Source organism: Serratia sp. PF-27, assembly GCF_030053255.1.
Classification (GTDB): domain Bacteria; phylum Pseudomonadota; class Gammaproteobacteria; order Enterobacterales; family Enterobacteriaceae; genus Serratia; species Serratia bockelmannii.
Genome location: NZ_JASGBT010000021.1, coordinates 547,514 through 602,039, shown reverse-complemented (window position 1 = coordinate 602,039; position 54,526 = coordinate 547,514). Strand labels below are relative to the sequence as shown.

The 54,526-nt window shown below is 62.7% G+C and carries 55 protein-coding genes, 1 tRNA gene, 2 pseudogenes and 1 riboswitch (2 of these 59 cut by a window edge); of the genes and pseudogenes, 43 read left to right on the top strand and 15 right to left on the bottom strand.

What is annotated here, in order from left to right:
* Positions 1-301: the start of a two-component response regulator DpiA gene (gene dpiA, locus QMZ29_RS17915; RefSeq protein ID WP_021505854.1), read on the bottom strand. Its footprint begins 386 nt before the window's first position; 301 of the gene's 687 nt are visible here — the first part of the coding sequence; its start codon is at positions 299-301; its stop codon lies beyond the left edge, outside the window.
* 313 nt (positions 302-614) lie between these two features.
* Here dpiA and citC point away from each other — a divergent pair, with 313 nt between their 5' ends.
* From citC to dhbA, 13 genes are all read left to right on the top strand, one after another.
* Positions 615-1,685, top strand: a complete 1,071-nt coding sequence (citC, locus tag QMZ29_RS17910) for a [citrate (pro-3S)-lyase] ligase (protein ID WP_004940809.1) — start codon at positions 615-617, stop codon at positions 1,683-1,685.
* On the top strand, positions 1,685-1,993 hold the full coding sequence (citD, locus tag QMZ29_RS17905) for a citrate lyase acyl carrier protein (RefSeq protein WP_060433540.1): 309 nt from the start codon (positions 1,685-1,687) through the stop codon (positions 1,991-1,993). The genes citC and citD overlap by 1 nt, the downstream gene beginning before the upstream one ends.
* Positions 1,977-2,897, top strand: a complete 921-nt coding sequence (gene citE, locus QMZ29_RS17900; RefSeq protein WP_089181086.1) for a citrate (pro-3S)-lyase subunit beta — start codon at positions 1,977-1,979, stop codon at positions 2,895-2,897. Before citD ends, citE begins: the two co-directional genes overlap by 17 nt.
* On the top strand, positions 2,897-4,402 hold the full coding sequence (gene citF / locus QMZ29_RS17895; protein WP_004940815.1) for a citrate lyase subunit alpha: 1,506 nt from the start codon (positions 2,897-2,899) through the stop codon (positions 4,400-4,402). The genes citE and citF overlap by 1 nt, the downstream gene beginning before the upstream one ends.
* Before the next feature lie 3 nt (positions 4,403-4,405).
* On the top strand, positions 4,406-4,954 hold the full coding sequence (citX, locus tag QMZ29_RS17890; RefSeq protein WP_261427105.1) for a citrate lyase holo-[acyl-carrier protein] synthase: 549 nt from the start codon (positions 4,406-4,408) through the stop codon (positions 4,952-4,954).
* Positions 4,935-5,819: a triphosphoribosyl-dephospho-CoA synthase CitG gene (gene citG / locus QMZ29_RS17885; RefSeq protein WP_197833438.1), complete on the top strand. Its 885-nt coding sequence runs from the start codon at positions 4,935-4,937 to the stop codon at positions 5,817-5,819. The genes citX and citG overlap by 20 nt, the downstream gene beginning before the upstream one ends.
* A gap of 25 nt (positions 5,820-5,844) precedes the next feature.
* The gene (locus QMZ29_RS17880) at positions 5,845-7,308 is read left to right on the top strand and encodes an anion permease (protein ID WP_004940821.1); all 1,464 of its coding nucleotides are present in this window, start codon (positions 5,845-5,847) and stop codon (positions 7,306-7,308) included.
* A 146-nt stretch (positions 7,309-7,454) separates the two neighbouring features.
* Positions 7,455-8,684 carry a bifunctional glucose-1-phosphatase/inositol phosphatase gene (gene agp, locus QMZ29_RS17875; protein WP_043143150.1) on the top strand — a complete coding sequence of 410 codons (1,230 nt, stop codon included), beginning with the start codon at positions 7,455-7,457 and terminating at the stop codon, positions 8,682-8,684.
* A gap of 119 nt (positions 8,685-8,803) precedes the next feature.
* Positions 8,804-9,094: a nucleotidyltransferase family protein gene (locus QMZ29_RS17870; protein WP_049204986.1), complete on the top strand. Its 291-nt coding sequence runs from the start codon at positions 8,804-8,806 to the stop codon at positions 9,092-9,094.
* Positions 9,091-9,462 carry a HepT-like ribonuclease domain-containing protein gene (locus tag QMZ29_RS17865; protein ID WP_043143151.1) on the top strand — a complete coding sequence of 124 codons (372 nt, stop codon included), beginning with the start codon at positions 9,091-9,093 and terminating at the stop codon, positions 9,460-9,462. Before QMZ29_RS17870 ends, QMZ29_RS17865 begins: the two co-directional genes overlap by 4 nt.
* 7 nt (positions 9,463-9,469) lie before the next feature.
* Complete coding sequence (locus QMZ29_RS17860) at positions 9,470-10,189, top strand: 4'-phosphopantetheinyl transferase family protein (RefSeq protein WP_261427110.1); 720 nt, start codon at positions 9,470-9,472, stop codon at positions 10,187-10,189.
* A 189-nt stretch (positions 10,190-10,378) separates the two neighbouring features.
* Positions 10,379-11,569 carry an isochorismate synthase gene (locus QMZ29_RS17855; protein WP_049208719.1) on the top strand — a complete coding sequence of 397 codons (1,191 nt, stop codon included), beginning with the start codon at positions 10,379-10,381 and terminating at the stop codon, positions 11,567-11,569.
* Positions 11,570-11,671: 102 nt separating this feature from the next.
* Positions 11,672-12,430 (top strand): 2,3-dihydro-2,3-dihydroxybenzoate dehydrogenase, encoded by a 759-nt coding sequence (gene dhbA, locus QMZ29_RS17850; RefSeq protein WP_025303452.1) that lies wholly within the window; start codon positions 11,672-11,674, stop codon positions 12,428-12,430.
* A gap of 1 nt (position 12,431) precedes the next feature.
* Here dhbA and rarD read toward each other — a convergent pair whose 3' ends face one another.
* The gene (rarD, locus tag QMZ29_RS17845) at positions 12,432-13,310 is read right to left on the bottom strand and encodes an EamA family transporter RarD (protein ID WP_049295949.1); all 879 of its coding nucleotides are present in this window, start codon (positions 13,308-13,310) and stop codon (positions 12,432-12,434) included.
* Between the two features lie 139 nt (positions 13,311-13,449).
* Here rarD and alkB point away from each other — a divergent pair, with 139 nt between their 5' ends.
* Complete coding sequence (gene alkB, locus QMZ29_RS17840; protein ID WP_147823987.1) at positions 13,450-14,097, top strand: DNA oxidative demethylase AlkB; 648 nt, start codon at positions 13,450-13,452, stop codon at positions 14,095-14,097.
* On the opposite strand, the gene QMZ29_RS17835 is transcribed toward alkB, so the two are convergent.
* Positions 14,080-15,015, bottom strand: coding sequence for a LysR family transcriptional regulator (locus QMZ29_RS17835; protein WP_147823986.1), 936 nt, complete (start codon positions 15,013-15,015; stop codon positions 14,080-14,082). The genes alkB and QMZ29_RS17835 overlap by 18 nt on opposite strands.
* Positions 15,016-15,100: 85 nt before the next feature.
* Between QMZ29_RS17835 and QMZ29_RS17830 the strand changes: the two genes are divergently transcribed.
* The gene (locus QMZ29_RS17830; RefSeq protein ID WP_261427196.1) at positions 15,101-15,730 is read left to right on the top strand and encodes an alanyl-tRNA editing protein; all 630 of its coding nucleotides are present in this window, start codon (positions 15,101-15,103) and stop codon (positions 15,728-15,730) included.
* Positions 15,731-15,745: 15 nt separating this feature from the next.
* Here QMZ29_RS17830 and QMZ29_RS17825 read toward each other — a convergent pair whose 3' ends face one another.
* On the bottom strand, positions 15,746-15,988 hold the full coding sequence (locus QMZ29_RS17825; protein WP_197769075.1) for a hypothetical protein: 243 nt from the start codon (positions 15,986-15,988) through the stop codon (positions 15,746-15,748).
* Positions 15,989-16,229: 241 nt separating this feature from the next.
* On the opposite strand from QMZ29_RS17825, the gene QMZ29_RS17820 reads away from it, so the two are divergent.
* The 6 genes from QMZ29_RS17820 to QMZ29_RS17795 are packed head-to-tail and all read left to right on the top strand — an operon-like array spanning position 16,230 to position 23,434.
* Positions 16,230-17,789: a TIGR04028 family ABC transporter substrate-binding protein gene (locus tag QMZ29_RS17820; RefSeq protein WP_261427198.1), complete on the top strand. Its 1,560-nt coding sequence runs from the start codon at positions 16,230-16,232 to the stop codon at positions 17,787-17,789.
* Between the two features lie 9 nt (positions 17,790-17,798).
* The gene (locus QMZ29_RS17815) at positions 17,799-18,743 is read left to right on the top strand and encodes an ABC transporter permease (protein ID WP_060433522.1); all 945 of its coding nucleotides are present in this window, start codon (positions 17,799-17,801) and stop codon (positions 18,741-18,743) included.
* Complete coding sequence (locus tag QMZ29_RS17810) at positions 18,740-19,630, top strand: ABC transporter permease (protein WP_261427114.1); 891 nt, start codon at positions 18,740-18,742, stop codon at positions 19,628-19,630. Before QMZ29_RS17815 ends, QMZ29_RS17810 begins: the two co-directional genes overlap by 4 nt.
* Complete coding sequence (locus QMZ29_RS17805; protein ID WP_060447886.1) at positions 19,627-21,285, top strand: dipeptide ABC transporter ATP-binding protein; 1,659 nt, start codon at positions 19,627-19,629, stop codon at positions 21,283-21,285. Before QMZ29_RS17810 ends, QMZ29_RS17805 begins: the two co-directional genes overlap by 4 nt.
* A complete protein-coding gene (locus tag QMZ29_RS17800; RefSeq protein WP_043143170.1) occupies positions 21,282-22,325 on the top strand; it encodes a putative FMN-dependent luciferase-like monooxygenase in 1,044 nt (347 codons plus the stop codon). Before QMZ29_RS17805 ends, QMZ29_RS17800 begins: the two co-directional genes overlap by 4 nt.
* Complete coding sequence (locus tag QMZ29_RS17795) at positions 22,322-23,434, top strand: alkylhydroperoxidase domain protein (protein WP_049203570.1); 1,113 nt, start codon at positions 22,322-22,324, stop codon at positions 23,432-23,434. The genes QMZ29_RS17800 and QMZ29_RS17795 overlap by 4 nt, the downstream gene beginning before the upstream one ends.
* Positions 23,435-23,518: 84 nt before the next feature.
* On the opposite strand, the gene QMZ29_RS17790 is transcribed toward QMZ29_RS17795, so the two are convergent.
* Positions 23,519-25,432 carry a sigma-54-dependent Fis family transcriptional regulator gene (locus tag QMZ29_RS17790; RefSeq protein WP_197769080.1) on the bottom strand — a complete coding sequence of 638 codons (1,914 nt, stop codon included), beginning with the start codon at positions 25,430-25,432 and terminating at the stop codon, positions 23,519-23,521.
* 277 nt (positions 25,433-25,709) lie between these two features.
* On the opposite strand from QMZ29_RS17790, the gene ssuD reads away from it, so the two are divergent.
* The 8 genes from ssuD to QMZ29_RS17750 all read left to right on the top strand — a co-directional run bounded on the left by ssuD (position 25,710) and on the right by QMZ29_RS17750 (position 35,210).
* On the top strand, positions 25,710-26,882 hold the full coding sequence (gene ssuD, locus QMZ29_RS17785; protein WP_043143175.1) for an FMNH2-dependent alkanesulfonate monooxygenase: 1,173 nt from the start codon (positions 25,710-25,712) through the stop codon (positions 26,880-26,882).
* Entirely contained in the window at positions 26,882-28,261 is a 1,380-nt protein-coding gene (locus QMZ29_RS17780; RefSeq protein WP_261427118.1) for an FAD/NAD(P)-binding protein, read from the top strand. The genes ssuD and QMZ29_RS17780 overlap by 1 nt, the downstream gene beginning before the upstream one ends.
* An 84-nt stretch (positions 28,262-28,345) precedes the next feature.
* The gene (locus tag QMZ29_RS17775; protein ID WP_261427119.1) at positions 28,346-29,752 is read left to right on the top strand and encodes an LLM class flavin-dependent oxidoreductase; all 1,407 of its coding nucleotides are present in this window, start codon (positions 28,346-28,348) and stop codon (positions 29,750-29,752) included.
* 7 nt (positions 29,753-29,759) lie between these two features.
* Positions 29,760-30,779, top strand: coding sequence for a methionine ABC transporter ATP-binding protein (locus QMZ29_RS17770; protein ID WP_147823981.1), 1,020 nt, complete (start codon positions 29,760-29,762; stop codon positions 30,777-30,779).
* On the top strand, positions 30,776-31,480 hold the full coding sequence (locus tag QMZ29_RS17765; protein WP_373275265.1) for a methionine ABC transporter permease: 705 nt from the start codon (positions 30,776-30,778) through the stop codon (positions 31,478-31,480). The genes QMZ29_RS17770 and QMZ29_RS17765 overlap by 4 nt, the downstream gene beginning before the upstream one ends.
* A 2-nt stretch (positions 31,481-31,482) precedes the next feature.
* A complete protein-coding gene (locus QMZ29_RS17760) occupies positions 31,483-32,358 on the top strand; it encodes a MetQ/NlpA family ABC transporter substrate-binding protein (RefSeq protein WP_049295938.1) in 876 nt (291 codons plus the stop codon).
* Positions 32,359-32,541: 183 nt separating this feature from the next.
* Positions 32,542-33,975 carry an MFS transporter gene (locus tag QMZ29_RS17755; RefSeq protein ID WP_043143179.1) on the top strand — a complete coding sequence of 478 codons (1,434 nt, stop codon included), beginning with the start codon at positions 32,542-32,544 and terminating at the stop codon, positions 33,973-33,975.
* 17 nt (positions 33,976-33,992) lie between these two features.
* Positions 33,993-35,210: an acyl-CoA dehydrogenase family protein gene (locus QMZ29_RS17750; protein ID WP_049203556.1), complete on the top strand. Its 1,218-nt coding sequence runs from the start codon at positions 33,993-33,995 to the stop codon at positions 35,208-35,210.
* Between the two features lie 8 nt (positions 35,211-35,218).
* Here the strand turns inward: QMZ29_RS17750 and QMZ29_RS17745 are convergent, their stop codons facing one another.
* Entirely contained in the window at positions 35,219-35,854 is a 636-nt protein-coding gene (locus tag QMZ29_RS17745; protein WP_049203554.1) for a flavodoxin family protein, read from the bottom strand.
* A gap of 115 nt (positions 35,855-35,969) precedes the next feature.
* Between QMZ29_RS17745 and QMZ29_RS17740 the strand changes: the two genes are divergently transcribed.
* The 3 genes from QMZ29_RS17740 (at position 35,970) to QMZ29_RS17730 (ending at position 37,949) form a co-directional block, all read left to right on the top strand.
* Positions 35,970-36,866, top strand: coding sequence for a LysR substrate-binding domain-containing protein (locus QMZ29_RS17740; RefSeq protein WP_043143182.1), 897 nt, complete (start codon positions 35,970-35,972; stop codon positions 36,864-36,866).
* Positions 36,867-36,935: 69 nt separating this feature from the next.
* Positions 36,936-37,523, top strand: coding sequence for a nitroreductase family protein (locus QMZ29_RS17735; protein WP_043143183.1), 588 nt, complete (start codon positions 36,936-36,938; stop codon positions 37,521-37,523).
* A gap of 132 nt (positions 37,524-37,655) precedes the next feature.
* Complete coding sequence (locus QMZ29_RS17730) at positions 37,656-37,949, top strand: DUF2623 family protein (RefSeq protein ID WP_049207145.1); 294 nt, start codon at positions 37,656-37,658, stop codon at positions 37,947-37,949.
* A 13-nt stretch (positions 37,950-37,962) separates the two neighbouring features.
* Here QMZ29_RS17730 and QMZ29_RS17725 read toward each other — a convergent pair whose 3' ends face one another.
* The gene (locus QMZ29_RS17725; protein WP_025303413.1) at positions 37,963-38,532 is read right to left on the bottom strand and encodes a helix-turn-helix domain-containing protein; all 570 of its coding nucleotides are present in this window, start codon (positions 38,530-38,532) and stop codon (positions 37,963-37,965) included.
* A 38-nt stretch (positions 38,533-38,570) separates the two neighbouring features.
* Between QMZ29_RS17725 and QMZ29_RS17720 the strand changes: the two genes are divergently transcribed.
* Both QMZ29_RS17720 and QMZ29_RS17715 read left to right on the top strand, forming a co-directional pair.
* Entirely contained in the window at positions 38,571-39,089 is a 519-nt protein-coding gene (locus QMZ29_RS17720; protein ID WP_148123570.1) for a GNAT family N-acetyltransferase, read from the top strand.
* Between the two features lie 17 nt (positions 39,090-39,106).
* The gene (locus QMZ29_RS17715; RefSeq protein WP_043143187.1) at positions 39,107-39,547 is read left to right on the top strand and encodes a DMT family transporter; all 441 of its coding nucleotides are present in this window, start codon (positions 39,107-39,109) and stop codon (positions 39,545-39,547) included.
* Between the two features lie 86 nt (positions 39,548-39,633).
* On the opposite strand, the gene QMZ29_RS17710 is transcribed toward QMZ29_RS17715, so the two are convergent.
* Positions 39,634-40,497: a hypothetical protein gene (locus tag QMZ29_RS17710; RefSeq protein WP_261427128.1), complete on the bottom strand. Its 864-nt coding sequence runs from the start codon at positions 40,495-40,497 to the stop codon at positions 39,634-39,636.
* A gap of 243 nt (positions 40,498-40,740) precedes the next feature.
* On the opposite strand from QMZ29_RS17710, the gene QMZ29_RS17705 reads away from it, so the two are divergent.
* The 3 genes and pseudogenes from QMZ29_RS17705 to QMZ29_RS17695 all read left to right on the top strand — a co-directional run.
* Positions 40,741-41,472, top strand: a complete 732-nt coding sequence (locus QMZ29_RS17705; protein ID WP_141998452.1) for a hypothetical protein — start codon at positions 40,741-40,743, stop codon at positions 41,470-41,472.
* A 220-nt stretch (positions 41,473-41,692) separates the two neighbouring features.
* Positions 41,693-42,302 (top strand): annotated as a pseudogene (locus QMZ29_RS17700) (transposase).
* Between the two features lie 51 nt (positions 42,303-42,353).
* A pseudogene (locus QMZ29_RS17695) lies at positions 42,354-42,575 on the top strand (MFS transporter TsgA); the annotation flags it as partial.
* 62 nt (positions 42,576-42,637) lie between these two features.
* Here QMZ29_RS17695 and QMZ29_RS17690 read toward each other — a convergent pair.
* A tRNA-Asn gene (locus tag QMZ29_RS17690) sits at positions 42,638-42,713 on the bottom strand.
* A gap of 62 nt (positions 42,714-42,775) precedes the next feature.
* On the opposite strand from QMZ29_RS17690, the gene QMZ29_RS17685 reads away from it, so the two are divergent.
* Both QMZ29_RS17685 and nac read left to right on the top strand, forming a co-directional pair.
* Complete coding sequence (locus tag QMZ29_RS17685; protein ID WP_145957800.1) at positions 42,776-43,000, top strand: hypothetical protein; 225 nt, start codon at positions 42,776-42,778, stop codon at positions 42,998-43,000.
* Positions 43,001-43,051: 51 nt separating this feature from the next.
* On the top strand, positions 43,052-43,975 hold the full coding sequence (nac, locus tag QMZ29_RS17680) for a nitrogen assimilation transcriptional regulator NAC (protein WP_043139985.1): 924 nt from the start codon (positions 43,052-43,054) through the stop codon (positions 43,973-43,975).
* A 36-nt stretch (positions 43,976-44,011) separates the two neighbouring features.
* Here the strand turns inward: nac and QMZ29_RS17675 are convergent, their stop codons facing one another.
* Together QMZ29_RS17675 and opgB are read right to left on the bottom strand one after the other, a co-directional pair.
* Complete coding sequence (locus tag QMZ29_RS17675) at positions 44,012-45,475, bottom strand: AMP nucleosidase (protein WP_060433496.1); 1,464 nt, start codon at positions 45,473-45,475, stop codon at positions 44,012-44,014.
* Between the two features lie 139 nt (positions 45,476-45,614).
* Positions 45,615-47,918, bottom strand: coding sequence for a phosphatidylglycerol--membrane-oligosaccharide glycerophosphotransferase (opgB, locus tag QMZ29_RS17670; RefSeq protein WP_049205537.1), 2,304 nt, complete (start codon positions 47,916-47,918; stop codon positions 45,615-45,617).
* Positions 47,919-48,203: 285 nt separating this feature from the next.
* Between opgB and QMZ29_RS17665 the strand changes: the two genes are divergently transcribed.
* Complete coding sequence (locus QMZ29_RS17665) at positions 48,204-48,944, top strand: transporter substrate-binding domain-containing protein (protein ID WP_261427132.1); 741 nt, start codon at positions 48,204-48,206, stop codon at positions 48,942-48,944.
* On the opposite strand, the gene QMZ29_RS17660 is transcribed toward QMZ29_RS17665, so the two are convergent.
* From QMZ29_RS17660 to QMZ29_RS17645, 4 genes are read right to left on the bottom strand one after another with little or no spacing between them, the layout of a single operon-like run.
* Entirely contained in the window at positions 48,945-49,880 is a 936-nt protein-coding gene (locus QMZ29_RS17660; protein WP_261427134.1) for an ABC transporter substrate-binding protein, read from the bottom strand.
* Positions 49,881-49,915: 35 nt separating this feature from the next.
* Positions 49,916-50,683 carry an ABC transporter permease gene (locus tag QMZ29_RS17655; RefSeq protein WP_043140003.1) on the bottom strand — a complete coding sequence of 256 codons (768 nt, stop codon included), beginning with the start codon at positions 50,681-50,683 and terminating at the stop codon, positions 49,916-49,918.
* Positions 50,680-51,420 carry an ABC transporter ATP-binding protein gene (locus QMZ29_RS17650; RefSeq protein WP_025303401.1) on the bottom strand — a complete coding sequence of 247 codons (741 nt, stop codon included), beginning with the start codon at positions 51,418-51,420 and terminating at the stop codon, positions 50,680-50,682. The genes QMZ29_RS17655 and QMZ29_RS17650 overlap by 4 nt, the downstream gene beginning before the upstream one ends.
* A complete protein-coding gene (locus tag QMZ29_RS17645) occupies positions 51,417-52,100 on the bottom strand; it encodes a TenA family protein (RefSeq protein ID WP_147823974.1) in 684 nt (227 codons plus the stop codon). Before QMZ29_RS17645 ends, QMZ29_RS17650 begins: the two co-directional genes overlap by 4 nt.
* Positions 52,101-52,162: 62 nt before the next feature.
* Positions 52,163-52,265, bottom strand: a riboswitch (TPP riboswitch).
* 149 nt (positions 52,266-52,414) lie between these two features.
* On the opposite strand from QMZ29_RS17645, the gene QMZ29_RS17640 reads away from it, so the two are divergent.
* The 3 genes from QMZ29_RS17640 to QMZ29_RS17630 all read left to right on the top strand — a co-directional run.
* Positions 52,415-53,437 (top strand): LLM class flavin-dependent oxidoreductase, encoded by a 1,023-nt coding sequence (locus QMZ29_RS17640; RefSeq protein ID WP_025303399.1) that lies wholly within the window; start codon positions 52,415-52,417, stop codon positions 53,435-53,437.
* Between the two features lie 13 nt (positions 53,438-53,450).
* The gene (locus tag QMZ29_RS17635) at positions 53,451-54,185 is read left to right on the top strand and encodes an SDR family NAD(P)-dependent oxidoreductase (RefSeq protein ID WP_164099733.1); all 735 of its coding nucleotides are present in this window, start codon (positions 53,451-53,453) and stop codon (positions 54,183-54,185) included.
* Between the two features lie 126 nt (positions 54,186-54,311).
* Positions 54,312-54,526, top strand: the beginning of a protein-coding gene (locus QMZ29_RS17630; RefSeq protein ID WP_173890076.1) for a GlxA family transcriptional regulator. Its footprint extends 760 nt past the window's final position; the window shows 215 of its 975 coding nt (coding positions 1-215); the start codon lies at positions 54,312-54,314; the stop codon falls past the right edge of the window.

Below are 54,526 nucleotides of genomic sequence, written 5' to 3'. Positions count from 1 at the left end.
ACACGCCGTAACGCAACGCCTCGGCCACGGTGGCCATGTCGCTGGCGGCGGTGATGAACACGATGCCGCCGCGATACCCGCTCAGCGTCAGTTCGCGCAGCAGGGTGATGCCCTGGCCGTCGGGCAGAAAGTTGTCCAGCAGGATCAGGTCCGGCTTGAAGCGCTCGGTCATGGCGCGCGCCTGCGCCAGGGTGCCGGCCAGCCAAATCTGGCGGCAGCCGCCGTTCTGGCGGATAAACTCCGCGTGCATTTCCGCCAGCGGCGTTTCGTCTTCAACGATCAGGATGTTCAGCCATTCCATAATGAAACCTACTATTGCAATCAAGATGCTAAATGAATGTAAGTAAATTGCGGCGCCAAATAAAGATTATCTCAATAATAAACACCATAAGATTAATTAAGCAAATAAAGAACATTAAATAACTTATTAACCGGGATCGGTTTGTGAAATAGGTCAATAATCGGCGTTTTTTTTCTGTTTACCATTGATTTGTCGAACGCGAGACGGCGTTTATCTCCATGGTTTTTAAGGTTTTAATTATTCTTGTTGATGTTAATTAAAATGCTTTTTTGTATTTAATTTGTTGTTTGTCAGTTAACCCAGAGAGCGTGTTATGTTAGGCGATGCCGTATTTAATCGGGTAAAGCGATCGGATCATAAAGCGATTTCGGAAATAAGCGCCTTCTTGCGCAGTAACGATCTGAATATCGACACCACGGTTGAAATATTTATTACCGTTACCCAGCACGACAAATTGGTCGCCTGCGGCGGCATCGCCGACAATATTATCAAATGCGTCGCCATCAGCCCGCTGATGCGCGGCGAAGGGTTGGCGCTGGCGCTGGCGACCGAGCTGGTGAACCTGGCCTACGAGCGCCATCACACTCAGCTGTTTATCTACACCAAGGTGCAGAACGAGCCGCTGTTCCGCCAGTGCGGTTTCTACCCGATCGCCACCGTGCCGGGCATCGTGGTGCTGATGGAAAACAGCCCGTGCCGCCTGAAGCGCTACGCCGCCCAACTGGCGAGCCAACGTCGGCCGGGCGATACCATCGGCAGCATCGTGATGAACGCCAACCCCTTCACCCGCGGGCATCAGTATCTGGTGCGTCAGGCGGCCAAACGCTGCGACTGGCTGCACCTGTTTCTGGTAAAGGAAAACACCTCGCGCTTCAGCTATGAAGACCGGCGCCGGCTGGTGCTGGCCGGCACCGCCGATATTCCCAACCTCACGGTACACGAAGGCTCGCAGTACGTGATCTCGCGCGCCACCTTCCCCTGTTACTTCATCAAGGATCAGGGCGTGGCCGACGACTGTTACACCGAAATCGATCTGAAGATCTTCCGCCAGTATCTGGCGCCCGCGCTGGGCATTACCCACCGCTTTGTCGGCAACGAGCCGTTCTGCGCGGTGACCGCGAAATACAACCGCGACATGCGCTACTGGCTGGAAACGCCGGCGCTGCCCAGCCCGCCGATCGCGCTGGTGGAAATCGAGCGTTTGCAATATCAGGGCACGGCGATCTCCGCCTCCTGGGTGCGCAAGCTGCTGGCGGCGGGGGACTTCCACGCCGCCGCGCCGCTGGTGCCGCCGGACACCCTGTACTACCTGCAGGATCTGCAAACGCAGCGCCGGGCCAAGGCGGCCCCGCATCCTTTTGAGTCCGCACAATCAGGTGAATGATGAAAATTATCCGAGAAGCAATGGCCGGCACGCTGGAATCCAGCGATGTCATGGTGCGCATCGCGCCCGCCGAGGGGCCGCAGCACGATCTGTTGATCGCCAGCAGCGTGGAAAAACAGTTCGGCACGGCGATCCGCCGCACCCTGCTGGAGGTGCTGCAGCGCTATGAGGTGGAGCCGGTGCAGGTGATCGTCGACGACAAGGGGGCGCTGGACTGCGTGCTGCGCGCCCGGCTGGAAACCGCGCTGATGCGCGCCTGCGAGGGCGGCCAACTGCCGTGGGAGGCGAAAGATGAAAACGCTGAATAAAACCCGGCTGCGCCGCAGCATGCTGTTCGTTCCCGGCGCCAACGCGGCGATGGTCAGCAACGCCTTTATCTACCAGGCCGACGCCCTGATGTTCGATCTGGAAGACTCGGTGATCCTGCGTGAAAAAGACGCGGCGCGCCGGCTGGTGTACCACGCGCTGCAGCATCCGCTGTATCAGGAGGTGGAAACCATCGTGCGCGTCAATGCGCTCGACTCCGCCTACGGCCTGGCGGACCTGCAGGCCGTGGTACGCGGCGGCGCGGACATTGTGCGCCTGCCGAAGACCGACAGCGCGCAGGACGTTGTCGACATGGAACGCGAGATTGCCGCCATCGAAGTGGCCTGCGGCCGGCCGGTCGGCAGCACCGGGCTGCTGGCGGCGATCGAATCGGCGCAGGGCATCACCCACGCGGTGGCGATCGCGCACGCTTCGCCGCGGCTTATCGGCATCGCGCTGGGGGCGGAAGACTATGTGCGCAACCTGCGCACCGAACGCTCGCCGGAGGGCATCGAGCTGCTGTTCGCCCGCTGCTCGCTGCTGCAGGCGGCGCGCGCCGCCGGCATTCAGGCGTTCGACACCGTCTACTCCGACGCCAACAACGAAGCCGGCTTCCTGCAGGAAGCGGCGCTGATCAAACAGCTCGGCTTCGACGGCAAATCGCTGATTAACCCGCGCCAGATTGAGCTGCTGCACAACCTGTACGCGCCGACCGCCAAAGAGGTGGCGCACGCGCAGCGGGTGGTGGACGCCGCCGAAGCGGCGGAGCGGGAAGGGCGCGGCGTGGTGTCGCTCAACGGAAAAATGGTCGACAGCCCGGTGATTGAACGCGCCCGGCTGGTGCTGGAGCGCGCCGCGCTGTCCGGCTTACGGGAAGAACCGGCGCAGCACGGGGAGGAAGCATGATGAACCGCCAACAACGATTGATGACCTTCGCTAACCCGGCGGATCTGCCGGGCTATCAGGACGTGTCCAAAGCCAACCTGCAGGCGCGCAAACCGCGCGATCTCAAGCTGTGCGATTCCTTGCAGGAAGCGGTGCGCCGCAGCGGGCTGCAGGACGGCATGACCATCTCCTTCCACCATGCGTTTCGCGGCGGCGATTTGACCCTCAATCAGGTGATGGAGACGCTGGCGGCGATGGGGTTCCGCAACCTGACGCTGGCCTCCAGCTCGCTGACCGACTGCCATGCGCCGCTGGTTGAGCATATCCGCCACGGCGTGGTGAGCCGCATTTACACCTCCGGGCTGCGCGGCCCGTTGGCGGACGCCGTTTCGCGCGGCCTGCTGGCGGAGCCGGTGCAAATTCACTCGCACGGCGGCCGGGTCAACCTGATCGAATCCGGCGAGCTGAAGATAGACGTGGCCTTCCTCGGCGTGCCGGCCTGCGATGAGTTCGGCAACGCCAACGGCTACAGCGGTGAAGCCTGCTGCGGCTCGCTCGGCTATGCGCGGGTGGACGCCGAGGCGGCGGGCACCGTGGTGCTGCTGACCGAGCAACTGGTGCCGTATCCGCATCATCCCGCCAGCCTGGCACAGGATCGGGTGGATCTGATCGTGCAGCTGGAGCGGGTGGGCGATGCCGACAAGATCGGCGCCGACGCCACGCGCATGACCTCGAACCCGCGCGAGCTGCTGATCGCCCGCCGCGCCGCCGAGGTGATCGCAGGTTCCGGCTACTTCACCGAAGGGTTCTCGCTGCAAACCGGCACCGGCGGCGCCTCGCTGGCGGTGACCCGGTTCCTGGAAGACAAGATGCGCGCCCGCGGCATCCGCGCCGCGTTCGCCCTCGGCGGCATCACCTCGACCATGGTGGATCTGCACGAGAAAGGGCTGATCGGCAAGCTGCTGGACGTGCAGAGCTTCGATCGGGCGGCGGCGACCTCGCTGGCGCGCAACCCGCGCCATATCGAAATCAGCGCCAACCAGTACGCCAACTTCAGCTCCAAGGGCGCGTCGGTCGATCGGCTCGACGTGGTGGTGCTGAGCGCGCTGGAAATCGACACCGGCTTCAACGTTAACGTGCTGACCGGCTCCGACGGCGTGCTGCGCGGCGCGTCCGGCGGCCACTGCGACACCGCCGCCGCCGCGCGGCTGGCGATCATCGTTGCGCCGTTGGTGCGCGGGCGCATCCCGACGCTGGTGGAGCAGGTGACTACCTGCGTCACGCCGGGCTCCAGCATCGACATTCTGGTGACCGACCACGGCATCGCCGTCAATCCGGCGCGGCCGGAGCTGGCGCAGCGCCTGCGTGAGGCCGGGCTCGAGGTGGTGAGCATCGACTGGCTGCGCGCCCGCGCGCTGCAGCTGACCGGCGAACCGCAGCCGATCGCCTTTACCGACAAGGTGGTGGCGGTGGTGCGCTACCGCGACGGCTCGGTGATCGACGTGGTGCATCAGGTGGCGGAGTAAACGATGGCCGCCGTCGATCCCCAACTGGCCGCCGAACGTGCGGTCAGCCTGCCGGAGCTGCTCACCAGCCGCGAATGCCGCCAGGCGCGCCAGCAGGCGTGGCTGGCGCAGCACGAGTGCACGCTGCTGGTGCTGACGCTGGTGGTGCCCGGTTCGGTGAAGGACAGCGCGTTGACGCGCGGCATCTTCAACCTGGGGTGGGCGGCGCTGCTGCGGCTGTGCGCCGAACAGGGTTGGCCCAGCCCGCAGGCCGAGGCGCTGGCGCTCGCCACCGGCTGCGAAGGGTTTGTGGCGCTGCGCGCCGATGCCCAGCGGGTGAAAGACTGCGCCATGCAGCTGGAGGTGAGCCGCCCGATCGGCCGGCTGTGGGATATCGACGTGCTGGATACGCGGGGGCGCATTTTGTCGCGCCGCGACATCGGCCTGCCGGAACGGCGCTGCCTGCTGTGCGGCCAACCGGCCAAGATCTGCGCCCGCCAGCGGCGGCACAGCAGCGAGCAGCTGCTGCATGAAATGGAAAGGATGTTCAACGATGCGATCTCTGCCGATTAATCTGCCTGCCCGCCGCACCGAGCCGGCCTGCGACTTCGCCCGCGCCGCTTTCCGCGCGCTGCTGGTGGAGGTCAACCTCACGCCCAAACCGGGGCTGGTGGATCGCCATAATACCGGCGCCCACCGCGACATGGATCTCGGGCACTTCTACCGCAGCGCCCGTGCCATCGGCGTGTGGCTGCCGCGCTTTATCCAACGCGGGCGCGAAGACGCCGTTTTGCCGGCAGAGCAGCAGCTGGCGCGGCTGCGGCCGCTTGGCCTGGCCTGCGAAAACCAGATGTTTCGCGCCACCGGCGGCATTAACACCCACAAGGGCAGCGTGTTCTCGCTCGGGTTGCTGTGCACCGCCTTCGGCCGCCTGCAGCAGCAGGGCCGCGCCATCGGCGCCGAAGCGCTGTGCGCCGAGGTGGCGGCGATGTGCCGGGGGTTGGTGGAGCGCGAGCTGCGGCGCAATAACGCCGGGCAGACCGCCGGCCAGCGGCTGTTCGCCGCGCACGGGCTGAGCGGCGCACGCGGCGAGGCGGAGGCGGGTTTCCGGCTGGTCATTGACGGCGCGCTGCCGCTGTATCGGCAACGGCTGGCCGCCGATGGCGACGAACAGCGGGCGCTGCTGGACAGCCTGCTGTGGCTGATGGCCCACAACGACGACACCAACGTCGCCTCGCGCGGCGGCCTGCACGGGCTGCGCTGGCTGCGGCGCCGGGCGGCCTGGCTGCTGGCGCAGGGCGGCTCGGCCGGGGAAGCGGGCCTGGCGCGTCTGCAACGCTTCGATGCCGACTGCATCGCCCGCAACCTCAGCCCCGGCGGCAGCGCCGACCTGTTGATAGTGACCTGGCTGCTGGCGCAGCTGGGTGCCCAAGAATAATAACCAAGCCTTCAGGAGAGTCCCAATGTCCCAAACCCAGGAAAAGATCTGGAAAGCGATAGCGCCACTGGCGGTGCTCGCGATCCTGTTATTGATACCGGTGCCCGACGGCATGCCGCCGCAGGCCTGGCACTACTTCGCCATCTTCGTGGCGATGATCGTCGGCATGATTCTGGAGCCGATCCCGGCCACCGCCATCAGCTTTATCGCGGTGACCGTCAGCGTGCTCAGCGCCAACTGGGTGCTGTTCGGCGCGCAGGAGCTGGCGGAACCGGGCTTCAAGGCCGGTAAAGAGGCGCTGAAATGGGGGCTGGCGGGCTTCTCCAGCACCACCGTCTGGCTGGTGTTCGGCGCCTTTATCTTCGCGCTGGGCTACGAGGCCACCGGGCTGGGGCGGCGCATCGCGCTGTTCCTGGTGAAGTTCATGGGCAAGCGCACGCTGACGCTGGGCTATGCGGTGGTGATCATCGATATCCTGCTGGCGCCGTTCACGCCGTCCAACACCGCGCGCACCGGCGGCACGGTGTTCCCGGTGGTGAAAAACCTGCCGCCGCTGTTCGATTCTTTCCCTAACGACCCCTCTTCACGCCGCATCGGCGGTTACCTGATGTGGATGATGGTGGTCGGCACCAGCATCAGCTCCTCGATGTTCGTCACCGGCGCCGCGCCGAACGTGCTGGGCATCGAGTTCGTCGGCAAGATCGCCGGGGTGCACATCAGCTGGATGCAGTGGTTCCTGGCGTTCCTGCCGGTCGGCCTGCTGCTGCTGATCATCGCGCCGCTGATCTCCTACTACCTGTACAAACCGGGCGTGACCCACAGCAGCGAAGTGGCCGCCTGGGCGGATACCGCGCTGGGGGAAATGGGCAAACTGACGCGCAAGGAATACACCCTGATCGGCCTGGTGTTGCTCAGCCTGTGCCTGTGGGTGTTCGGCGGCAAAATGCTGGACGCTACCGCAGTGTGTCTGCTGGCGGTGTCGCTGATGCTGGCGCTGCACGTGGTGTCGTGGAAAGAGATCACCAAATACTCCAGCGCCTGGAACACGCTGGTTAACCTGGCGACGCTGGTGGTGATGGCCAACGGCCTGACGCGTTCCGGCTTTATCGACTGGTTCGCCCAGACCATGAGCACCCACCTGGACGGCTTCTCGCCGAACATGACGGTGGTGGCGCTGGTGCTGGTGTTCTACTTCGCCCACTACCTGTTCGCCAGCCTGTCGGCGCACACCGCCACCATGCTGCCGGTGATCCTGGCGGTCGGTAAAGGGCTGCCGGGCGTGCCGATGGAGCAGCTGTCGATGCTGCTGGTACTGTCGATCGGTATCATGGGCGTGCTGACGCCGTACGCCACCGGGCCGGGGGTGATCATCTACGGCTGTGGCTACGTGAAATCGAAAGACTACTGGCGCCTGGGCGGCATTCTCGGCGTGGTGTACATCGCCGCGCTGCTGCTGATCGGCTGGCCGATCATGAGCCTGTGGTACTGAGTTGAAGCCACGCGGCCACCGCCCGGTGGCCGCGGTTACGATCCTTTCCCGTGAACCCTGTCACACACTTGTCACACTAACCCCGCCATCATACGCAGGCAAACGCTAACACCTTAAAAATAATCATTTTCCGGGAGCCTCTGCGGATGAGAAAAAAAACGTTATTGCTGTGCCTGCCTTTGTTATTCACCGGGAACGCGCTGGCGGACGCCGGCGGTTATCAATTGGAACAGGTGCTGGTGATGAGCCGCCATAACCTGCGCGCGCCGCTGGCCAACAACGGCAGCGTGTTGGCGCAGTCCACGCCGAAGGCTTGGCCGGCCTGGGAAACGCCGGGCGGCCAACTGACCACCAAGGGCGGGGTGCTGGAAGTGTATATGGGGCACTACTTCAACGCCTGGCTGAAGCAGACCGGCCTGTTGCCGCAAGAGGGCTGCCCGACCGCCGGCAGCGTGTACGTCTACGCCAACAGCCTGCAGCGCACGGTGGCCACCGCGCAGTTCTTCAGCAACGGTGCGTTCCCTGGCTGCGACGTCAGCGTGCATCATCAGGACAAGATGGGCGAGATGGATCCGACCTTCAACCCGATCATCACTGACACCAGCGAAGCCTTCAACCAGCAGGCGCTGGCGGCGATGAACGCCGCGCTGGGATCGCTGAAGCTGGACGCCTCTTACCAACAGCTGGCGAAGATCATCGACTACAAGGATTCCGCCGCCTGCAAGACCGACAAACACTGTGACCTGACCAAAGAAGCCAGCGTGATGAGCGCGGTGCCGGGCAAAGAGCCGGGCGTCTCCGGCCCGCTGCGGGTGGGCAACTCGCTGGTGGACGCCTTTATGCTGCAGTATTACGAAGGTTTCCCGATGAAAGAGGTGGCCTGGGGCAAAATCGCCACCCCGCATCAGTGGCAGCAGCTGGCGCAGTTGAAAGACGGCTATCAGGATTCGCTGTTCACCTCGCCGGTGGTGGCGCAAAACGTCGCCAAACCGCTGCTGACCTACATCAACAACGCGCTGCTGGGCGAGCGCAAACCGGACGCGCCGAAGTTGACGGTGCTGGTCGGCCACGATTCCAATATTGCCTCGCTGCTGTCGGCCATGCAGTTCCAGCCGTATCAGCTGCCGCAGCAGTACGAGAAAACGCCGATCGGCGGCAAACTGGTGTTCCAGCGCTGGCGCGACGCGCAGAACGACCGTGAATTGCTGAAGATTGAGTACGTCTATCAGTCCACCGAACAGCTGCGCAAGGCGACGCCGCTGACGCTGCAAACCCCGCCGCAGCGCGTGACGCTGGCGCTGAAAGGCTGCCCGATCGACAAAGACGGCTTCTGTGCCTGGAGCGATTTCGAAAAGACCATGAAAGGCATCTTGTAATGCCCGGCCTCTCTTCCGATCGCGGGGGAGAGGCATAGGCGCGGCTGCCGGGGGATTGTGCTTGAATCCCCTCAACCGATCACCTAGCATTTCGTTAGGTGTAACGGGGAGAGAAAACCATGCGACCATCCATTGTTCTTGCAGAACATCGCCAGGCGATCCGAAAAACGGTTGGGCTGTTCCCTGCGGCCAATCCGCGGATTTTCGGCTCGGTGCTGCATGGCACCGATCGGGAGGGCAGTGATTTGGATCTGTTGGTCGATGCATTGCCGGGTGCCACGTTGTTTGATCTGGGAGGGCTGCAGTCGGAACTGGAAGCGCTGCTGGGCATTCAGGTGGATCTGCTGACGCCGCTCGATTTGCCGCCGACCTTTCGTCAGCAGGTTTTGGCGGAGGCCCAACCGGTATGAAAGATGCGCGGTTGGTCGATTATCTGAGCCACATGCAACAGGCGGCGCAGGATGCCTGTGATTTCGTTGATGGCTTGGCGGCGGCAGATTTTATCGAAGATAAACGCACTCAGCAGGCGGTCATTATGAGCCTGATTATTATCGGTGAAGCCGTGACGAAAATCATGGATGGCAGCCCCGCGTTTACGCAACGCCATCCTGAAATCCCCTGGCGAAACATGCGCGGCATGCGTAATCGCATTGCGCACGGTTATTTTGATATCAACCTTGAAGTGGTCTGGGCGACGGTGCAAACGGCGTTGCCGGAACTGCTTACACAGCTGTTGGCGGTACGCCAGGATGCTGAGAAGTTAAACGACGGTGATTAAGCTTTCTTTGGACAGTGACTCTGGTTCCTGCCGGAGCCCCACTTTTATCCGCAATATCGAATTTTTCACGCCGGACGGCTATCCGGGCCAGGTGGCGCGCTGCCATTTTGCGCTGGCGGAGTATCGCGACGAGAGTTTTTCCGAGGCGGGCTTTGCGCTGCCGGATCATCTGGCGCGTGCGGTGCCGAAGCGCCGTGCGGAGTATCTGGCCGGGCGTGTTCTGGCGCGGCAACTGTTGGCGCCGCTCGGTTTTGCCGATTTCACCCTGGCGCGCGGCGAAGATCGCGCGCCGCAGTGGCCGCCGGGTATCGCCGGGGCGCTGAGCCATAATTCGGATACCGCGTTGTGCGCCGTGCACCGCGAGAGCGGGCTGAGTGGCGTTGGGTTGGATGTGGAGACGCTGCTCTCCGACGTGCGGGCGGAGGAGCTGTGGGGGGCGATCGTTTCGGCGGGGGAGCGCGAGGCGTTACTGCGCGAGGCGCTGGCGTTCAACGAACTGCTGACGCTGACGTTTTCCGCCAAAGAGAGCCTGTTCAAGGCGCTTTATCCGCAGGTGCGCTGTTACTTCGATTTTCTCGATGCGCGCATGGTCGCCGTGGATACGCAGCGGCAGACGTTTGTATTAGCGTTGCTTAAGACCTTGACGCCAAATTGCCCCGCCGGCCGCCGGTTTAACGGGCGTTTTTGGCGTGAAGGTGACGATGTCACGACTTTTATTTTTTGCTAAAACATAATAATAACAGTGTGTTATTTCTTGCGGCGCCGTAACGCGGATGTGCCGCGGCGGGCGGAAAGATTCATTCATCGGAGATTGACCCACGGTGGGGTTCCGGTGTAGTTTATTCTCCTTTTATGGCTAATGATAATTATTCGCATAAACATTATCATTGGTAAGGCGCAACAAAGGAGTGGTCTTGTGGCGACACTGACGACAGAAAACCAAACCTTCCCCGGGTTTGTGTACGCCGAACAATCGACCTTTTTGTACCGGTCCGAATTCCGGTCCCTCTCCGCTGACGGTGTGTTTGAGCGTATCGAAACGCCGGCGTTCGGTGGCGAGCAGGAAGGCAGCGCGCTGGCGCAGCATATTCGCCAGGCGCTGGCGCGCGCCAAAGCCGCCGGCCAAGAGACGCCGGTGGTGGTGGGCGCCATTCCGTTCGATACGCGCCGGCCTTCCTGCCTGTACGTGCCTGAAAACTGCCAGTTTGTCGCCAACGACAGCTTTACCCGCGCCGCGCGCCCGATGCTGCAACAGCCGCATCGCCTGGCCGCCTGCACCAGCATTCCGGACGAACCGCGCTTCAAGCACGCGGTGGCGGAAGCGGTCAGCCGTTTTAAACAAGGCAAGCTGGACAAGGCGGTGCTGTCGCGCATCCTCGACATCGAGCTGGAGCAGCCGGTGGCGGGCCACCAGATCCTCAATAACCTGATGGTGCAGAACCCGACCGGTTATCACTTTTCCCTGCCGCTGGCCGATGGCGGCGTGCTGATCGGCGCCAGCCCGGAGCTGCTGATCCGCAAGCAGGGCGGCGAGATCCACACCAACCCGCTGGCGGGCTCGGCGCGCCGTCAGGACGATCCGCAACAGGATCGCCTCGGCAGCGAGCGCCTGATGCGCTCGACCAAAGACAAATACGAACACAAGCTGGTGATCGACGACATCCGTCGGCACCTGGCACCGCTGTGCGCCAGCCTGAGCGTGCCCAGCGGCCCGTCGCTGCTCAGTACCGGCACCATGTGGCATTTGTCCACCCGCATTCGCGGCGAGCTGCTGAACCCGAATCTCAACGTGATGCAGCTGGCCTGTCTGCTGCATCCGACGCCGGCGCTGTGCGGCTTCCCGACCGAGAGCGCCCGCCAACTGATCGCCGATCTGGAACCGCACGATCGCGGCCTGTTCAGCGGCATCGTCGGCTGGTGCGACGCCAACGGCGACGGCGAGTGGGCGATCGTCATCCGCAGCGGCCTGCTGCGCGGCAACCGGGTGCGGCTGTTCGCCGGCGCGGGTATCGTCGCCGCCTCGACGCCGCAGTCCGAGTGGCTGGAAACCGCCGCCAAACTGGGCACCATGCTCAACGCTTTCGGCCTGAACAGCGGCGCGCTGTAGGGCCACTTTGCGGCGCAGCGCGCGCCGCATCCTATCCTTTTCGCAGGAGACAACGATGAACAACAATATGACCCGGCTGTGCGCCCGGATGGCGGTGCGCGCATGAGCATTCAGATGGATTTCACCGGCAAACGCGTGTGGGTGACCGGCGCGGCGCGCGGCATCGGCGAGCAGATCGCCCGGCATTTTTTGACGCAGGGCGCCGAGGTGGTGGGGTTTGACCGCGAGTTCGCCAACCCGGATTTGCCTTACCCTTGCGTGACGCTGGACATCAGCCGGCCGGAGCAGGTGGAGGCGGTGTGCCGCCAACAGCTGGCGGAGAACCCGCAACTGGACGTGTTGGTCAACGCCGCCGGCATTCTGCGCATGGGCAATACCGAAGATCTGAGCGTGGATGACTGGCATCAGTGCATCAACGTCAATGCCTCGGGGGCGTTTTACCTGTTCCGTGCCGTGCTGCCGCACTTCAAGGCGCAGCGCAGCGGGGCGATCGTCAGCATCGGCTCCAACGCCGCGCACGTACCGCGCGCGCAGATGGCGGCCTACTGCGCTTCCAAGGCGGCGCTGACCAGCCTGAACCACTGCGTGGGGCTGGAAATGGCGCCGTTCGGCGTGCGGTGCAATCTGGTGTCGCCGGGCTCGACCGACACGCCGATGCAGAGGGGCATGTGGCAAACCGACGATGCGCAGCAACGCACCATCGCCGGCTTCCCCGAGATGTTCAAGCTGGGGATCCCGCTGGGTAAAATCGCTCGCCCGGACGAGATCGCCAACGCGGTGTTGTTCCTGGCCTCCGACCTGGCCAGCCACATCACCATGCAGGACATCGTGATCGACGGCGGCGCCACGCTGGCCGCCTGAGTCAGACCCGCTGGCGGCGCAGCAGGTGCTGCGCGCCTTCCGCCGCCAGCAGCAGCACCGCCAGCCAGATCGCCAGATAGGTTGGCCATTCGCTTTGGCTGATGCTCTCGCCGAGCAGCAGCGCGACGATCACCAGCAGCACCGGTTCCACATAGCTCAGCAGGCCGAACAGGCTGAACGGCAGCAGGCGGCTGGCGAGGATATAACACACCAATGCCACGGCGCTGATGACGCCGAGTAGCGGAATGCGCCAATACAGCTCGGCATTGATCGACAGCGCCGCCGCGCCGCCGTCGCCGAAGGCGAACCAGGCCGCCGCCGGCAGCATCAGCGCCAGCTCGCACCACAGCCCGCCGAGATTATCGGTGCCGAAACGCCGCCGCAAAATAAAGTAGAGCGGATAGCCCAGCGCCACCACCAGCGTCGGCCATGATACGCCGCCCGCCTGATACAGCTCATTGCCCACCCCCACCATGGCGCACGCCACCGCCAGCTTTTGCAGCAGCGACAGCCGATCGCGGTAGATCAAACGGCCCGCCAGCACCATGGTCAGCGGCAGCAGAAAATAGCCGAGCGATACGTCGAGCGCCTTGCCGTGCAGCGGCGCCCACAGGAACAGCCACAGCTGCACCCCCAGCAGCGCCGAGGTGAGCAGCAGCCCCAGCAGGCGCTGCGGCCGTTGGCCGATCCCGACCAGCGTGTCGCTCACCCTGCGCCAATCGCCGGACAGCGCCATGAACAGCGTCAGGAACGGCAGCGTCAGCAGCGTGCGCCAGCCGTAGACCTGTTCGCCGTTCAGCGGGGTGAGGGTAGAGGTGAAGTAATACATCGCGCCGAACAAGATGGAGGCGACGACCGAAAGAGTGATGCCCTTAATCACACGCATTCCTGGTGAGTGATTGATTTTATGGCGGCTACTGTAGAGAAATTTGCCGCCAACGACAATGGCGTTGCCGGGCGCTGGACAATCGGCGGCGGCGGGTTACAATGACTACTGTGTATTCATACAGGGTATGGCAATGACAATCGATCTTTTTGAAGACGCGCTGCCGCCGCCGTGGCGCGAAGAGATCGCCCCCGGCGCGGTGGTGATGCACGGTTTTGTGCGCGATCACGGGCCGGAACTGCTGGCGGCGGTGCAGGGCGTGGTGGCCCAGGTGCCGTGGCAGCACTTGACCACGCCCGGCGGGCACGTGATGTCGGTGGCGATGAGCTGGTGCGGCAACGGCTGGACCAGCGACAGCCGCGGCTACCGCTATTCGGAACGCGACGCGCGCAGCGGCAAACGCTGGCCGGCTATTCCGCCCATCCTGATGGCGCTGGCGGACGAAGCCGCGCAGCTGGCGGGCTTTGGCCCCTTCGTACCGGACTCTTGCCTGATGAACCGTTACGATCCGGGCAGCAAGCTGTCGCTGCATCAGGATAAAGACGAACACGACTTCGGTGCGCCGATCGTCTCGGTGTCGCTCGGGCTGCCGGCGGTGTTTCAGTTCGGCGGCCTGCAACGCAGCGACCGGGCGCAGCGCATCCCATTGGCGCACGGCGACGTGGTGGTGTGGGGCGGCCCATCGCGGCTCTGTTTTCACGGCATTCTGCCGGTCAAGGAAGGCTACCACTCGCTGGTGGGGCCGCACCGCATCAACATCACGCTACGCAAGGCGCTTTAACTGCGGCTCCTGCGCCAGGCAGGCGACGAGATAGTCGATAAACACCCGCAGTTTGGGCGGCAGATACTGGTTGGGCGCGTAAAGCAACCACAGGCCGCCGTGATAGCTGCTGAGGAAATCCCATTCCGGCAACACCTGCACGATCTCGCCGCCGTCAAGCGCCTGGCGGGCGGTAAAATACGGCAGGCTGCCGATGCCGATATGCCGTTTCACCGCGTCCAGCCGCACGCCGGTGTGGTTGGCGGCGTAGCGGCCGCGCACGTTGACCGTCACCGTTTTGCCGCTGCGGCGGAACTTCCATTGCGCATCGCTCGGCGTCTCTCCCAGATAGATGCAGCTGTGCGCCGCCAGATCGTGCGGGTGCTGCGGCGTGCCGTGCTGCGCCAGGTAGTGCGGCGTGGCGCACAGCAGATGGTCTATTCTCATCAACTGGCGGCCGATCAACCCGGGCGACGGGCGATCGGTAATGCGCAGCGCCAGATCCACCCGATCGTCGATCAAATCCATGTAGCGATCTTCCAGCCGCAGCCTCACGTCCACCTTTGGGTAGCGGCGCAGGAACTCCGGCATGTGCGGATGCAGCACAAAGCGGCCCACCGCTTTGGGTACGCTGACGCTGACCAGCCCTTCGGGCTCCACGGCGCCGCGCCCGCCGATCGCCATGACCGCGTCGGCCGCCGCCAGCAGGGTGCGGCAGTGCGCAAACGCCTCTTCGCCGCTTTCGCTCAGCCGCAGTTTGCGGGTGGTGCGGTGCAGCAGCTGCAGCGCCAGCGCCTGCTCGAGCTTCGCCACGCTGCGGCTGACGGCGGAAGGCGAAGTGCCCAGCTTGCGGGCGGCGGCAGAAAAACTGCCGCTCTCTACCACCTGAACGAAAATGGCCATTTCGGGCAACAGCGCGTAAGAAAGATTTGTGCTCATGACGCAAAGGTCCATTGTGATGGCGGCGGATTATGCTCCGATTATGACATGAATATAATGGCTCTTCGAACCGAGGAGAAAAATGATGACCGAACGACGTTATTACTACAGCGACGATTTACAGGGCCAGGCACAGGTGTTGAGCTGCGCGCCGGCCGAGGCGGGCGCTTACGCCGTGGAGCTGGACGCCACGCTGTTCCACCCGCAGGGCGGCGGCCAGCCGTCCGATGTGGGAGCGTTAGACGGCGTCGCCGTGCTGCGAGTGCAACAGCAGGGGGATTCCGTGGTGCACTTTACCGCCGCGCCGCTGCCGATCGGGCCGGTCACGATGCAAATCGATGAAGCGCAGCGTCGGCTGCACGCCCGTTGGCACTCCGGCGGGCATCTGATCGGCTGGCTGGGGGAAACCCGGGGGTGGCGGCCGGTCAAGGCGCATCATTGGCCGGGGGAAGGGCGCATCACTTTCGCGCCGGGACCGGATGCACAGACGATAGAAGCGGACTTTTTGCAGGCGGAGCTGGCGCGCTTGATTGCTGCCGATTTACCGCGCCGCCAACAGGCGGTGGACGGTATGCGCCAGGTCGGTTTCGGCGAGCTGCCCGCTTACGGCTGCGGCGGCACCCATGTGGCCACGCTGGGCGAGGTGGGCGCGATCGCGATCACCGGCATAAAGATGAAGAAAGGGCAGTTGAATGTGCAGTATGAGCTGGGTTGAATAAGGGAGAGCGGCTCAACGCCCGGCCTGCCGCAGCTGGGTGCAGAATGCGCATTGACATCCCGCTACCGGCACTGCCGCGCAGCTGCCGATGTTCACCGGCTGGGCGTCCATGGCGTGAAAGCCGTAAAACAGATTTTCGATGTTTTGTTCCGCCGCGCGCGCCTGTTCCGGGCGCGGTTCGGGCACTTTCGACTGAAACGCCGCGGCCTTGCCGGCCAACAGGGTGAGAAACAGCAGCGACAGCTGGATTTTCATCGTCGTCTTCCTTTGGCTGAGATTTTGATACTTTATAACAAAATGCATTCGTCGCCAAGCGACGCGTCTTGTGCGATTTACACCATTGGTTAGCGAAATTCGTTCGTTCAATTCCCCGCCGATTTGGTTTGTTATCTAACCCATAACTTTCAGAAATAATATGGGTGCGGCGCGAATGTTTAAGTTTTCTTTCAAGGTATTAACCGGTGGAATAGCGGTGGCGTTAGGAGGGGCGGCGGCGATGAGCCCGGCGTTGGCGGCGGTGCAGGGCGGCACGCTGATCTACCTCGAACAGCAGGCGCACACCAATCTTTATCCGCCTTCCGGTGGGTTTTACCCCAACGGCGGTATTCTCAATCAGATCACCGATAAGCTGACTTACCAGAACCCCAAGACGCTGGAAATTGAACCCTGGATCGCCGAGTCCTGGAGCAGCAACGCCGACAAAACCGAATATACCTTCAAGCTGCGCCCCGGCGTGACTTTCTCCGACGGCACGCCACTGGACGCCAACGCGGTGGCGAAGAACTTCGACACTTACGGGCTGGGCAACAAGGAGAAACGCCTGCCGGTTTCCGAGGTAATCAATAACTACCAGCGCAGCGAAGTGGTGGATCCGCTGACGGTTAAATTCTACTTCACGCGGTCGTCGCCGGGTTTCCTGCAGGGCACCGCCACTATTGGCTCCGGGCTGGTATCGCTCGGCACGTTGAACCGCAGCTACGACGAACTGGGCGATGCGCGCCATATCATCGGTTCCGGTCCGTTTGTGGTCAGCGGCGAAACGCTGGGGCGTGAGGTCGAGCTCAGCGCCCGCAAGGATTATGACTGGGGGCCGGCCAAATCGCCCCAACAAGGGCGAGCTAATCTGGACGGCATCAAGGTGATCGTCACCGGTGAGGACAGCGTGCGCATCGGTGCGCTGCAGGCCGGGCAGGCAGATTTTATCCGCCAGATCCAGGCCTATGACGAGAAGCAAACGCAGGATCAGGGCTTTATCATTTATGCCGCACCGACGCGCGGCGTCAACGACAGCATCGCTTTCCGGCCGGATAACCCGCTGGTGGCCGATCTGCGCGTGCGTCAGGCGCTGCTGCATGCCACCGACAGCAAACAGATCGTCGATACGCTGTTTTCCGTCAACTACCCGCAGGCCAAATCGGTGATCGCCTCCTCGGCCGCCAGCTTTGTCGATCTGTCCGACAAGCTGAAATTTGACCCGCAGCAGGCTAACCGGCTGTTGGATGAAGCGGGTTGGAAAAAGGGCGGCGACGGGCTGCGGGAAAAGGACGGCAAGAAGCTGGTGCTGACGGTGTATGAATCGTTGCCGCAGCCGCAGAACAAGGCGGTGTTGCAGCTGGTTTCTCAGCAGTGGGGGAAGGTCGGCGCGCGGCTGAACATTCTGGCGGGCGACGCCGGCAGCCGGGTGGCGGATAATCTCGACCCACAGAAAACCCCGGCGACGGTGGTGGAGGTGGGGCGCGCCGATCCGGACGTGATCAAAAGTCAGTTTTATCCAACCAATCGCGATGGGCTGCTGCAGAAGGGCGGTACCAGCAGCAACAGCAATTTTAGCGATGACAAGCTGAACGCCCTGCTGCTCGGCATTGCCTCCGAGGTTGACGTGCAAAAGCGCCTGCAGACAGCCGGCGAGGCGCAAAACTACCTGATTGACCAGGCCTACGTGATCCCGTTTTTTGAGGAGCCGCAGGTGTTCGCCGGCGCGCCTTATTTGAAGGGGGTGAGCTTCGAAGCGGTCGGCCGCCCGAGCTTCTACGGCGCCTGGTTAGAGAAACATTAAGGGGGCGCAATGAAGCGATATCTGGCGGGGCGCATCGGGCAGGCGGCATTGGTGCTGTGGGCGGCCTTTACCCTGTCGTTCCTCCTGCTGCAGGTGCTGCCGGGCGATGCGATCCTGATCAAATTCCAGAACCCGGACATGGGGCTGAGCCCGGCGCAGATCGCCGACATGCGCGCGGCCTATGGCGCGGATGTCCCCTTGTGGCGGCAGTATCTGCATTCCCTGGGCAGCGTGCTGCATGGCGATTTGGGCTTCTCAATGCAGGCCGGGGTGCCGGTTACCGCGCTGCTGGCGGCTAATCTGCCCGCCACGCTGCAGTTGGCGGTACTGGGCTTTGCGGTGGCGTTGCTGCTGGCGCTGATTATCGCTTTTGCTTCCAACCTGACCGGCTTCGGCTGGCTGCGTTCGGCGCTGCAGATGCTGCCGTCGCTGTTCGTTTCAGTGCCCACCTTCTGGCTGGGCATTGTGCTGATTCAGCTCTTTTCGTTCCGCCTGAAGCTGATCCCGATCATTAACCCCGGCGAGTGGCAGGGGTTGATTTTGCCGATCGCGACGCTGGCGCTGCCGATCTCTGCGCCGTTGGCGCAAATTCTGATCCGCTGCATCGATGCGGTGCAAACCCAGCCGTTCGTCGTGGTAGCGCGGGCCAAGGGCGCCAGCCGCAGCGGGGTGCTATGGCGGCATGTGGCGCGCAACGCCATGCTGCCGGCGCTGACCATCGCCGGCATGCTGTTCGGCGAACTGATCGCCGGGGCGCTGATCACCGAAACCGTGTTTGGCCGCAGCGGCCTGGGGCAATTGACCCAGCAAGCGGTGGTCAACCAGGACGTGGCGGTGCTGCAGGCGATAGTGCTGATCTCGGCCACCGCTTTCGTCATCATCAATTTGCTGGTGGATCTGCTGTTCCCACTGCTGGATCCGCGGCTGAAAACCCAGGCAGGAGCATCCCTATGAGCAGTATCTCCTTTGAAAAAGCCACGGTTCCTGAGCGCGATCTGTCCGGCGCTGAAAGTGAAGGCGCGCTGCCCGCCAGTCGTCCGAGCCGCCGCCGTGTCCCCCTGACGCTTTTGCTGGCCTGGGCGGTCATTGCGCTGGTGGTGCTGTGGGCGTTGGCGCCGCAGCTGTTTACCGCCTACAGCGGCACCGAAGGCATTGCCGGCGCGCAGCGGCTGGCGCCCGGCGGTGACCATTGGCTTGGCACCGATCAGCTGGGACGCGACCTGTATGCGCGCATGGTGTACGGCGCGTCGCAAACCCTGGCCGGCGCGGTAGTGGCGGTGGCGCTGGGGTTGGTGTTCGGCACCTCGCTCGGCCTGATCGCCGGTGCGTTGGGCGGCGTGGCGGACGACGCGGTGATGCGCGTCGTCGATGTGCTGTTGTCGATCCCCGGCCTGCTGCTGTCGCTGAGCATTATCATCCTGCTTGGTTTCGGTACGGTCAACGCCGCCATCGCGGTGGGTGTCACTTCAGTTGCCAACTTTGCCCGTCTGGCACGGGCGGAAGTGGTGCGAGTGCGGCACAGCGATTACGTTGAAGCGGCCTACGGCAGCGGCGGTAGCTTTTGGGCGGTGCTGTGGCGGCATATCCTGCCGAACTCGCTGACTTCGGTGATCGCCTTCTCGGCGCTGCAGTTCGGCAGCGCGATCCTGGCGATCGCCACCCTGAGTTTCCTCGGTTACGGCACTCCGCCGCCAACCCCGGAATGGGGGCTGCTGATCGCCGAAGGGCGCAACTACATTTCCACCGCCTGGTGGCTGACCACCTTCCCGGGCATTGTGGTGGTGGCGGTAGTGTTGGCGGCTAACCACATCAGCCGTTCGCTGGGAGGAAAAGCGCGATGAGCATGCAAGCGGCATGGCAACGGGCGGCGCGGCCGCCGGTACTGGCGCTGGACAAGGTTTCCATCGCTTATGAGGGCAACGAAGGCAGGCGAAGGGTGGTGCATGAGGTGTCGTTCACGATTGAGCCGGGCGAGGTGGTGGCGCTGGTTGGCGAATCCGGTTCCGGCAAAACCACCACGGCGCAGGCGATCATCGGCTTGCTGGCCGACAACGGCCACCTTGAACAGGGCACCATCCGGCTGCACGGTACCGATATCGCCGGCTGGTCATCGCGGCGGCTGGATGCGGTGAGAGGGGCGCAAATCAGCCTGATCCCGCAAGATCCCGCCAGCTCGCTCAACCCGGTAAAAACCATCGGCGAGCAGGTGGCGGAGATCGTCAATATTCACCGCCGGTTGCCGCGCGCGCAGGTACAACAGCGGGTGACGGAACTGTTGACCCGCGTCGGGCTGACGCACCCGGAACTGCGGGCGCGCCAGTTTCCGCATCAACTTTCCGGCGGCATGAAGCAGCGGGTATTAATCGCCATCGCTATTGCGCTGCAGCCGGCGTTGATCATTGCCGACGAACCGAGCAGCGCGCTGGACGTGACGGTGCAAAAACACATTCTCGATCTGATCGACGAGCTGCGGCGTGAATTTGGCACTGCAGTGTTGCTGGTGACGCACGATTTGGGCGTGGCGGCGGAACGCGCCGATCGACTGCTGGTGTTCCGCCACGGCCGGGTGCAGGAACAGGGGGCTACCGCCGAGGTGCTGCGCGCGCCTGCCAGCGCATACACCCGCAAACTGTTTGCCGATGTGCCTTCATTGAGCGGCGCCGTTGCGCCGCCGCCGAAACGCAGCGGGCAGCCGCCGGCGATCGTGGTTCAGGCGCTGGTGAAGGATTTTCGGCTGTCCGGCGGCCAGGGGTTCCGCGCGCTGGATAGTGTGTCGTTTAGCGTGCCGCGCGGCACCACCCATGCGTTGGTAGGAGAGTCCGGGTCGGGCAAAAGCACGCTGGCGCGTTGCCTGCTGGGCTTCGAGCGGCCGGATGCCGGGCAGATCCTGATCGACGGCGTCAACGTTATCGGTCTCAGGGGCGAAGCGCTGCGTCAGTTTCGGCAGCGCATTCAGCTGGTTTATCAGAATCCGTTCAGCTCGCTCGATCCCAAACAGACTCTCTATCGGGTGATTGAAGAACCGCTGCTGAATTTCGCGCCGATCGGCAAACCGGAGCGCGATCGGCGGGTGCGTGAGTTGTTCGAACGGGTTGCGCTGCCGCCCGATTTGCTGAACCGCAGGCCGCACGAGTTGTCCGGCGGCCAGCGTCAGCGGGTGGCGATTGCCCGCGCGCTGGTGCTGCAACCGCGAATATTGGTATTGGATGAGGCCACGTCGGCGCTCGACGTCACGGTGCAGGCGCAGATCTTGCATTTGTTGCAAGAGTTGCAGCAGGAGCGGGACCTGACCTACCTGTTTATTTCTCACGATCTGGCGACGGTGCGGCGGATTTCGCACAGCGTTTCGGTATTGCACCGCGGTGAACGGGTGGACGGCGGCGCCACCGCCGAGCTGTTCGCCATGCCGGGGAGCGATTACACCCGTCAATTGATCGCCGCCATTCCCGGCCGCGCATCGCATGCCGGACAGCCAAAATTCGAGGAGGCGATATGAGCGGAAAAAGACTCGGTTTCTTCACCCGATTGCTGGATCAGGGCAGTGCGCAGGAGCGCTACCGGCTGGCGATCGAACAGATCGTGCACGCCGAACGAGCCGGGTTCGACACCGCTTGGGTGGCGCAGCACCACTTTCATGCTGATGAGGGTGGTCTGCCATCACCGCTGGTGTTTTTGGCGCAGGCGGCGGCACGCACCCGCCGTATCCGGCTGGGCACCGGGGTGATCACGTTGCCGATGGAGTCGGCGCTGCGGGTGGCGGAAGACACTGCGGTGCTGGATCTGTTGTCCGACGGCAGACTGGAGGTGGGCGTGGCCGGCGGCGGCACGCCGTCTTCTTTCGCCGCTTTCGGTCTCGACGCCGGTCAGCGCAACACGGCATTCGCCGAGAATTTGCGCACGTTGCTGAGTGCCTGGCGCGCAGAGGCGTTGGGCGGCGAAGACAACCGGCTGTACCCGGCGGCGCCGCAGCTGGCGCAACGTGTCTGGCAGGCCACGTTCTCGGTGGAGGGGGGGGAACGGGCCGGCCGCGCCGGTGACGGCCTGATGCTGTCGCGCACGCAGCCGCGCCCCGCGGACGCGCCTGACCTGCCGCTGGACGAACTGCAGAATCCGATCATTGACGCTTATCTGGCGGCGCTGCCGCCAGGGGTGGCACCGCGCATCATGGGGTCGCGCACCGCGTTTGTCAGCGAGAACGGCCAGCAGGCGCGCGACTTCGCCACGGCCGGGTTGAGCCGTGGGCTGGAGCGTATGCGCGCCAGCGGCCACCGGTTGGCCGATACGTCGCTCGACGGCCTGATCCGCGCTTTCGACGTGCACTTGGGCACGCCAGATCAGGTGATAGCCTCGCTGCAACGGGACAGCGCGCTGGCGCGCGTCACCGATCTGGCGTTTCAGGTGCACTCTATCGATCCACCGCACGCCCATATTCTGCGTTCTATCGATCTTATCGCCCGCCACGTGGCCCCTGAACTGGGCTGGCGGCGCGGCACGCCTGCCGCTGCTTATGAATATCACGTTGAGGAAAAGCTATGACGACATTATCGCACCAGGTCGATCTGCTGGCCGAACTGGCCGAGATTGCGCCGGATTCCACGCTGGCGCAGGCCAGAGCTACCCGTCAGGCGGCGACCGATGCCGTTCAGTCCAGCTATCTGGCGCTGTTTGCGCCTGCGGACGCCGGCGATTTTCCGCTGGCGCAGCGGCTGCGCTTGGCTCAGCGCATCAGTGAATGGCACGGCGAGCCGCGCTTGGCCGCGCACTACGCTGCTCTGCTGGAACGTCAGGGCGACGCGCCGGAAGACGAGCGGCTGCCGCTGGCGTTGGCGCATGCAGAACGGTTGGCGTTTCAACCGGCCAACGCCAACGCCCAGCACTTGCAGGCGCTGCGGCAGGCCGGCTGGTCGCTGGACGCCATCGTCACATTGTCGCAGTTAATCGCCTTTGTCAGTTTCCAAAGCCGCTTGCTGCGGGGCTACCGGCTGTTGGGCGGCAAGACGGACGACGCTGCGGCGCATCAGCCGGTAACGGCCGGCCGCTGGCGTACGGAGCGCACGACGCGAGGCGGCCGTCACGCGCCGCCGGCGTTTACCCGGCAAGAACTGGGGTGGGAGCCGTGGATCGCCGCCAAACCGTTGGCGGAATTCGATGACGCCGGCCGGGCGTTGCTAGAGCGGTTTGGCCACGCCGATTCCGATTACTTCCGCCTGTTGGCGCGCAACCATCCGGTGCTGGAACAACGCACGCTGGCGGACCGGGCGATTTTTTATACCTCCGGCGGGTTGGCGCGGCAGGATCGCGAGCTGGCGGCAACGGTCGCCAGCAAGGTGAACGGCTGCATCTACTGTGCCTCGGTGCATGCGCGCAAGGCGGCGCAGCTGTCGAAGCGCGAAGCCGAGATAGATCGGTTGCTGGCGGTGGCGCCGGGCGGCGCGTTGAGCCAGGGGCAGGATGACGCCTGGCAAGCGCAGATAACCTTTGCCGCCGCACTATCCGCAACGCCGCCGCAGGCCGACGCCGGGCAGCTGGCGGCGTTGCGCGCTCAGGGCCTGGATGAGCTGGCGCTGTTGGATTTGGTGCAGGCGACGGCGTTTTTTGCCTGGGCCAACCGGTTGATGTTGACGCTGGGCGAACCTTATCTCTGATCCCTGCCATCTTTCAGGTGGCGGCATTGTCGGCTGCAACCTGGAATCCACCGGACATCTGGCGTTGGCGCTTTCGGCAGGGGATCACATCGGCCAAACCGCCTCGCGCACGGCGATCGCTCTGGGCAGCAGCCCGAGGGCGTAGAAGCGGTCGGCGATGCTTTGCTGCTGGCGGATCACCTGTAAATCCATGGCGCGAACCTCGTGGCTGCGGCGCGACAGCGCGAGTTCCAGTGAGGCGCTCGCCAGCCCCAGTTCGTTGGAAAGGTGACGAGCGGCTTCTCTCGGCTGCGCGGCGATGTAGCGGCCGGTGTGCTGCAGCGCCTGCATCAGCGGCCGCAACAGATCGTCCGAACGCTCGGCGAAGCCGCGGCGCGCCAGGTAGAATTGCTGATTGAGCACCCGCTGGGTGCCGTCGGCGAGCACGCGCAGTTCCCCGTTGCGCTGCGCGTCGCTGAGCAGCGGATCCCACATCATCCAGGCGTCCACCGCCTGCAGGTCGGTCGCCGACAGCGGATACTTCGGCGGCGCGTAGACGATACGCACGTCGTTCAACGTCAATCCCTGTTCGTCCAGCATCTGCAGCAATAAATAGTGCACGTTGGAGCCTTTGTTGAGCGCGATGCGTTTGCCGCGCAGATCGGCGGCGCTGCGTATTGGGCTGTCTTGCGGCACCACCATCGCCACGCTCTGCGGCGCAGGCGGCTCAAAACCGACGTACACCAGCGCATTGCCCTGTGCCTGGGCGAAGATCGGCGGCACTTCGCCGGTGGTGCCGAAGTCTATCTCATCGCCGTCGAGCGCGTGCAGCAGCTGCGGCCCGGCGGGAAACTCGCTCCACAACACGCTGATGCGCTGTGTGGCGAAGAGCTGTTCCAGGCTTTGCCGCGCCTTGAGCACCCCGAGGTTGCCGAACTTTTGATAGCCGATGCGCAGTTCGCGTTCGGGCAGAGACGCTGCGGCGATGGCCGGTGAATGTGCGGGTGCGCCGGCGCTGCGACGGCGCGGTTTGATCAGACCAAGATGTGCCAAATGGGTGCGCAGGGTATTGCGGCTGACGCCAAGCAACGACGCCGCTTGCAGCTGGTTGCCGCCGCTGCTTTCGAAGGCGTTGCGCACCAGCGCATCCAGCACCCGTTGGTAAAGCTGTGCGCTGTCGCCTTGCAACTGCCGCTGCACAAAGCGGTCGATGGCGTCGTCACTGCCGCCGTCGTTATCCGTCAGGCGATGGGTGAGCTGCAGTTGCTGCGGTGCGATCGCCCCCTCCTGGCTCAGCAAGACCGCATTATGCAGCGTGTTCTCCAGCTCGCGCACGTTGCCAGGCCAAGGGTAGTCCAGCAGCGCCTGCTGCGCTTCCACCGTCAACCGCGGCAGTGGCCGTTCCAGACGGCGGGCGTACAGCGCAAGAAAATGTCTGGCCAGCACCGGAATATCCTCCGGCCGCTGGCGCAAGGGCGGTAAAGTCACCGCCGCCACGTTCAGGCGGTAATAGAGATCTTCACGGAACCGCCGTTGGCGAATCGCGCCGGCCAGATCGACGTGGGTGGCGGCGATGACCCGCACATCGATCTTCAGCGGTTTGCGCGAACCGACGCGGGTGATCTCCCGTTCCTGCAGCACGCGCAGCAGCTTGACCTGCAGCGACAGGTTCAACTCGCCGATCTCGTCCAGCAGCAGGGTGCCGCCTTCCGCCGCTTCGAACCAGCCCTGATGAGTGCCGACGGCGCCGGTGAAGGCGCCTTTCTCATGGCCGAACAGTTCGGCTTCCGCCAGACTTTCCGTCAGCGCGCCGCAGTTGACCGCCAGGAAAGGTTGATGGCGGCGCGCGCTGTGGTGGTGCAGATAGCGCGCCACCACTTCTTTGCCGGTGCCGGTTTCACCGACGATCAGCACGGTGGCGTCGGTGGGAGCCAGCCGATCGAGCACGCTTTGCAGAGCGAGCGACGCCGGATCGATCAGCACCGGCTTGTCGGCGGCGAACGGTTGGGGATCGTACATGGGCGTCTCCTGTCTACGACGATGGGAAAAAAATCTTATCCCAGCCAATGGGCAGCCGCGAGAGGATAAAAGGCGCACGGTGCTGCATTGGCAACAGCTTTCCGCCGCTGCCTGCTGCCAATGCAGCAGTGTTTTGACGTCGATATTTTATCAATATATTGATATTTATTGGTTTTTTAAAATCTGCAATGTGGCATGCATCCTGCTTTTCTTTTTATAACCAAGCAAAGTTTTTCTATCGATAAATACTGAAAATAGTTATATAGGAAAGGCATAAATGACTGAGTCAGTGAAAGAGCGCATCAACGTTTTCTGGTTTCTGCCGACCCACGGCGACGGCCGCTATCTGGGCACGGCGCAGGGCGGGCGCCCGGTGGACCTGCCTTATTTGCAGCAGGTGGCGCTGGCTGCCGACAACCTCGGCTATTACGGCGTGCTGATCCCAACCGGTAAAAGCTGCGAGGATTCCTGGCTGGTGGCGGCGGCGCTGGCGCCGATCACCCGCCGGTTGCGCTACCTGGTGGCGGTGCGCCCCGGGCTGCAGCCGCCGAGCCTGGCGGCGCGCATGGCGGCGACGCTGGATCGGCTGTCGGACGGACGCCTGCTGATCAACGTGGTGACCGGCGGCGATCCGGTGGAAAACAAAGGGGATGGCATCTTCCTCAGCCATGCCGAACGTTACGAAGTGACACAGGAATTTCTCACGGTGTATCAACGGCTGCTGCAAGGGGAGAAGGTGGATTTCAGCGGTAAGCATATTCGCGTCGAAGGCGCCGAATTGCTGTTCCCGCCGGTGCAGGAAAACGGCCCGCCGCTCTATTTCGGCGGCTCATCGCCGGAAGCGATCGACATCGCCGCTGGGCAGATCGACACCTACCTGACCTGGGGCGAACCGCTGGCTCAGGTGGCGGAAAAGCTGGCGGCGGTGCGCCAGCGCGCCGAGCGGCAGGGGCGTAAACTCAGCTATGGCATTCGCCTACACGTTATCGTGCGCGAAACTGAAGACGAAGCCTGGGCGGCGGCCGAGCGACTGATCGCGCATCTGGATGACGACACCATCGCGGCGGCGCAGCAGATTTTTGCGCGCATGGACTCCACCGGCCAGCGCCGCATGAGCGAGCTGCACGGCGGCTCGCGCGAGAGTCTGCGCATCGGCCCCAACCTGTGGGCCGGCGTCGGCCTGGTGCGCGGTGGCGCCGGCACCGCATTGGTGGGCAATCCGCAGCAGGTGGCGGCGCGCATACGCGAGTATCAGGCGCTGGGCATCGACAATTTCATCCTTTCCGGCTATCCGCATCTGGAAGAGGCTCACCGCTTCGCCGAGCTGGTGATGCCGCTGCTGCCGCTGGCACAGTCGGCTCATCAGACGGCTCGCACGATCAATACCGGCCCGTTTGGCGAAACCATCGGCGGCGATCGTCGTCCCGGCCCGGCGCAGCGGGAGGGCTGATGGCGAAGCGTGCCCATATTATCGTTATTGGCGGCGGTTTCACCGGCGCGGCGCTGGCGATCCAGCTGGCGCGCGGAGCGGTGGATGTCACGGTGATCGAACCGCGCGCCGCGCCGGGCTATGGCGTGGCGTATTCGACCACCGAGCCGACCCACCGCATCAACGTTCCGGCCGATAGGATGCAGCTGGCGGATGAGCCCGCGGGGGATTTTGACCGCTGGTTCCGTCAGGGCGGCGGGCTGACGGCCGATCCGCAGGCGCTATGGCGCGACGGTAAGGCCTATCCGCAGCGCGGCGCCTTCGGCCGTTATGTCGAGGAGCGTTTTCATCAGGCGGCGCAGTCGGGCCAGGCCCGCTTGCGGCACCTGCGCGATCGGGCGCAGTACCTGCAGCCGCAGGCGCAGGGCGCGTCCGTCATCACCGCCGGCGGCGAACGGCTGTGGGGCGATTATGTGGTGTTGGCGACCAGCCATCCGCCGCCCGCGCTGCCGCGGCAGATCGCCCCGGAACTGGCGCGCGACGCGCGGTTAATCGCCAATCCCTGGGCGGAGGGGGCGCTGGATGAGATTGAACCCGATGAATCGTTGGCGATCGTCGGCAGCGGGCTGACGATGGCCGATGCGGTGGCGGCGTTGCACCGCCGCGGGCATCGTGGGCCGATTACCGCGTTCTCTCGTCATGGCTTGTTGCCGCGTGCCAATGCCGAAGGGGAGTACCCGACGTGGTCGTTTACCCCGCCATCCGGACTGCGTGACGGGGTGCGGCAGGTGCGCCTTGAGGTGGCGCGCGCCGCTGGGCAACGGGTGCCGTGGCAGGCGGTGTTGGACGAGGTGCGCGCCCAGGGCCAGCGTCTGTGGCAAGCATTGACGCCGACCGAACAGCAGCGCTTTCTGCGGCATCTGCGCGCCTATTGGGACGTGCACCGCTATCGCATTGCACCGCAGGTGAGCACGTTGCTGGCGGAGCAACAGGCGGCGGGCACGCTGCAGATATTGGCCGCTCGTTTGCGGCGGGCAGAACCCACGCCGCAGGGCGTGCGTTTGACGATTCTGCCGCGCCAGGGCGCAGAGCGGGCGCTGCAGGCGCAGCGGCTGCTGATCGCTACGGGTCCGGCCCATGCTGGCCTGATCGCCGCCAGCCCGTTGCTCAGCTCGCTGGCGGAGCAGGGGGCGCTGCGCGCCGATCCGCTGGGATTGGGGCTGTGGGTCAATGCCGACAGCCAGGCGATCGGCGGCGACGGCCTTGCCAACCCGCGCCTGCTGGTGGCCGGCCCGGCGGCGCGTGGCCGCTTCGGCGAACTGATGGGGCTGCCGCAGGTGGCGGAACACGCCCAAAGCGTCGCGCAATATCTGCTGGCGCGATGTCCGGCTGCAAACTGATCGTCCATTCCCGTTTTTAACACCCTAAGACCCCCCATCCGGCCCGGCTCCGCCCGTGGCCGGCAGATAATTGTGGAGCTCGCTATGTCATCGCAACGTGAAATTCGTCTTAACGCTTTTGATATGAACTGCGTCGGCCATCAGTCGCCGGGGCTGTGGGCGCACCCGCGCGACCGTTCCTGGCAGTATAAGGATCTCGAATATTGGACCGATCTGGCGCGCCTGCTGGAACGCGGCAAGTTCGATGGATTGTTTATCGCCGACGTGCTGGGGATTTACGACGTGCTTAACGGCAGCGGCGACGCGGCGATCCGCCAGGCGACGCAGGTGCCGGTTAACGATCCGCTGGCGCTGGTGACGCCGATGGCGCTGGTTACCGAACATCTCGGCTTCGGGTTGACCGCCTCGCTGTCATTTGAGCACCCTTATCCTTTCGCCCGCAGATTGTCGACGCTTGATCACCTGACCAAGGGGCGTATCGGTTGGAATATCGTCACTTCTTACCTGGAGAGCGGCGCGCGCAATATTGGCCACCGGGCGCAGACCGATCACGATGCGCGCTACGACTACGCCGATGAATACCTACAGGTGGTTTACAAGCTGCTGGAGGGCAGTTGGGAAGACGGCGCGATTTTGCGCGATCGTCAGCGGCGCATCTTCAGCGATCCGGCGAAAATTCATCCGATCAACCACAAAGGCGAGTTCTTCCAGGTGCCGGGCATTCACCTGAGCGAGCCTTCGCCGCAGCGCACGCCAGTGTTGTATCAGGCCGGCGCTTCCAGCCGTGGCAAGCAATTTGCCGCGGAGCACGCCGAATGCGTGTTTGTCGCCTCTCCTTCGAAAACCTTGCTGAAAAAAAACGTGGCCGATATCCGCCGCCGCGCCGCCGAGGCCGGGCGCGACCCGCGCAGCATCCTGATCTTCAACCTGCAGACGGTGATCGTCGGTGAAACTGACCGGCAGGCGCAGGAAAAATGGCGGGAATACAAATCCTATACCAGCTACGAAGGCGCGCTGGCGCTGGTGTCCGGCTGGACCGGCATCGATTTCGGTCAGTATCAGCCGGATCAGGTGCTGAAGCATCTGCACACCAATGCCATTCAGTCGGCGGTGGAAACTTTCTCCAGCGCCGATCCCAGCCGTGAATGGACCGTACAGGGCATCGCCGAATGGGTCGGCATCGGCGGTTTCGGCCCGCTGTTGGTGGGCGGCCCGCAAACCGTGGCCGACGAACTGCAGGCGTGGGTGGAGGAAACGGATGTTGACGGTTTCAATTTGGCCTACGCCGTTACCCATGAAACCTTCACCGACGTGGTGGAACTGCTTATCCCCGAGCTGCAAAAACGCGGAGTGTACAAGCGCGACTACACAGCGGGCACTCTGCGAGAAAAATTGTTCAATCAGGGGCCGCGCCTGGCAGAGCCGCACCCGGCGGTGGGCTACCGCTGGCCGGCCGGCGCGCTCTTGGCCGATGCACTGAGCGTCAAGTGAGGATGCGATGATAGAGATTGAAGGATTGCACAAGGCTTACCGCGCGCCGGACGGGCGACGGATTGAGGTGCTGAAGGGCGTTTCGCTGCAGGTGCCGGCCGGATCGATTACCGCCGTGGTCGGCCCCAGCGGGGCGGGCAAATCGACGCTGGCGAAATGCATCAGCCTGCTGGAGCGGCCGAGCAGCGGCAGTATCCGGGTGAACGGCCAGGACTTGTCGCGGCTTGCGGGCGAGGCGCTGCGCAGGGAGCGGCGGGCGATAGGCACGGTGTTCCAGTCTTCCGCGCTGCTGCAGCGTAAAACCGCCTGGCAGAATGTGGCGCTGCCGTTGACCTATCTGGGCGTGGTGCCGCGCGATATCGACAAGCGGGTAAAGAGCCTGCTGGCAGCGGTGGGGTTGGCGGACAAGGCGGCGTTTTACCCGGCTCAGCTGTCCGGCGGCCAGCGCCAAAGGGTCGGCATCGCCCGCGCGCTGGCGCTGAATCCGTCGGTGCTGCTGGCGGATGAGGCCACCTCCGGGCTGGATCCGGACGCCACCGGGGCCATTCTCAGCCTGCTTAAACAGCTGCGCGATCGGTATGGCCTGTCGATCATCCTGATCACCCACGAGATGGATGCGGTGCGCGACGCCGCCGACGCGGTGGCCGAGATCCGCGACGGCGTGATTGTGCAGCAAGGGCCGGTGCGCGAGCTGTTGGCGGCGCCCGATTCCTCGCTGGGCCGCCAGCTGTTCCCGCTGAAGACGCTGGCGTCCGACGCCGCGTTGCGGCTGCAGGTGACCTATTCCGCCCGTCAGCCGGCGGCCATCGACTGGATCAGCCGCATCAGCCGCCAACTCGACCTGCAGATCGATCTGCTGGGCGGCCACGTTGAAGTGGTGGGCGGCAGCCTGGCTGGGCGGTTAGAGATTGCGGTGCGTTTTGGCGGCGGTTCGCGTTCGGTCGCTGAACTGCAGGGCGAGCTGCGGCGGTTGGGCATTCTCGCCGAGGTGCTGGAACAGCCGGCGGCCTTGCAGGAGGCGGTATGAAAAATCTGTCTGACAGCGTGATGAGCCAGGACACACCCTGGCGCGAGATCCATCGGTTGATGCTGCCGGCTTACGGCGAAACCTGGCTGATGGTCGGCATCGTGATGCTGTTTGTGGTGGCGATCGGCGGCGCCGTCGGCGTGGTGTTGTTCAACACCTCATCGCGCGGCTTGTTTCCGCGTCCGGCGCTGAATCGCGCGCTGAGCTGGTTAGTGAACATGGGCCGTTCGCTGCCGTTTCTGGTGCTGATGGCGGCGATTATTCCGTTCACCTTCTGGTTGACCGGCACCACCATCGGCATTCCGGCGGCGGTGATCCCGATGATCGTCGCCGGCGTTCCGTTCTTTGGCCGGCTGGTGGAGAACGCGCTGCGCGAACTGCCGCCGGAGGTGACGGCGGTGGGGCTGGTGTCCGGCGGTTCGATCTGGCAGATAGTCACCCGCGCGCAGCTCAGCGAGGCGCTGCCGGCGATCGTCGCCGCCATCACGCTGAACGTCATCTCGATGATCGAGTATTCGGCCATCGCCGGCACCATTGGCGCAGGCGGCATCGGCTATCTGGCGGTGGTGTACGGCTACCAGCGTTTCGACAATCACATCATGATCGCCACCATTGTGGTGCTGATCGCCACGATTCAACTGATTCAGTTTATTGGTGACCGCCTGGTCGCCGCGTTGCGTCATCATCAGGAAACCTTTTAATCATGCCTAATCACGATTTTGAGATAGTGAAGAAGAAACGCTGGCCGTGGCCGGTGGGTATCGCGGCGGTGGCGATTGTCGCCGCCGCGGTTTGGCACTTCAGCGCCGGCCAGCAGCAGACGGTGCAGTTCGGCAGCACGCTGAAAGTGCACTTTGAGCCGGCGATGGCCGGAGAGCAGCGGGTGATCGAGTACGTCGGCGACCATATCGCGCCGGATTACGGCCTCAGGCTGGAGGCGGTTGGCCTGCAGGATCCGGTGCAGGCCGATCGTGCGGTGGCGCAGGGGCAGTACGCCGCCACGATCTACCAGCACCAATGGTGGCTAAAGCAGGTGGTAGATGCCAATGGTTTTAAGCTGACCCCGACGCTGCCGGTGTTTCAGTGGGCGTTTGGCATTTATTCCGACCGCTATAGGTCGATCGCGGAGTTGCCGGACGGCGCGGAGATCGTGGTGCCCAACGACGGCGCCAATCAGGGGCAGGCGTTGTGGCTGCTGCAGCGCATTGGACTGATTGGGCTGGATCCGGCGATTGAGGCGCGCACCGCCAGGCTGAAAGACATTCGCGAGAACAAACGCCATTTTAACTTCAAGGAGCTGGATTTGCTGACCATGCCGCGCGCGCTGAATTCGGTCGATGCGGCCATTGGCTATGTGTCGCAGTTCGACGCCGGCAAGGTGCCGCGTGAGAAGGGCATCTTGTTCCCACCGGCGCCGAAAACCTTCGCCTCGCAGCTGGTGATTGGCACGCCCTATCTGCAGGACGAAAATATTCGCAAGCTGCAGCGGGCGTTTGCCGATCCCAGGTTGCAGGCGTGGCTGAAAAGCACCGACGACCCGCTGGTGAAAGGCGTGCTGGTGCCGGTCTCGGCAGAATAATCCCCGCCCGAAATGACCGTGATAAAGACCGGATTAACGCGCGTTAATCCGGCGTTTTTGTTACGCTGTAACCATGTTTAATTTATTGATATTAATGATATTTATAGAAGAAATTGTTGTTTGTCGGCGTAATTTTTTCACCCTATAAACGAGGTGTCACCTGCCAATTACAACGAGGAAGCTATGAGTACCTTAAATATCGATACCGCGCCGCCGTTATCTGCGCCCATCGGCTCGGCCAGCGATGTGGCGCGTTTGATTAACCAGCGCAGCGAGAAAAATACCCATGCGCGCATGATCGTGCTGTTGGCGCTGGGCGGTGTTTTTCTCGATGCCTATGACCTGACCACGCTGTCTTACGGCATCGATGACGTGGTGCGTGAATTCAGCCTCAGCCCGCTGCTGACCGGGGTGGTAACTTCTTCGATCATGGTCGGGACCATTCTCGGCAACCTGGTCGGCGGCTGGTTGACCGACAAGTACGGCCGCTATCAGGTGTTTATGGCCGATATGCTGTTTTTTGTGGTTTCCGCCATCGCCGCCGGGCTGGCGCCCAACGTCTGGGTGCTGATCGGCGCGCGCTTTTTGATGGGGATCGGCGTCGGCATCGATTTGCCGGTGGCGATGGCCTATCTGGCCGAATTCTCCAAATTCACCGGCAAGGCCAACAAGGCGTCGCGCCTGGCGGCCTGGTGCCCGATGTGGTACGCCGCTTCGTCGGTGTGTTTTCTGATCATCTTTGCGCTCTATTTTCTATTGCCGGCCGAATATGCGAACTGGTTGTGGCGCGCCTCGTTGATTTTCGGCGCCGTGCCGGCGTTGCTGATCATCATGGTGCGCAGCAAGTTTATGAACGAGTCGCCGCTGTGGGCCGCTAACCAGGGCGATCTGAAAGAGGCGGCGCGCATCCTGCGCGAGTCATACGGCATTGCCGCCCATGAGGCGGAACCTGACGCCGCCCAACCGGCGGCGCCGCCGAAGGTCAGCTTCCGCGTGCTGTTCCGCAAGCCGTACCGCGAGCGCACGCTGGTCGCCAGCGTGATGAACGTTTGCATTTCCTTTGAATACACCGCCATCGCCTTCTTTCTGCCGTCGATTCTGGCGCAGTTTCTCGGCGCCGGGGTGTTTGAAACTATCTCCGCTTCGCTCGGGCTGAACGTGCTGTTCGCCTTTACCGGTGGCCTGCTCGGCATGCGTCTGGCATGGAAGTATCCGTCGCGCCAGGTGGCGATCGCCGGATTTGCGCTGCAGTTTATCGCGCTGATTGCCCTGGCGTTGATCGGACATCCGCAGGCGGCGTTCGGCGTTGGGCTGGCGATCCTGATGTTGGGCCTATGGCTGTTCGCCGAAGGATTCGGCCCCGGCGCGCAGATGATGATTTATCCGGCGCTCTCTTACCCGACGGCGATCCGCGCCACCGGCGTCGGTTTCGGCCGTTCGCTGTCCGGTATCGGCAGCGCGCTGGCGCTGTTTATTCTGCCGATTTTGCAGGCGCGCTTCGGCACCGACATGTTTTGGATTGTTTCACTGGCGGCGGCGATCCCCATCGTCTTCCTGCTGATCATTCGCTTTGAACCGACGGCGCACGATATCGACGATCTGGCCGATCGCGCTTAACCACAGAGGACACTGACATGACGCAACACCTGTTATCCACCGGAGCAGACTACGCACAGCTGGCCGCGCGTTTTCGGCCGATCTTCGCCGAAATCGCCGCCGGGGCGGTGGAGCGAGAGCTGTCGCGCACGCTGCCGCATGAACCGATCCGTTGGCTGAAAGAGGCGGGGTTCGGCAAGGTGCGCCTCCCGCGTGAAAAGGGCGGCGACGGCGCTTCGTTGCCGCAGCTGTTCGAACTGCTGGCCGAACTGGCGGAGGCGGACTCTAACCTGCCGCAGGCGCTGCGGGCGCATTTCGCCTTCGTGGAAGATCGGCTGAACGCGCCGGACGGCCCGGAGCGCGATCGCTGGTTCGAACGCTTTCTCGACGGCGAGCTGGTCGGCAGCGGTTGGACCGAGATCGGCGGCGTGAAGCTGGGGCAGGTCAATACCCGGGTAACGCCACAGGCCGACGGCTGGTCGCTCAACGGCGAGAAATTTTACAGCACCGGCAGTCTGTTTGCCGATTGGATCGACGTGTATGCCGAGCGTAGCGACAACGGCGGCCCGGTGATCGCTTTGGTGAACGTCACCCAGCCGGGCGTAGAGCGCGACGACGACTGGGACGGATTTGGCCAACGCACTACCGGCAGCGGCACCACGCGTTTTATTGATGCGCAGGTCGAGCAGGCGCACGTCTACGCCTTTGCCGAGCGCTTCCGTTACCAAACTGCGTTCTATCAGCATGTGTTGCTGGCGACGCTGGCGGGGATCGGTCGCGCGGTGCTGCGAGACGTCGGCGAGGGCGTGAGGCAACGTAAAAGGATCTATAGCCACGGCAACGCCGGTTGGGTGAAGGACGACGTGCAGATCCAGCAGGTGGTGGGGCAAATCAGCGCCTGGGCCTATGCGGTTGAGGCGACGGTGCTAAAAGCGACTTCCTCGCTGCAGCAGGCTTATGAGGCGCATCGTTCCGGCGATGAAGCGCTGCTGCAGGCGCTTAACGTGACGGCGGAACTGGACGCCGCCAGGGCGCAGGTCATCGCCGGGGAGTGGGTGCAGCGCGCCGCCGGTGAATTGTTCAATGCGCTCGGCGCTTCAGATACCCGTACCGGCAAGGCGTTGGATCGCCACTGGCGCAATGCGCGCACGCTCTCTTCACATAATCCGGTGATCTACAAGGCGCGCAATATCGGTGACTGGGAAATTAACCGCCATACGCCGACCTTTATCTGGCAAATCGGCAGTGGCGGTTGAGGCCGTGGCTATTCCGTCCAAACCTGCGTGCTACGCGGGCTGTCCATCTGATAATCCGAGTAGGGGCGGGTGAAGAACTCGCGCCCCAACTCGCGGGCGGCCTGCAGCGGGTTGCGCGGATCGCGGGCGATCTCGCCGCGCTGGTTGCCGGCGCCGTGCACCAGCCCGACGAAGGCGGAATGGGTGTAACGGCTGAACTCCTGGATCTGATGCACGATGCCCAGCGCCGCGCCAGGATAAGTTTCTTCCGACGCCACCGCCAGCCCGATGCGTTTGCCGCTCATGCGTTGGTGCACCTGTTCCGCCTGAGGGTAGGCGTTGGAATAGAAGCTGAACGAGCGATCGAAAAAGGCCTTGGTTTGCGCCGACATGCCGTACCAGTAAATCGGCGTGCAAAATACCGCGCCGTCGGCCGGCAGGAAGTGCTCCAGGAACAGCTCGGCGTAGCGATCGCCCGGCGGCGGCGTATGGCGTTCATCGCTCAGAAAACCGCTCAGGTAATCATCGAGAAAATGCAGGCTGGCGACGGTGCCGGCTTCGGCGGCGCCCACCAGGATCGCCTGCGCCAGCGTGGCGCTGTTGCCGTCACGGCGTGGGCTGCCGACCAGCACAACCAGACGTTTGGATTGATGAGTTGTATTCATGTCATGTTCCTCGGTATGAAGTGAATTCAACCCTACTTTAGAAACAAGTGACGGCAGGCGACAAATGACGGCTTTTCTGCCAGGATGAATCCAACTCACCTAGAGGGATTTCGCCATGTTCGCCACGCTGCCCGTCAACGCATTACGCACCTTTGAATCCGCCGCTCGCCTGCGCAGCTTCAAGCTGGCGGCGGCCGAGCTGGCGGTGACGCCGACGGCGATCTCGCACCAGATTAAAGCGCTGGAGCAGCAGTTGGGGTTTGCGCTGTTCGAGCGAGTGCCGCGCGGCGTGCGGCTGACGGCGAAGGGAGAAACGCTGTTCGCCGGGGTGCACGGCGCGCTGCTGGACATCGCCGCCACGCTCGAAGGCCTGCGGCCGCAGCCCAGCAGCGGCTCGCTGTGCGTCTCGGTGACGCACTCGTTCGCGGCGCTGTGGTTGGTGCCGCGCCTGGGGCGTTTCTACCAGGCGTACCCGCACTATCTGGTGCGCCTGGAGGCCTGCGCCGAGGTGATCGATCTGCAGCAGGACGCCAGCGTGGATGTGGCGGTGCGTTACAGTCGCGCACACTATCCCTCGCTGCATCAGACGGCGCGGCTGGAGGAGAGCTTTGGCGTTTACGCCGCGCCGGGGCTGGCTGCCGCCGAACCGGAAAATCCGGTGCTGATCACCGTGAAGTGGGGGGATTCTGCGCTGTACGACAGCGGTTGGCATGACTGGTGCCGGGCCGCCGGCGTGGACTGGTGGCAGCGCCATGCGGCGATGCGCAGCTATCACGAGGAACATTACGCCCTGCAGGCGGCGGTGGCCGGGCAGGGGTTGGTGCTCGCCAGCTCGGTGATGGTGTCCGAGATGGTGGACAACGGTCTGCTGGTGGCGTACCGGCCGGAGGTGCGCGTTCCGGGTGCCGCGTACAGCGTGTTGTGCGCGCCGGGACGCGAGCGGCACCCGCCGGTCAGGGCGTTTCTCGCCTGGCTGCAGCAGGAACTGCCGCAAGGCAATGGCACGAAATAAAAGTTTTACCGTCCTAAGCTGTGGGAATATCAGCGAACTTTTGTTTTTACTTCACTGCGAGAACCTATCATGAGCCAGCCAAGAACCTCCGATTACCCGATTGACGCGCAATTTATCGAGCGCTGGTCGCCGCGCGCGATGACCAACGACGCCATCGACGATCAAACGCTGCTGAGCTTCTTTGAAGCGGCGCGCTGGTCGCCTTCGGCCTACAACATTCAGCCGTGGCGCTTTGCCTACAGCAAGCACGGCTCCGACAGCTGGGAGAACTACCTGGAGTTCCTGATCGACTTCAACCGCGGCTGGGCGCAGCACGCCTCGGCGCTGGTGGTGATCGTCTCCAAAACCACCAGCCTGAACGGCGAGCGGCTGGTGGACAACCCGACCCACGCGTTCGACACCGGCGCCGCCTGGGCCAACCTGGCGCATCAGGCGCACCTGAAAGGCTGGCTGACCCACTGCATGAGCGGCATTCACCACGACAAGATCAAAGCGGCGTTGCAGCTGCCGGACGACTATGCGGTGCACGCCATGGTGGCGATCGGCAAACCGGGCGACAAAGCCCGCCTGCCGGATTTCCTGCAGGAAAAAGAGGCGCCGTCGGGCCGCCTGCCGCTGGGCAAGACCGTCAGCGAAGGGCTGAATTTCACGCTGTGATTGCCCGCGTTCTCGCCGAGGCCCGCTTTGCGGGCCTTTTTTATGCGGCGAGTAAAACTTTGGGAGTATGTTCGCGTTCGCTTATTCGCTGTATATTTTGTTATATAGCGATTGCGTAATGAGGAGGAACCCGTGGGAGATCATTTTGGCAAAGGGTTGTTGGCGGGGTTAAAGGCGGAGAACCTGAAGCCGGAGGCGGAGCTGTCGCGCTTTTGCTCCGACTACAAGCGCGGCTTCGTGCTCGGCTATGCGCACCATTTAGCGCAGCGCTGCGGCGACGAGAACCGGGCGGCGTTCGAAGCCGGTCAGCTGAGCCGTGCCTATGGCCTTGGCAGTGAGCCGATGTGCGAGTTCTTTTCCGGCGGCGACAGCCGGCTGGCGGAGAAGTTTTTCCGCGCCGGCTATAACCGACCGGCGCAGGGGTAGCGCAGACGAGCCGTCAGGCGGCGCTCAGCACCGCCACCATATACACGCACGGTTGGTCGCTCTGGTTTTCAAAGCGGCAGTCCGCCGGTGGGCCGAGCTCCAGACAGTCGCCTTCGGCCATTTCATGGCGCGCCTCACCCTCAAGAAAGACCAGCTCGCCGGATAAAACCCAGATCAGCTGACGTTTGAACGCGTACACCGAAGCCGGCATCGGGATCGCCGCGCCGGCCGGTAGTTCAATGCGCACCAGATCGAGCGGCAGATCGGTGCGCGGCGACACGTGGCGCCGCACGTAGCCGCTCTCCGGATCGACCCAGACCGGTTGATCTTCCCGGCGCAGCAGCCGGCCTTCCTGCGTTTCCGCCCGGGCGATCAGCTTGGACATGCTGAGGCCGAACGCCCCCGCCAGCCTGCCCAACAGCATCGCCGTCGGGCTGCTCTCGCCGCGCTCGATCTTATGAACCATCGCCCGTGAGACGCCCGCCCGTTCGGCCAGATCGGACAGCGACCAGTGGCGCGCCTCGCGCTCAATGCGAATGCGTGCGCCGATCAGCTGATTTAGATTGTCTAATTTAATATTCATATCGTAGTATTATAATGGACAATTGGCCGGGGTAAACCATGATTATACGAAATGCGACGCTTAACGATAGCGCGGCGATTGCCGCCATCTATAACGACGCGGTGTTGAACAGCACCGCCATCTGGAATGAACAAACGGTGGATGCGGCCAATCGCGCGGCGTGGATCGGCGAGCGGCAGGCGGCAGGTTACCCGGTGCTGGTGGCGGTGAACGGCGCGGACAAGGCGATCGGCTACGCGTCGTTCGGCGATTGGCGCGCCTGGGACGGCTATCGCCATACCGTAGAGCACTCGGTGTATGTCCATCAGGCGCATCGCGGCGCCGGGATTGGCAAGGCGCTGTTGATCGCCTTGATTGCACGGGCGCGGGAGATCGGCAAGCATGTGATGGTGGCCGGCATCGAATCCGGCAATCAGGCGTCGATTAAGCTGCATCTGGCGCTGGGGTTCCGCGACGTGGGGCGCATGGAACAAGTGGGCGCCAAATTCGGCCAATGGCTGGATCTGACGTTCCTGCAGCTGACGCTTGACGAGCGGGCGGCACCGCCGACGCGCTGACCCCGGGAGGCAGGGCGATGAATATGCTGTTACTGCTGATCGCGGCGGGGATGGGGCTGGTGGTGCAGAATCTGTTGATGGTGCGTATTACCGAAAGCGTTTCGACCATCCTTATCACGCTGGTGATCAACTCCAGCGTCGGTTTGTTGCTGCTGGTGGGGTTGCTGCTGGCCAAAAACGGCCTCGGCGCGGTGGCGGAAGTGACCGGCGCCGCCAGGTGGTGGATGCTGTTACCGGGGCTGCTGGGATCGCTGTTCGTGTTCGCCGGCATCCTGGGCTACCAAAAACTGGGCGCGGCGGCCACCATCTCGATCTTGGTCGCCAGCCAGCTGTGCATGGGGCTGCTGGTGGACGTCTACCGCGCCGGCCCGGCGGCGCTGCGCGAGAATCTGCCGGCGCTGTTCGGCGCCTTGCTGCTGGTGGCGGGCGCCTATCTGGTGGCGAAACGCAGCTTTTGAGGGAACGGTTTGCCGCCGCCGGGATAGTTTCTGCGTCTTGAACTATGCCGCATGTTATCGGGGGAAATTATTCCCCCGATAACAATCTAGTAAATATAGTCATATTTTATTTCTGCAACGTGGTTGTAGACGTTATCCCGGTTTTTCTTCACGTCTTTAATTAAAATTGAAATGTTTTGCTGAGCATTAATGCATCTTCCAAACTTATCCCAGCTTTTACAGGTGGTCGTGGTCGTTTCTGTGGTGAAGGACTTCATCACTTCTTTGCTGGTTAACTCTCTATCGTCGTTATCATAAGTAAAATCTCCGGTGGTTGTACCTGATAGTGTTCTTGTTAAACGGTTTTTAGCGTCATAACTATAGGCGGTGTTGCCACTGTCATTGCCCAGCGTACTAACGCGTTTTGCCTCGGACAGCCTCCCGGCGTCATCGGCTAAAAATGTTGTTACCGCCTTGCTTGACTGGTGCTTTTGCTTGATGAGCAGGTCGGATGCCTCTTCCGATCGGACGATTCGGCCACCGTCACCGGTGAGCACGGTGCCGCTGATTTCTTGCGCCATCAGCTCATGGCGGGCATTGCCATTCTCAATCATAGACATGTTAAATGTTGAGCTGTAATCCCAGTTGTTATGGTTTTTATCAAGCGTGCTGCTGAACTGGATCACTAAAATACTCTTGTTAATTTGTGACCTGACGGTTTTTTTAGCGCGTGAATGCAGCAGGGTACCGCAGTCATCAAATTCTACCTGGGAATCAGCCGAGATATAGTCATCCTTGCTGGTTATACGCATGCTGATTTTTTTAGGCGTTTTCTTAGCTGACCACTCTTGAGCCAAGATGGCATTGTTAAAGGCGTTGTTGGCTGATGTTTTTTCAGAGCAGAGGTTTTCATTTGCATATACATTGCATGAATAAATAATCGGCAAACAGAACAACATTGATTTTTTCAAAGTGAACACTCCATGTCATAGCACATTGATGTTGTATGATTATATCTACGTATTGCCATATATCGCAACTTTTGCCAGCCTGGGCAACAGGCCATCCGTTTTTGCAAAGATAACGGAAAACAGGCCAGAGCGTTCATGAATCGGTACCTGTCGTTACGTTACACAATATATACTATGGTATTGTAATTTTAGAGCATGTACTATTATCGTAACTATACGACTGTAGTGATGGATATTTATGCTATGCTAACATCTGACCCACGTTATCAACTTCTAGCAGTATATAGTGCACAACATCTCCGTGCTGTTGCTGGCAGAGTCATTGCTCGTGCTGAGCTGACACCTCTGAATTTTTCTACGCTGCTCTGGCGCTCAATGTGGCAATCACCAATTCCACCTCTTTTACACCCTGAATCAGGTCACGAATTTTTACAGGAAAACGGCTGCCCCTATCCACGACCTTATGGCCTTGAGTCGTGGATCACGACCAACAATAAAGGTATTCTTGATTTCCAGTCTGCTAATAAGATTATTTATTTGGCTGGTTTTATTGAAAAAGACTGGGGTCTTAGCAGGCAAATGCCAATATGGAGAAAACACGCAACGAGTCGGATCAATGGCTATGCATATAATATTGTTCAGATGTTTATGTATGATGGGCTTTCGGATGCTTATCCAACTGAATACTATGTTACGTTCGACTACGATCTTTTGAGTGACGAGTTGAAAAACACAAGGCTTAATCGCTGGGTGTCTACATACCAAAAAAAATCGAAAGATCCCTTTGTCGTTGCATCAATGGAAATTACTCGGATATCTAATGCGAGATCAATATTTCTATGGCAAATTACGCTTGAGACAGTTAAAGGGTTATGTACATCTTTAACGGTGGAGGCTACACCGGGTAATTCATATTTAAGCTATTTTCACCCCGTCAGACAAAAGCGAGTTCATCCGTTTATTGGCTATATTTGAATGCTCAAAGGATATAGTATTAAAGGGGGGGGTATGTGCTATGCGATAAATTTACTCTGTAAAACCTAAGGGTATAGGCGTGGAGCAAGAAGATGAAATATAATACCACTCAGTCGCCGTAGAATTTCTCGGCCAAAACCGTGCGAATAGAGACTGTAATTTAAATTGTGTATCTGCCTGTTTTTGATATGTTCATTCCCACAACGGAGACAGGCAAATTATGGATGAAAATAAACTCAAAGTGCTGGCTGCTGAACTGGCCAAAGGCCTTAAAACCGAAGCCGACCTAAACCAGTTTTTCCGGATGCTGACAAAGCTTACCGTCGAAACGGCGCTCAATGCAGAAGTGAGCGAGCACCTCGGACACGAGAAAAACGCGCCCAAAAAGCTCAAAGACCCGCAATGGCTACTCGTTAAAACGCTGCTGAGTGATGATGGCGAGAGCGAGCTGAGCACCCCGCGTGACCGTGAAAATACCTTTGAACCTCAGTTACCAGACGCGTATTACGCAGATGGACATCCAGATTTGGTCCCTCTACGCCAAAGGCACGACCTCCCGCGAAATCGTCGCCACGTTCAAGGAAATGTACGATACGGACGTGTCTCCCACGCTGATATCTAAAGTCACCGATGCAGTTAAAGAACAGGTGACAAAGTGGTAAAGTAGGCCTCTTGATGTACTGTATCCCATTGTTTATCTTGACTGTATCGTGGCGAGGGTTCGTCAGGCTGGCAGCGTGATTAACAAAGCCGTATTCCTCGCTCTGGGCATTAATACAGAAGGTGATCTTGACCCGCTATCTCCAGACAGCTTTTGTATCTTGAGTTAACAATGCCCGCAGGCGTCGGTATTCTCCCGGGGAGTGATATCCCAGTGCGAAACGAGGGTTTCCTCACCCAAGCTGGTGAATTTCATTCTGACCAGTGGAACAGTCGGCACCATGTTGACCTTTGTGGTCACCGGGCCATTTGTGGCGCACTTAGGCGTACATGCGGTGCTGGTTATGGCGGATGTGCTGTATTTTTTGGTCTTTATTCTCTGCTTTGCCCTGGGGTTCTGCACTCGGCACCACTTGCACGGCGGCAACGCCGAAAATATCTGACTCGCGCCGTGCCGAATAGCAAAAAGCCCGCTCGGGTTTCCCTGAGCGGGCTTCTCTAAATATGGCTCCTCTGACTGGACTCGAACCAGTGACATACGGATTAACAGTCCGCCGTTCTACCGACTGAACTACAGAGGAATCGTTTGAACGGGGCGAATAATAGCGGGGCGGTTGCGGCTTGTAAAGCGTGAAGACGTCCGATGCGTTCGTTTGCTGCAAGATTGCCCAACCTGCTGCTTTTTCTCGCTTTTGTCGCTTATCCCGCGCGCAGCGCCGCCGGGTTGCCCGTTGTTTGGCGCATTTGCCTGCCGATGGTGCAACGGTTGCCCTGCGCGGTGGCGCGCGCCGCCCGGCGAACGGCCATTTACCGCCTTGTACCCCGCTTCCACGGCCGTTTACCGACTCTGGCCTGGATCTTGCTGTGATTGCATGACCGGATTTCGGCATTCTCAATTTAGCGGCTCGCTGGAGGCACTATGAATTTCAGACGTCTGAAGTACTTCGTGAAAATCGTCGATATCGGCAGCCTGACTCAGGCGGCGGAGGTGTTGCACATCGCCCAGCCGGCGCTCAGCCAGCAGCTGGCGACGCTGGAAGGAGAGCTGAAGCAACAGCTGCTGATCCGCACCAAGCGCGGGGTGCAGCCGACCGAGGCCGGCAACATTCTGTATGCCCACGCGCAGACCATTCTGCGCCAGTGCGAGCAGGCGCAGAGCGCGGTTAACAGCGCCGGACAGGCGATGAGCGGCCAGGTGTCGCTCGGGCTGGCGTCAGGCAGCACCGCGGCGCAGCTGGCGCTGCCGTTGCTGCAGACTCTGCGCGATCAGCAGCCGGGTATCCTGCTCAGCCTGCATGAAAACGGCGGCACGACGCTCACCGGACAGGTGGCTAACCAGACGCTGGACATGGCGATGGTCTACGGCGCCAAAATGCCCGCTGGGCTGCACGCCATCGCGTTGATGCGGGAAGATCTCTATCTGGTGGCGACGCGCGCGGTGCCGCATCCCGGCAACAGCGTCGAGCTGCTGGACGTGGCGCGGCTGAACCTGTTCCTGCCGCGCGAGGGCGATGCGGTGCGCAACCAGCTGGAGGAGGCGATGGCGCTGCGCAAGCTGGCTGCCAACGTGGTGGGGGAGATCGAATCCTCGGGTGCGTTGAGCGCCGCGATCGCCAGCGGGCTGGGGGCGACCGTGCTGCCGGAATCGGTGGCGCGCGCGATGATCGGCCCGGCCAAGGCCTGGATGGCACGCATCAATGCGCCGACGATGTCGGTGCCGCTGGCGCTGTGCATGTCGGGCCAACAGGCACTGTCCGCCCCGGCGCTGCTGGTCAAAGATCTGCTGCTGTCGATCGCCGGCGGCCGCAGCCAGGAAAAACGCGCACTGGCGCTGGTGCGTTGAGGAAAAAACGGCCCGCCGCAGCGGGCCTGAGCACCGTTACCGGAACGGCGGTTCGTTGAAGGTGCGCAGCTTGCGCGAGTGCAGACGATCGCCCTCGGCGCGCAGCAGATCGATGGCGCAGATGCCAATCTGCAGGTGCTCGGAGATCGCCCCTTCGTAGAAGCGGTTGGCCTGGCCCGGCAGTTTTATTTCACCGTGCAGCGGTTTGTCGGAGACGCACAGCAGCGTGCCGTACGGCACCCGGAAGCGGTAACCCTGAGCGGCGATGGTGGAGCTCTCCATGTCGACCGCCACCGCGCGGCTGAGGTTGAAGCGCCGCGCCGAAGCGGAGTAACGCAGCTCCCAGTTGCGATCGTCGGTGGTGACCACCGTGCCGGTGCGCAAACGCTGTTTGACCTCTTCACCGGGCATGCCGCTGACCATCTTGGTGGCGTCGTACAGGGCGCGCTGCACCTCGGCGATGCTCGGGATCGGGATATCCGGCGGCAGCACCGCATCCAGTACGTGATCGTCGCGCAGATAGGCGTGGGCCAGCACGTAATCGCCGATCTTCTGGCTTTCGCGCAGGCCGCCGCAGTGGCCGATCATCAGCCAGGCGCTCGGGCGCAGCACCGCCAGATGATCGCAAATGGTTTTGGCGTTGGACGGGCCGACGCCGATGTTGATCAGCGTGATGCCCTGGCCGGTGCGCGAGATCAGGTGATAGGCCGGCATCTGGTGGTTTTTCCACGCCAGATCGGACACCGCCTGTTCGGGCGCGCTGGTTTCCGGCGTGATGTAGGTGCCGCCGGCGCTGGAGAGCGCGATGTACGGGCTGGCCGGATCGGCGATCTGCGCGCAGGCCCAGCGCACGAACTCGTCCACATAGCGGGTGTAGTTGGTGAACAGCACGAACGGCTGGAAATGCTCCACCGGGGTGCCGGTGTAGTGCCGCAGACGCGCCAGCGAGAAATCCGCGCGCAGCGCATCGAAATGCGACAGCGGGAAATGGTTGTCGGTGGTGTGATACAGACCGTCGGCGGTCTCGTCACCGATCTGCGCCAGCTCGGTGGTGGGGAAATGCTGCGCGATACCGGCGCTCATTGAGCGATCGAGCGCCAGGCTGGACCCGTCGATCACATAAGGGAACGGGATCTCCTGCTGCGACGGCGCCACTTCAATATGGGCGGCGTAGTCGTGTTCCAGCATCGCCAGCTGTTCGGCCAGATAGTGGCGGAACAGCTGCGGCCGGGTCACGGTGGTGCTGTAGCTGCCGGGATGGGTAAAGCGGCCGAAGGCGCGGGTTTTGTTTGGGCCGGACTGCTGCCCGTCCCAGCTGACGCGCAGCTCGGGATACACGAACAGCCCGGCGGTGCGCGCCTGCGGGTCCGGCAGGGTGCCGTGGCTGATAAAGTCACTGACCGCCTGCCGCAGCGCGTCTACCGCGGCGTCATACAGGGCTTCCAGTTGATCGAGTGCCTGATCGGCGCTGAGGCCGCTGCGAGGTGGGGCATAGCTCATACTTTCTCCTTCGATGTCCCGGCTCTGGGGCGGGATTGGCGGCATTTCACCGTCACAGGTTAGCCGAAGCAGGGCGTAAAAGCTTGGTCGAAATGACGGGCACGGCAAAGAAATTACCGCGCCCGTGAAGGCGGGGGGATCAGGAGGCGGGAGCGGCCGCTTCGACCTTCAGCGATACCAGGCCGATGCCCAGCTTCTTCGGCGTGAAGCCGCCGCTGGCGCTCTCTTTCGGCTCGGTCGGTGCCGGCGGGGTAATGCTGATCTTCTGCGCGCCGCGCGGGTTGTCGAAGCGCAGGGTGACGGTGCTGTCCTGCTCGCCGAGCGACACGAAGCGCTCTTCGTCGCCGACGCGCACCGAAATTGGTTCGCCGACGTTGTTGCCGTAGGCGCGGGCGCGCAGCACCAGATCAAAGGTCTTCGGCAGCGGGTCGACGTAATCGATGTCGACCGCCGGCGCCAGGTTGGCGTCGGACCAGCGGCCCCACTCCTCGACGGCGGAAACGCCGGTAATGGCCTTCACCTGCTCCGGCAGGCCGGGCAGCATGAACTCGATGGCGTCCGCCCGGTATTTCACCGCCGCATCGTCCACCTGCAGGCGAGCGACGGCGTTTTGGTAATCGGCGACGCTGTCCGTCGCCGGGCCGGTGAAGTTCACCTTGCCGTTGAAGCGTTCGCCGCTGGCCTGCGCGATCTGCGGCGGCGAGGCCAGGGTGCCGGAGGCCACGCAGATGTCGGTGCTCAGCGCCAGCTGCGGCGCCCAGACCCGGCCGATCTCGTAGCATTTATCGACCCAGACGAATTTCTCCCCCGCGCCCAGCCCGGCCAGCTGTTTGCGCAGCGGGGTGGAGAGGTAGACGTTGAACATCGGTTCGATGCGGTTGTCGCCCACCCGCAGGATGAACGGCACCTTGTAAGTGACGCCGGAGAAGCTGAAGCTGCGTTGGCGCGTGTCCACGCTGTAGTCGCTGATGCGGTTCGGCAGGCCCCACTGGTTGATCACCGCCGGTTTCCAGCCGTTAATTTTCTCTTCGATATTCAGGAACACCGTAGACAGCGACGGCGCCGACAGGCTGCTGCGGCCGAGGCCGATGTAGTTGTCGCCGCCCATCACGTCCAGCACCGTGGCGCCGTTGTCCAGCGTGCTGCGCTTCTCGTTGCGCTGCTCCGCCTGCGGCCGGGTGCCGTCGATGATGAAGAACAGGTTGCGGCGCTTCTGTTTGGTCAGGATGTCGTAGGCGGTGTTGTTCATCGCCAGATGATCGGAGGAGACCACGATCACGGTGTTGCTGAAATAGGGCGAGCGTTTGATTTTGTCGATCAGCGCGGCGATGTGTTGCTGGCTGCAGGCCACCGCGCTCAGCGAGCGGTTTTCCTTGTTCTGCCAGGCGTAGCTTTTCTTGCTGCAGCCGGCGGAGATAAAGCCGTCCGGGTGATGGGTATCGACGGTCAGGGTAAACAGCGAGAACGGTTGGCGCTGTTTGGACAGCTCGACGAACTTGCCGTACACCACGTCCAGCACGCTGTCGTCGTACCAGCCCCAGTCGTTTTTGTAGCTCGGATCGGCGACCTGTTCGCGCAGCTCTTTGAAGCCGTAAACGTGGTCGAAGCCGTGGGATTTCAGGAAGGTGTCTTTACCGGCGAACGCCAGCTCGGCGCCCTGATAGAAATAGTTGCTGTAGCCGGCGGCCTTCAGCACGTCGCCCAGGCAGACGTTCTCCGGGTAGAAGGTGGAGACCGCGCTGGAGGCGTTGCCGTCGAAGGGCGCGAACAGCGGAATGCCGCACTGTGAGGCGACCATGCCGGCGATGGTGTAACCGGTGCCCGGCAGCTGTTGGGTGTTGCTGAAATCGATGCTGTCCGCGCGCAGGGCGTTCAGCTCGTCGGCCAGGCCGGGAAACAGCTCGGTATCGAAGTAGGTGCGCTCCAGGCTCTCGGCATAGATGTACACCAGGTTCGGCCGCTTGCCCTGCACGGTCTTTTTCGGCGCCTTGTAGTAGGTGGTGAAATCGGCGGTATCGCCGACGATCTGGCTCTTGACCAGCAGCGAGATGTCCTGAAATGCCGGGGTGGTGCCGACCGAAAACAGCGCCAGCAGCACGGCGACGAGGCTGTAGGCCACGCTGCTGCCTTTGGCTTTGCGGCGCAGCAGGCTGCGGGCCAGCACCGCGAAGATAAGCCCCAACGCCGCCAGCAGGCCGATGAACGGCAGCACGTATTTGCTGATGCCCGCGCCTTTGAGGCTGCTGGTGACGGTGTAAATCACCGCGTCGGTGATGCCGTCGCCGGTAAAGTAGTTGCTGGCGATCAGAATAACGTTCAGCACCAGATAGCTGCCGAGCAGCGTCAGCAAAATGGCGAACCACCAGCGGTTGGCGGCGGCCCGGGTGCGATAAATCAAAATCGACGCCAAGAAGAGAACAAACGAAACGACTGCTAAAACCATCCGCCAAACCCTGTCTGATTGAAAAAACGTTGCTGCCCTGGTCTGCGCCGCCGACCGTGCCGCGGCGCGAAAAGTGAAGGGTATAGCCTATTGCCGGCGGCGGAACAACGCGCGATCTCCCGCTACGGCCGACGAACGGCGGCTATTGTACATTTTTATGATAATAGTGTGACGTTAATCACGCCGACGGCGGCCTCGGCGGCGAAAGCTTGCTGGTCGGAGGTTTCGCTCTACGCTTAATGAGCGCCACGACGGTGCGCCCATCAGCCTTTCACAGGAGGAAGTATGCAGACGATTCCCGCCGCGGTACTCGACGATCTGGCCCCGCAAGGCGTGTTGCGCGCGGCGATCAACTACGGCAATCCGGTGCTGGCACAGGCCGGGGCCGGCGGTAAACCGCAAGGCGCTTCGGTGGAGCTGGCCGCCGCGCTGGCCCAGGAGCTGGGCGTGGCGCTCGAGCTGGTCACCTATGACGCGGCGGGCAAGGTGTTTGCCGACCTGGACAGCGGCGCCTGGAACCTGGCGTTTATGGCTATCGAGCCGGTGCGTGCGGCGCAAATCGCCTTCAGCGAACCCTATGTGATCATCGAGGGGACTTACCTGGTGGCGAACGACGCGCCTTACTTTGAGGTGGCGCAGCTCGACCGGCCGGAGGTGCGCATCGCGATCGGCCAGGGGGCGGCGTACGATCTGTTTTTATCGCGCACGCTGCAGCAGGCGCAGCTGGTGCGGGCGGCAACCTCCGCCGAGGCGATCGCGCTGTTTTTCGAACGGGGGCTGGAGGCGGCGGCCGGCGTGCGTCAACCGCTGCTGGCCGCTGCGGCCGCCCATCCCGGCTACCGGGTGCTGGACGGGCATTTCACCGCCATCCACCAGGCGATGGCGGTGCCGCGGCAAAAAACGCAGGGCGCCGCCTACGTGAACGCGTTTATCGAACGCTGCAAGGCCAACGGGCTGGTGAAGGTGGCCTTGCAGCGCAGCGGCCAGGGCGAGGTGACGGTGGCGCCGCCGGCCGCCTCGGCGTGATCAGTCGAGCTCCACCGCGTACTGTTCCACCGGGGTGATTTTCTTGATCAGCTTGTTGTCGAACAGGAACTGTTCGTAAGCCTGGTAGCGCGCGCGATCCAACTTGGCCGGATCGCGGGCGAACAGCGGCAGGCTGGCTTGCCACGCCTGTTTGTTCAGCTCGGTATTCAGCTCCGGGTGCGCCTTGGCGAACGCCAGCCAGGTGTCCTGCGGGTGTGCATGCAGGTAGTCGCTGCCTTGCTTCAGTGCGGCGAGGAATTTGCGGATTTTCGGCTCGTTCACCGCATCGCGGTTGGCGACGATGATCAGCTCGTCGTAGGCCGGCACGCCGTAGTCTTCGACGTTAAACACCACCGGCTTTTTGCCCTGCAGCTTCAGCTCCAGCGCTTCGATGTTGCGGTAGCCGCCGATCACCGCATCGACCTGGCCCGCCAGCAGGGCGCTGGTCAGCTGGAAGTTGACGTTGATGAGCTTGATGTCCTGCGGCTTGAGGTGCTCGTGTTCGACCATGGTGGCCAGCGTCGCCTGTTCGATGCCGCTGACCGAGTAGCCCACCGTTTTGCCCTTGAGATCCGCCGGCGACGTGATGTTTTTGTCCAGCGCGATCACCGTATTCAACGGCGTGTTGATCAGCGTGCCGACGCGCATCAGCGGCAGGCCCTGATCGGCGAAGAAATGCAGCTGCGGCTGATAGGTGATGGCGAGGTCGGCCTGTTTGGCGGCCACCAGCCGCGGCGGCAGCGCCGGATCGGACGGCGGCACGATCTTGACGTCCAACCCTGCGGCCTTGAAGGCGCCGATCTGCTCGGCCACCATAATTGGCGCGTGATCGGGGTTGATGTACCAGTCGAGCACCAGCGTCAGCTTCTCGGCCGCACCGGCCTGGCCGGTGAGGGCAGCGCCCAGCAGCAGTCCGCAAACGGTTTGTTTGATCATGGTCGTTCCTTTATCCCTGGTTATGGTTGCAATCATCAGTCGTTTTCCGGCGCCCAGGCGATCAGACGCCGCAGCAGCGCATCCACCGCGGCCCACAGCAGCACGGTCATCAGCACCAAAATAAACAGCGCGGCGAAGCAGACGTCGGTCTGCATGCGCGCGTTGGCGTTCAGCATCACGTAGCCCAGCCCTTCGGCCGAGCCGACCCATTCGCCGATGATGGCGCCGATCGGCGCGACGGCGGCGGCCATGCGCAGGCCGGAGCCGAAGGCCGGTAGCGCCGCCATCAGCCGCACGTGCCGCAGCTGCGCCCAGCGCGAAGCGCGCATCGTGCGCGCCAGATCGAGATAGTCGTTGTTGACCCGGCGCAGCCCGTCGAAAAAGGCCGACACCACCGGGAAGAAAATCACCAGCACCGCCATCGCCACCTTGGCGCTCATGCCGAAGCCGAACCACAGCACCAGCAGTGGCGCCAGGGCGAACACCGGTATCGCCTGGCTGGTGAGCACCAGTGGCATCAGCCAGCGCTGCAGCCGCGGCGAGAAGATCATGCACAGCGCCAGCGCCGCGCCGAGCAGCACGCCCAGCACCAGCCCGCTGACGATCTCCGAAGCCGTGACCAGCGTGTGCCAGGCGAGATAGCCGCGCCCGTCCCACAGCGCCTGCGCCACCGCGCCCGGCGTGGGCAGCAGAAAGGCCGGAATGCCGCTTTGCGCCGCCAGCCACCACAGCAGCAGCAGGCCGGCAAACACCGTCAGCCCACGCCGCAGGCGGGTGAGGCCACGCTCTTCGGCAATCTTCATTGCGCGGCCCTCACCAGCTGTTGCAGCAGCTCGGCCTGGCTTTTCAGCAGGTCGGCGTCATCCGGCGCGCGCGGCGGTTGCCCGCTGATACGGTGGGTATCGTCGAGGCCCAGCGGCCAGGGCGACAGTACCAGCAGCCGGTGGCTCAGGCGGCAGGCCTCCATCGGATCGTGGGTGATCAGCAGTACGGTATTTTGCGCCAGCAGCTCGGCGGCCAGGCTTTGGATCTCGGCGCGGGTAATGGCGTCCAATGCGGAGAAGGGTTCGTCCATCAGCACGATCGGCTGGCGTTCGTAGAGCGTGCGGGCGATGGCGGCGCGCTGGCGCATGCCGCCGGACAGCGCGGCGGGCAGGCTGCGGCCATGCGCGGCCAGGCCTACGCGTTCGAGCAGATGCGCCACCCACGCCCGATCCGCCACTTCGCCGCGCAGCCGCGAGCCGAGGGCGACGTTCTCTTCGACGGTCAGCCACGGGTAGAGCAGGTCTTTTTGCCCCATGTAGGCGATGCGCCCGGCGATCGGCAAACCGTCGCTGCCGGTCACCGTGCCCGAACTGGCCTGCGCCAGGCCGGCGATGATCTTCAGCAGGCTGGTTTTGCCGGCGCCGCTGGCGCCGAGCAGGGCGACGAAGCTGCCGCCGGCGATGTCGAAGCTCAGCCGGTCGAAGACGATTTGCTGACCGAAACGCAGGCTGAGATCCCGCACCTGGATGCCGGGTGGGAGAAGCGGGGAGGTCATGAGGCGTTCAGCCCCATCTGCCAAAATGCCGATTCCAGCTGGGTGGCGGTGGTGAAAATCTGCGCCAGCTCGGTGAAGCGGCCTTGTGCGCCGCGCTGGTGGCCGACGGTTTCCAGCAGTTCGATGGCGGCACGCACGCCGGCCAGATAGCCCTCGTCGCCGTAGTTGCGGATCCAGGAGGCGTAAGGATTGCCCTCCATCTGAGTGGCGGGATCGTGCAGCAGCCGCAGGCCGATTTCGGCATAGCCGGCCACGCAGGGCAGCAGGCCGGCCAGCAGATCGAGGGCGTCGCCGGCATGGCCGATATCCAGCACGTAGCGGGTGTAGTTCATGGTTTCCGACGCTTCCGGCTGGGCGGCGATCTGCGCTTCGCTCAGCCCCCATTCGGCGCAGTAGGCCACGTGCAACGGCAGTTCGGCGACGATGCCGTTGAGCGAGGCGGTGGCGGCGCGCATCTCCGGCAGGGTGCGCAGCTTGCTGACCAGCAGCGCGTAGGCGCGGGCGAAGTGCAGCAGAAACAGATAGTCCTGGGTCAGGTAGCGGCGAAAAGCGCGTTCAGGCAAGGTGCCGGCGGCCAGCTGCTGCAGAAATGGATGATCGACGTAATCTTGCCAGTGGCTGCCGGCATGGTGGCGCAGCCGGCCGTAAAGACCGCTTTCGAACAGGGTAGTGATGGACATGGGACCTCCTTGAGTCAGTGGAGATCCGGGCACGCTGGGGTATGAACAGGCAACGGGTGAGAGCGTTGTTGCCTAACCGTCCCTTCGCTGGCATGACCCAGATCAGGTTCAAAGGGTTCGGCTTGCGCCATCTCAGCCCGTAACAGGACACCCCTCGGAGCTGCTTGTTATACGACATTTGTTTTTTGATTACAATCGCCGGGCGGTGCGGCGGCAATCGGTTCGTTTAGTGCGATCGAGGGTGATTTTGCTGGCGCAAGGCGCGCGGTTTTTGTCACTGTAGGCTCATGTTTTGCCTCTGAGGATGATGCCCGATGAAAAAGATTGGTTTTCTCTCGTTTGGCCACTGGTCGCCTTCCGCCCAGTCCGGCACCCGTTCCGCGGCGGATGCGCTGCTGCAGTCCATCGATCTGGCGGTCGCCGCCGAAGATCTGGGGGCGGACGGCGCCTATTTTCGCGTGCATCACTTCGCGCGCCAGCTGGGATCGCCGTTCCCGCTGTTGGCCGCCATCGGCGCCAAAACCCAACGCATCGAGATCGGCACCGGCGTGATCGACATGCGCTATGAAAATCCGCTGTACATGGTGGAGGACGCTGGCGCGGCGGATCTGATCGCCGGCGGGCGGCTGCAGCTCGGCATCAGCCGCGGCTCGCCGGAGCAGGTGATCGACGGCTGGCGCTATTTCGGCTATGCCCCGGCCGACGGCGAAACCGATGCGGACATGGCCCGCCGCCATACCGAAGTGTTCCTGGAAGCGCTGCGCGGCGAAGGGTTCGCCGAGCCCAATCCGCAGCCGATGTTCCCGAATCCGCCCGGGCTGCTGCGGCCGGAACCGTTTTCCGCCGGGCTGCGCGACCGCATCTGGTGGGGCGCCGGCTCCAATGCCACCGCCGTCTGGGCGGCGAAGCTCGGCATGCACCTGCAAAGCTCGACGCTCAAGAACGACGAGACCGGCGAACCCTTCCACATCCAGCAAGCCAAGCAGATCCGCGCCTACCGCGCCGCCTGGCAAGAGGCCGGCCACACGCATGAGCCGCGGGTTTCCGTGAGCCGTAGCATCTTCGCGCTGGTGGATCAGCGGGATCGCAACTACTTCGGCGGCAGCGGTAAGGAAGGCGACCAACTGGGGTATATCGATGCGCAAACCCGGGCGATCTTTGGCCGCAGTTACGCCGCAGAACCTGACGCGTTGATCGAACAGCTGGCGCAGGACGAGGCCATCGCCGAAGCGGATACCTTGCTGCTGACCGTGCCTAACCAACTGGGCGTGGATTACAACGCCCACGTTATCGAATCGATTTTAACCCATGTCGCGCCGGCGCTCGGCTGGCGCTAAACGGAGGAGCTGCATGTCACGCATTTTCATTACCGGCTCGGTGGACGGGCTGGGCCGCGCCGCCGCGCAAACGCTGTTGGACGAAGGGCATCAGGTGATTCTGCATGCGCGTGAGCCCGGCCGTCTGGACGCGGTGCGCGATCTGCTGGATCGCGGTGCACAGGCGACGATCGGCGATCTGTCCGATGTGCAGCAGATCCGGCAGCTCGCCGAGCAGGTCAATCGCCTCGGTCGCCCGGACGCGGTGATCCACAATGCCGGTATGTTTACCGGACCGCAGGTGATGCCGGTGAACGTCATAGCGCCCTACCTGCTGACGGCCCTGATCGAACGCCCCAAGCGTATCGTCTATCTGAGCAGCAGTATGCACTTTGACGGCGTGGCGGAACTGAACGGCGTGGATTGGCTTGGCGGCGCCGCAGGCTCTTATTCGGACAGCAAACTGTTCGTCACCGCGCTGGCCGCCGCCGTGGCGCGCCTGTGGCCTGACGTGATCAGCAGCGCGGTCGATCCCGGTTGGGTGCCGACAAAAATGGGCGGCGCGGACGCGCCCGACGATCTGGCGCTGGGGCATGTGACGCAGGCGTGGCTGGTGAGCAGCGATGAACCGCAGGCTCTGGCGTCCGGCGGCTATTGGCACCATCAGCAGCGCCTCGAACCCCACGCGGCGGTACACGACGAGGTGTTTCAAACGGCGCTGTTGGCGCAATTGGCGCGCGCTGGCGGGGTGAGCTTGCCGCAGGTTTGAATGGTTATTCCTTCCTGGCCCGTCGAGGTTATCGGCGGGCTTTTTTATGCCCGCAGGGTGAACCCGCGGCGCTTTTCTTATACAGTGGTTGTCTGGCCTGTTTTGACTGTTTTCTCTATTTTTGCCATGCACACATTCCTGATTATCGTCCCTGAAGGGGGCATGCTGTTCGAAGCGGCGGGCATCGCCGATATCCTGATGCAGGCTAGTCGCCTGAGTTCCGCCGAGACGCCGCTGTATCAGATCGCGGTCGCCACTACGCAATCTCACCGGGTGGTGCACGGCCTGTCCGGGCTGAGCCTGTTGGCTGACCATCGCCTGGCGGATCTCGATCCGGCCCT

What these genes read in the sequence shown, in the direction of transcription:
- citX (WP_261427105.1), top strand. Translation starts at nt 4,406, where the DNA reads ATGGCCGCCGTCGATCCCCAACTGGCCGCCGAACGTGCGGTCAGCCTG.
- QMZ29_RS17795 (WP_049203570.1), top strand. Translation starts at nt 22,322, where the DNA reads ATGACGACATTATCGCACCAGGTCGATCTGCTGGCCGAACTGGCCGAG.
- QMZ29_RS17815 (WP_060433522.1), top strand. Translation starts at nt 17,799, where the DNA reads ATGAAGCGATATCTGGCGGGGCGCATCGGGCAGGCGGCATTGGTGCTG.
- QMZ29_RS17685 (WP_145957800.1), top strand. Translation starts at nt 42,776, where the DNA reads ATGCGTTCGTTTGCTGCAAGATTGCCCAACCTGCTGCTTTTTCTCGCT.
- ssuD (WP_043143175.1), top strand. Translation starts at nt 25,710, where the DNA reads ATGACTGAGTCAGTGAAAGAGCGCATCAACGTTTTCTGGTTTCTGCCG.
- opgB (WP_049205537.1), bottom strand. Translation starts at nt 47,918, where the DNA reads ATGGTTTTAGCAGTCGTTTCGTTTGTTCTCTTCTTGGCGTCGATTTTG.
- QMZ29_RS17835 (WP_147823986.1), bottom strand. Translation starts at nt 15,015, where the DNA reads ATGAGCACAAATCTTTCTTACGCGCTGTTGCCCGAAATGGCCATTTTC.
- QMZ29_RS17780 (WP_261427118.1), top strand. Translation starts at nt 26,882, where the DNA reads ATGGCGAAGCGTGCCCATATTATCGTTATTGGCGGCGGTTTCACCGGC.
- QMZ29_RS17650 (WP_025303401.1), bottom strand. Translation starts at nt 51,420, where the DNA reads ATGACCTCCCCGCTTCTCCCACCCGGCATCCAGGTGCGGGATCTCAGC.
- QMZ29_RS17865 (WP_043143151.1), top strand. Translation starts at nt 9,091, where the DNA reads ATGAAAGATGCGCGGTTGGTCGATTATCTGAGCCACATGCAACAGGCG.
- alkB (WP_147823987.1), top strand. Translation starts at nt 13,450, where the DNA reads ATGACAATCGATCTTTTTGAAGACGCGCTGCCGCCGCCGTGGCGCGAA.
- QMZ29_RS17765 (WP_373275265.1), top strand. Translation starts at nt 30,776, where the DNA reads ATGAAAAATCTGTCTGACAGCGTGATGAGCCAGGACACACCCTGGCGC.
- QMZ29_RS17770 (WP_147823981.1), top strand. Translation starts at nt 29,760, where the DNA reads ATGATAGAGATTGAAGGATTGCACAAGGCTTACCGCGCGCCGGACGGG.
- nac (WP_043139985.1), top strand. Translation starts at nt 43,052, where the DNA reads ATGAATTTCAGACGTCTGAAGTACTTCGTGAAAATCGTCGATATCGGC.
- QMZ29_RS17810 (WP_261427114.1), top strand. Translation starts at nt 18,740, where the DNA reads ATGAGCAGTATCTCCTTTGAAAAAGCCACGGTTCCTGAGCGCGATCTG.
- QMZ29_RS17800 (WP_043143170.1), top strand. Translation starts at nt 21,282, where the DNA reads ATGAGCGGAAAAAGACTCGGTTTCTTCACCCGATTGCTGGATCAGGGC.
- QMZ29_RS17805 (WP_060447886.1), top strand. Translation starts at nt 19,627, where the DNA reads ATGAGCATGCAAGCGGCATGGCAACGGGCGGCGCGGCCGCCGGTACTG.
- QMZ29_RS17775 (WP_261427119.1), top strand. Translation starts at nt 28,346, where the DNA reads ATGTCATCGCAACGTGAAATTCGTCTTAACGCTTTTGATATGAACTGC.
- agp (WP_043143150.1), top strand. Translation starts at nt 7,455, where the DNA reads ATGAGAAAAAAAACGTTATTGCTGTGCCTGCCTTTGTTATTCACCGGG.
- QMZ29_RS17715 (WP_043143187.1), top strand. Translation starts at nt 39,107, where the DNA reads ATGAATATGCTGTTACTGCTGATCGCGGCGGGGATGGGGCTGGTGGTG.
- QMZ29_RS17830 (WP_261427196.1), top strand. Translation starts at nt 15,101, where the DNA reads ATGACCGAACGACGTTATTACTACAGCGACGATTTACAGGGCCAGGCA.
- QMZ29_RS17705 (WP_141998452.1), top strand. Translation starts at nt 40,741, where the DNA reads ATGCTAACATCTGACCCACGTTATCAACTTCTAGCAGTATATAGTGCA.
- QMZ29_RS17735 (WP_043143183.1), top strand. Translation starts at nt 36,936, where the DNA reads ATGAGCCAGCCAAGAACCTCCGATTACCCGATTGACGCGCAATTTATC.
- QMZ29_RS17750 (WP_049203556.1), top strand. Translation starts at nt 33,993, where the DNA reads ATGACGCAACACCTGTTATCCACCGGAGCAGACTACGCACAGCTGGCC.
- QMZ29_RS17635 (WP_164099733.1), top strand. Translation starts at nt 53,451, where the DNA reads ATGTCACGCATTTTCATTACCGGCTCGGTGGACGGGCTGGGCCGCGCC.
- QMZ29_RS17655 (WP_043140003.1), bottom strand. Translation starts at nt 50,683, where the DNA reads ATGAAGATTGCCGAAGAGCGTGGCCTCACCCGCCTGCGGCGTGGGCTG.
- dhbA (WP_025303452.1), top strand. Translation starts at nt 11,672, where the DNA reads ATGAGCATTCAGATGGATTTCACCGGCAAACGCGTGTGGGTGACCGGC.
- QMZ29_RS17825 (WP_197769075.1), bottom strand. Translation starts at nt 15,988, where the DNA reads ATGAAAATCCAGCTGTCGCTGCTGTTTCTCACCCTGTTGGCCGGCAAG.
- QMZ29_RS17660 (WP_261427134.1), bottom strand. Translation starts at nt 49,880, where the DNA reads ATGATCAAACAAACCGTTTGCGGACTGCTGCTGGGCGCTGCCCTCACC.
- QMZ29_RS17745 (WP_049203554.1), bottom strand. Translation starts at nt 35,854, where the DNA reads ATGAATACAACTCATCAATCCAAACGTCTGGTTGTGCTGGTCGGCAGC.
- QMZ29_RS17755 (WP_043143179.1), top strand. Translation starts at nt 32,542, where the DNA reads ATGAGTACCTTAAATATCGATACCGCGCCGCCGTTATCTGCGCCCATC.
- QMZ29_RS17740 (WP_043143182.1), top strand. Translation starts at nt 35,970, where the DNA reads ATGTTCGCCACGCTGCCCGTCAACGCATTACGCACCTTTGAATCCGCC.
- citG (WP_197833438.1), top strand. Translation starts at nt 4,935, where the DNA reads ATGCGATCTCTGCCGATTAATCTGCCTGCCCGCCGCACCGAGCCGGCC.
- QMZ29_RS17820 (WP_261427198.1), top strand. Translation starts at nt 16,230, where the DNA reads ATGAGCCCGGCGTTGGCGGCGGTGCAGGGCGGCACGCTGATCTACCTC.
- citE (WP_089181086.1), top strand. Translation starts at nt 1,977, where the DNA reads ATGAAAACGCTGAATAAAACCCGGCTGCGCCGCAGCATGCTGTTCGTT.
- QMZ29_RS17645 (WP_147823974.1), bottom strand. Translation starts at nt 52,100, where the DNA reads ATGTCCATCACTACCCTGTTCGAAAGCGGTCTTTACGGCCGGCTGCGC.
- QMZ29_RS17675 (WP_060433496.1), bottom strand. Translation starts at nt 45,475, where the DNA reads ATGAGCTATGCCCCACCTCGCAGCGGCCTCAGCGCCGATCAGGCACTC.
- QMZ29_RS17790 (WP_197769080.1), bottom strand. Translation starts at nt 25,432, where the DNA reads ATGTACGATCCCCAACCGTTCGCCGCCGACAAGCCGGTGCTGATCGAT.
- QMZ29_RS17640 (WP_025303399.1), top strand. Translation starts at nt 52,415, where the DNA reads ATGAAAAAGATTGGTTTTCTCTCGTTTGGCCACTGGTCGCCTTCCGCC.
- citC (WP_004940809.1), top strand. Translation starts at nt 615, where the DNA reads ATGTTAGGCGATGCCGTATTTAATCGGGTAAAGCGATCGGATCATAAA.
- QMZ29_RS17870 (WP_049204986.1), top strand. Translation starts at nt 8,804, where the DNA reads ATGCGACCATCCATTGTTCTTGCAGAACATCGCCAGGCGATCCGAAAA.
- QMZ29_RS17720 (WP_148123570.1), top strand. Translation starts at nt 38,571, where the DNA reads ATGATTATACGAAATGCGACGCTTAACGATAGCGCGGCGATTGCCGCC.
- citF (WP_004940815.1), top strand. Translation starts at nt 2,897, where the DNA reads ATGAACCGCCAACAACGATTGATGACCTTCGCTAACCCGGCGGATCTG.
- QMZ29_RS17725 (WP_025303413.1), bottom strand. Translation starts at nt 38,532, where the DNA reads ATGAATATTAAATTAGACAATCTAAATCAGCTGATCGGCGCACGCATT.
- QMZ29_RS17760 (WP_049295938.1), top strand. Translation starts at nt 31,483, where the DNA reads ATGCCTAATCACGATTTTGAGATAGTGAAGAAGAAACGCTGGCCGTGG.
- citD (WP_060433540.1), top strand. Translation starts at nt 1,685, where the DNA reads ATGAAAATTATCCGAGAAGCAATGGCCGGCACGCTGGAATCCAGCGAT.
- QMZ29_RS17665 (WP_261427132.1), top strand. Translation starts at nt 48,204, where the DNA reads ATGCAGACGATTCCCGCCGCGGTACTCGACGATCTGGCCCCGCAAGGC.
- QMZ29_RS17880 (WP_004940821.1), top strand. Translation starts at nt 5,845, where the DNA reads ATGTCCCAAACCCAGGAAAAGATCTGGAAAGCGATAGCGCCACTGGCG.